The 56,989-nt window shown below is 72.5% G+C and carries 45 protein-coding genes and 2 pseudogenes (1 of these 47 cut by a window edge); 26 read left to right on the top strand and 21 right to left on the bottom strand.

What is annotated here, in order from left to right:
* From ACF1AL_RS34915 to ACF1AL_RS34900, 4 genes are all read left to right on the top strand, one after another.
* Positions 1-1,230: the 3' portion of an RICIN domain-containing protein gene (locus ACF1AL_RS34915; RefSeq protein WP_391777747.1), read on the top strand. The gene continues 816 nt to the left of window position 1, outside the view; 1,230 of the gene's 2,046 nt are visible here — the last part of the coding sequence; its start codon lies off the left edge, out of view; it ends in the stop codon at positions 1,228-1,230.
* Positions 1,231-1,341: 111 nt separating this feature from the next.
* Entirely contained in the window at positions 1,342-2,397 is a 1,056-nt protein-coding gene (locus ACF1AL_RS34910; RefSeq protein ID WP_391777748.1) for a glycoside hydrolase family 5 protein, read from the top strand.
* A gap of 94 nt (positions 2,398-2,491) precedes the next feature.
* Complete coding sequence (locus tag ACF1AL_RS34905) at positions 2,492-5,737, top strand: family 43 glycosylhydrolase (RefSeq protein WP_391777749.1); 3,246 nt, start codon at positions 2,492-2,494, stop codon at positions 5,735-5,737.
* A gap of 264 nt (positions 5,738-6,001) precedes the next feature.
* A complete protein-coding gene (locus ACF1AL_RS34900) occupies positions 6,002-6,988 on the top strand; it encodes an Acg family FMN-binding oxidoreductase (RefSeq protein ID WP_391777750.1) in 987 nt (328 codons plus the stop codon).
* Positions 6,989-7,110: 122 nt separating this feature from the next.
* Here the strand turns inward: ACF1AL_RS34900 and ACF1AL_RS34895 are convergent, their stop codons facing one another.
* The 5 genes from ACF1AL_RS34895 to ACF1AL_RS34875 are packed head-to-tail and all read right to left on the bottom strand — an operon-like array spanning position 7,111 to position 14,072.
* Positions 7,111-8,820 carry an alpha-glucosidase gene (locus ACF1AL_RS34895; protein ID WP_391777751.1) on the bottom strand — a complete coding sequence of 570 codons (1,710 nt, stop codon included), beginning with the start codon at positions 8,818-8,820 and terminating at the stop codon, positions 7,111-7,113.
* Positions 8,817-9,689: a carbohydrate ABC transporter permease gene (locus ACF1AL_RS34890; RefSeq protein WP_391777752.1), complete on the bottom strand. Its 873-nt coding sequence runs from the start codon at positions 9,687-9,689 to the stop codon at positions 8,817-8,819. The genes ACF1AL_RS34895 and ACF1AL_RS34890 overlap by 4 nt, the downstream gene beginning before the upstream one ends.
* Positions 9,689-10,630 carry a carbohydrate ABC transporter permease gene (locus tag ACF1AL_RS34885; protein ID WP_391777753.1) on the bottom strand — a complete coding sequence of 314 codons (942 nt, stop codon included), beginning with the start codon at positions 10,628-10,630 and terminating at the stop codon, positions 9,689-9,691. The genes ACF1AL_RS34890 and ACF1AL_RS34885 overlap by 1 nt, the downstream gene beginning before the upstream one ends.
* 22 nt (positions 10,631-10,652) lie before the next feature.
* Positions 10,653-11,894 carry an ABC transporter substrate-binding protein gene (locus tag ACF1AL_RS34880; RefSeq protein ID WP_391777754.1) on the bottom strand — a complete coding sequence of 414 codons (1,242 nt, stop codon included), beginning with the start codon at positions 11,892-11,894 and terminating at the stop codon, positions 10,653-10,655.
* A 21-nt stretch (positions 11,895-11,915) separates the two neighbouring features.
* Positions 11,916-14,072, bottom strand: a complete 2,157-nt coding sequence (locus ACF1AL_RS34875; protein ID WP_391777755.1) for an alpha-galactosidase — start codon at positions 14,070-14,072, stop codon at positions 11,916-11,918.
* 274 nt (positions 14,073-14,346) lie between these two features.
* On the opposite strand from ACF1AL_RS34875, the gene ACF1AL_RS34870 reads away from it, so the two are divergent.
* Complete coding sequence (locus ACF1AL_RS34870) at positions 14,347-15,477, top strand: ROK family protein (RefSeq protein ID WP_391777756.1); 1,131 nt, start codon at positions 14,347-14,349, stop codon at positions 15,475-15,477.
* Between the two features lie 65 nt (positions 15,478-15,542).
* Here the strand turns inward: ACF1AL_RS34870 and ACF1AL_RS34865 are convergent, their stop codons facing one another.
* Positions 15,543-16,298: a TioE family transcriptional regulator gene (locus tag ACF1AL_RS34865; RefSeq protein ID WP_391777757.1), complete on the bottom strand. Its 756-nt coding sequence runs from the start codon at positions 16,296-16,298 to the stop codon at positions 15,543-15,545.
* A gap of 69 nt (positions 16,299-16,367) precedes the next feature.
* Here ACF1AL_RS34865 and ACF1AL_RS34860 point away from each other — a divergent pair, with 69 nt between their 5' ends.
* Positions 16,368-17,582 carry an erythromycin esterase family protein gene (locus ACF1AL_RS34860; protein WP_391777758.1) on the top strand — a complete coding sequence of 405 codons (1,215 nt, stop codon included), beginning with the start codon at positions 16,368-16,370 and terminating at the stop codon, positions 17,580-17,582.
* Here ACF1AL_RS34860 and ACF1AL_RS34855 read toward each other — a convergent pair.
* Together ACF1AL_RS34855 and ACF1AL_RS34850 are read right to left on the bottom strand one after the other, a co-directional pair.
* Positions 17,560-18,492, bottom strand: a complete 933-nt coding sequence (locus ACF1AL_RS34855) for an NAD-dependent protein deacetylase (RefSeq protein ID WP_391777759.1) — start codon at positions 18,490-18,492, stop codon at positions 17,560-17,562. The genes ACF1AL_RS34860 and ACF1AL_RS34855 overlap by 23 nt on opposite strands.
* A gap of 190 nt (positions 18,493-18,682) precedes the next feature.
* Positions 18,683-19,249 carry a hypothetical protein gene (locus ACF1AL_RS34850; protein ID WP_391777760.1) on the bottom strand — a complete coding sequence of 189 codons (567 nt, stop codon included), beginning with the start codon at positions 19,247-19,249 and terminating at the stop codon, positions 18,683-18,685.
* A gap of 108 nt (positions 19,250-19,357) precedes the next feature.
* On the opposite strand from ACF1AL_RS34850, the gene ACF1AL_RS34845 reads away from it, so the two are divergent.
* Positions 19,358-19,864, top strand: a complete 507-nt coding sequence (locus ACF1AL_RS34845; RefSeq protein ID WP_391777761.1) for a DUF6584 family protein — start codon at positions 19,358-19,360, stop codon at positions 19,862-19,864.
* 93 nt (positions 19,865-19,957) lie between these two features.
* On the opposite strand, the gene ACF1AL_RS34840 is transcribed toward ACF1AL_RS34845, so the two are convergent.
* On the bottom strand, positions 19,958-20,788 hold the full coding sequence (locus ACF1AL_RS34840) for a dienelactone hydrolase family protein (RefSeq protein ID WP_391777762.1): 831 nt from the start codon (positions 20,786-20,788) through the stop codon (positions 19,958-19,960).
* 96 nt (positions 20,789-20,884) lie between these two features.
* On the opposite strand from ACF1AL_RS34840, the gene ACF1AL_RS34835 reads away from it, so the two are divergent.
* Both ACF1AL_RS34835 and ACF1AL_RS34830 read left to right on the top strand, forming a co-directional pair.
* The gene (locus ACF1AL_RS34835; protein ID WP_391777763.1) at positions 20,885-21,919 is read left to right on the top strand and encodes a GlxA family transcriptional regulator; all 1,035 of its coding nucleotides are present in this window, start codon (positions 20,885-20,887) and stop codon (positions 21,917-21,919) included.
* 103 nt (positions 21,920-22,022) lie between these two features.
* Complete coding sequence (locus ACF1AL_RS34830) at positions 22,023-22,646, top strand: histidine phosphatase family protein (protein ID WP_366841784.1); 624 nt, start codon at positions 22,023-22,025, stop codon at positions 22,644-22,646.
* A gap of 23 nt (positions 22,647-22,669) precedes the next feature.
* Here the strand turns inward: ACF1AL_RS34830 and ACF1AL_RS34825 are convergent, their stop codons facing one another.
* On the bottom strand, positions 22,670-23,485 hold the full coding sequence (locus ACF1AL_RS34825; RefSeq protein WP_391777764.1) for an ANTAR domain-containing protein: 816 nt from the start codon (positions 23,483-23,485) through the stop codon (positions 22,670-22,672).
* Between the two features lie 263 nt (positions 23,486-23,748).
* Here ACF1AL_RS34825 and ACF1AL_RS34820 point away from each other — a divergent pair, with 263 nt between their 5' ends.
* The gene (locus ACF1AL_RS34820; RefSeq protein ID WP_391698769.1) at positions 23,749-24,612 is read left to right on the top strand and encodes a DMT family transporter; all 864 of its coding nucleotides are present in this window, start codon (positions 23,749-23,751) and stop codon (positions 24,610-24,612) included.
* Positions 24,613-24,743: 131 nt separating this feature from the next.
* On the opposite strand, the gene ACF1AL_RS34815 is transcribed toward ACF1AL_RS34820, so the two are convergent.
* Positions 24,744-25,340, bottom strand: a complete 597-nt coding sequence (locus ACF1AL_RS34815) for a hypothetical protein (protein WP_391777765.1) — start codon at positions 25,338-25,340, stop codon at positions 24,744-24,746.
* Between the two features lie 21 nt (positions 25,341-25,361).
* Between ACF1AL_RS34815 and ACF1AL_RS34810 the strand changes: the two are divergent.
* The 3 genes and pseudogenes from ACF1AL_RS34810 to ACF1AL_RS34800 form a co-directional block, all read left to right on the top strand.
* Positions 25,362-25,892 (top strand): annotated as a pseudogene (locus ACF1AL_RS34810) (GNAT family N-acetyltransferase); the annotation flags it as partial.
* The gene (locus tag ACF1AL_RS34805) at positions 25,881-26,663 is read left to right on the top strand and encodes a class I SAM-dependent methyltransferase (protein WP_391777939.1); all 783 of its coding nucleotides are present in this window, start codon (positions 25,881-25,883) and stop codon (positions 26,661-26,663) included. The pseudogene ACF1AL_RS34810 and the gene ACF1AL_RS34805, both read left to right, overlap by 12 nt.
* Positions 26,664-26,762: 99 nt before the next feature.
* Positions 26,763-28,430 carry a phytoene desaturase family protein gene (locus tag ACF1AL_RS34800; protein WP_391777766.1) on the top strand — a complete coding sequence of 556 codons (1,668 nt, stop codon included), beginning with the start codon at positions 26,763-26,765 and terminating at the stop codon, positions 28,428-28,430.
* Between the two features lie 157 nt (positions 28,431-28,587).
* Here ACF1AL_RS34800 and ACF1AL_RS34795 read toward each other — a convergent pair whose 3' ends face one another.
* A complete protein-coding gene (locus ACF1AL_RS34795) occupies positions 28,588-29,619 on the bottom strand; it encodes a zinc-binding alcohol dehydrogenase family protein (protein WP_391777767.1) in 1,032 nt (343 codons plus the stop codon).
* Between the two features lie 138 nt (positions 29,620-29,757).
* On the opposite strand from ACF1AL_RS34795, the gene ACF1AL_RS34790 reads away from it, so the two are divergent.
* On the top strand, positions 29,758-30,114 hold the full coding sequence (locus ACF1AL_RS34790) for a winged helix-turn-helix transcriptional regulator (protein ID WP_391698777.1): 357 nt from the start codon (positions 29,758-29,760) through the stop codon (positions 30,112-30,114).
* Between the two features lie 18 nt (positions 30,115-30,132).
* Here ACF1AL_RS34790 and ACF1AL_RS34785 read toward each other — a convergent pair whose 3' ends face one another.
* From ACF1AL_RS34785 to ACF1AL_RS34775, 3 genes are read right to left on the bottom strand one after another with little or no spacing between them, the layout of a single operon-like run.
* Positions 30,133-30,765 (bottom strand): dihydrofolate reductase family protein, encoded by a 633-nt coding sequence (locus tag ACF1AL_RS34785; RefSeq protein ID WP_391777768.1) that lies wholly within the window; start codon positions 30,763-30,765, stop codon positions 30,133-30,135.
* 36 nt (positions 30,766-30,801) lie between these two features.
* On the bottom strand, positions 30,802-31,284 hold the full coding sequence (locus tag ACF1AL_RS34780) for a glutaredoxin domain-containing protein (protein ID WP_391777770.1): 483 nt from the start codon (positions 31,282-31,284) through the stop codon (positions 30,802-30,804).
* A gap of 44 nt (positions 31,285-31,328) precedes the next feature.
* On the bottom strand, positions 31,329-31,958 hold the full coding sequence (locus tag ACF1AL_RS34775; protein ID WP_391777771.1) for a TetR/AcrR family transcriptional regulator: 630 nt from the start codon (positions 31,956-31,958) through the stop codon (positions 31,329-31,331).
* Between the two features lie 36 nt (positions 31,959-31,994).
* Between ACF1AL_RS34775 and ACF1AL_RS34770 the strand changes: the two genes are divergently transcribed.
* Positions 31,995-32,807 (top strand): alpha/beta fold hydrolase, encoded by an 813-nt coding sequence (locus tag ACF1AL_RS34770; protein WP_391777772.1) that lies wholly within the window; start codon positions 31,995-31,997, stop codon positions 32,805-32,807.
* Positions 32,808-32,933: 126 nt separating this feature from the next.
* Here the strand turns inward: ACF1AL_RS34770 and ACF1AL_RS34765 are convergent, their stop codons facing one another.
* The 3 genes from ACF1AL_RS34765 to ACF1AL_RS34755 form a co-directional block, all read right to left on the bottom strand.
* Positions 32,934-34,535 (bottom strand): MFS transporter, encoded by a 1,602-nt coding sequence (locus ACF1AL_RS34765; RefSeq protein ID WP_391777773.1) that lies wholly within the window; start codon positions 34,533-34,535, stop codon positions 32,934-32,936.
* A 204-nt stretch (positions 34,536-34,739) separates the two neighbouring features.
* Positions 34,740-35,213, bottom strand: a complete 474-nt coding sequence (locus ACF1AL_RS34760) for a MarR family transcriptional regulator (RefSeq protein ID WP_366841797.1) — start codon at positions 35,211-35,213, stop codon at positions 34,740-34,742.
* A gap of 101 nt (positions 35,214-35,314) precedes the next feature.
* Positions 35,315-36,337: a LacI family DNA-binding transcriptional regulator gene (locus ACF1AL_RS34755; RefSeq protein ID WP_391658298.1), complete on the bottom strand. Its 1,023-nt coding sequence runs from the start codon at positions 36,335-36,337 to the stop codon at positions 35,315-35,317.
* A 152-nt stretch (positions 36,338-36,489) separates the two neighbouring features.
* Here ACF1AL_RS34755 and ACF1AL_RS34750 point away from each other — a divergent pair, with 152 nt between their 5' ends.
* Genes ACF1AL_RS34750 through ACF1AL_RS34735 form a run of 4 tightly spaced genes read left to right on the top strand, consistent with a single transcriptional unit; the run spans position 36,490 to position 41,933 of the window.
* Positions 36,490-37,776 (top strand): ABC transporter substrate-binding protein, encoded by a 1,287-nt coding sequence (locus tag ACF1AL_RS34750; RefSeq protein ID WP_391777940.1) that lies wholly within the window; start codon positions 36,490-36,492, stop codon positions 37,774-37,776.
* Between the two features lie 7 nt (positions 37,777-37,783).
* Positions 37,784-38,740 (top strand): sugar ABC transporter permease, encoded by a 957-nt coding sequence (locus ACF1AL_RS34745; RefSeq protein WP_366841800.1) that lies wholly within the window; start codon positions 37,784-37,786, stop codon positions 38,738-38,740.
* On the top strand, positions 38,737-39,555 hold the full coding sequence (locus ACF1AL_RS34740; protein WP_391658297.1) for a carbohydrate ABC transporter permease: 819 nt from the start codon (positions 38,737-38,739) through the stop codon (positions 39,553-39,555). Before ACF1AL_RS34745 ends, ACF1AL_RS34740 begins: the two co-directional genes overlap by 4 nt.
* A complete protein-coding gene (locus tag ACF1AL_RS34735) occupies positions 39,552-41,933 on the top strand; it encodes a glycoside hydrolase family 3 N-terminal domain-containing protein (protein ID WP_391777774.1) in 2,382 nt (793 codons plus the stop codon). Before ACF1AL_RS34740 ends, ACF1AL_RS34735 begins: the two co-directional genes overlap by 4 nt.
* Before the next feature lie 97 nt (positions 41,934-42,030).
* On the opposite strand, the gene ACF1AL_RS34730 is transcribed toward ACF1AL_RS34735, so the two are convergent.
* Entirely contained in the window at positions 42,031-43,374 is a 1,344-nt protein-coding gene (locus ACF1AL_RS34730; protein WP_391777775.1) for an SGNH/GDSL hydrolase family protein, read from the bottom strand.
* Positions 43,371-46,526 (bottom strand): glycosyl hydrolase 115 family protein, encoded by a 3,156-nt coding sequence (locus tag ACF1AL_RS34725; protein ID WP_391698796.1) that lies wholly within the window; start codon positions 46,524-46,526, stop codon positions 43,371-43,373. Before ACF1AL_RS34725 ends, ACF1AL_RS34730 begins: the two co-directional genes overlap by 4 nt.
* A 556-nt stretch (positions 46,527-47,082) precedes the next feature.
* Between ACF1AL_RS34725 and ACF1AL_RS34720 the strand changes: the two genes are divergently transcribed.
* From ACF1AL_RS34720 to ACF1AL_RS34705, 4 genes and pseudogenes are all read left to right on the top strand, one after another.
* Complete coding sequence (locus tag ACF1AL_RS34720; RefSeq protein ID WP_366842119.1) at positions 47,083-47,778, top strand: glycoside hydrolase family 11 protein; 696 nt, start codon at positions 47,083-47,085, stop codon at positions 47,776-47,778.
* Positions 47,779-47,951: 173 nt separating this feature from the next.
* Positions 47,952-48,653, top strand: a pseudogene (locus ACF1AL_RS34715) (polysaccharide deacetylase family protein); the annotation flags it as partial.
* Positions 48,654-48,939: 286 nt separating this feature from the next.
* Positions 48,940-50,250 (top strand): DUF5933 domain-containing protein, encoded by a 1,311-nt coding sequence (locus ACF1AL_RS34710; RefSeq protein WP_391777776.1) that lies wholly within the window; start codon positions 48,940-48,942, stop codon positions 50,248-50,250.
* Positions 50,251-50,440: 190 nt separating this feature from the next.
* Positions 50,441-51,574: an MFS transporter gene (locus ACF1AL_RS34705; protein ID WP_391777777.1), complete on the top strand. Its 1,134-nt coding sequence runs from the start codon at positions 50,441-50,443 to the stop codon at positions 51,572-51,574.
* A 106-nt stretch (positions 51,575-51,680) separates the two neighbouring features.
* Here the strand turns inward: ACF1AL_RS34705 and ACF1AL_RS34700 are convergent, their stop codons facing one another.
* Positions 51,681-52,469, bottom strand: a complete 789-nt coding sequence (locus ACF1AL_RS34700) for a nucleotidyltransferase domain-containing protein (protein ID WP_391777778.1) — start codon at positions 52,467-52,469, stop codon at positions 51,681-51,683.
* 191 nt (positions 52,470-52,660) lie between these two features.
* Between ACF1AL_RS34700 and ACF1AL_RS34695 the strand changes: the two genes are divergently transcribed.
* The 3 genes from ACF1AL_RS34695 (at position 52,661) to ACF1AL_RS34685 (ending at position 56,787) form a co-directional block, all read left to right on the top strand.
* The gene (locus tag ACF1AL_RS34695) at positions 52,661-53,857 is read left to right on the top strand and encodes an NAD(P)/FAD-dependent oxidoreductase (protein WP_391777779.1); all 1,197 of its coding nucleotides are present in this window, start codon (positions 52,661-52,663) and stop codon (positions 53,855-53,857) included.
* Positions 53,858-53,884: 27 nt separating this feature from the next.
* Positions 53,885-54,781 carry an RNA polymerase sigma-70 factor gene (locus tag ACF1AL_RS34690; RefSeq protein ID WP_366842114.1) on the top strand — a complete coding sequence of 299 codons (897 nt, stop codon included), beginning with the start codon at positions 53,885-53,887 and terminating at the stop codon, positions 54,779-54,781.
* Positions 54,782-54,888: 107 nt separating this feature from the next.
* Positions 54,889-56,787: an SMI1/KNR4 family protein gene (locus ACF1AL_RS34685; RefSeq protein ID WP_391777780.1), complete on the top strand. Its 1,899-nt coding sequence runs from the start codon at positions 54,889-54,891 to the stop codon at positions 56,785-56,787.
* Positions 56,788-56,989 lie beyond the last annotated feature (202 nt).

Genomic DNA, 56,989 nt, shown 5'->3' with positions numbered 1-56,989 from the left:
AAGGCGCAGATCTCGGCGATGGACGAGACCAACCCCTCGACCTTCGCGCAGAACTGGAGCGCCTACACCGCCCAGGACCGCGCCCTCGTCGGCCAGATGAACGTCCACACCTACGGCACCGGACAGCGCACAGCCGTCCGCGACCTCGCCAAGGCCGCAGACAAGAAGCTCTGGATGAGCGAGGTCGAGGGCGACTGGGGCGACGGGCAGAGCTTCACGGACATGCGCCCCGGCCTCGGACTCGCCCAGCACATCGTCGACGACCTGCGGGAACTCCAGCCGCGCGCCTGGGTGTTCTGGCAGCCGGTCGAGGACTACGACAACATGAAGCCCGGCGGCGAGTCCGCCAAGGGCGGCAACTGGGGCGAGATCCAGATCCCCTTCAGCTGCACCTCCGCGGACACCCTCGCCACCTGCCCGGTCCGCACCAACACCAAGTTCGACACGGCACGCAACTTCACCCACTTCATCAAGCCCGGCGACCGCCTGATCAAGGTCGACGACACCTCCAGCGCGGCCGCCGTGTCCAAGGACGGCAAGGGCGCCTCGCTGGTGCACGTCAACAGCACCACGAGCGCGCGCAGCGTCACCCTCGACCTGACCAAGTTCCGCAGCATCAGCCGGGGCGCCACTGTGACACCCGTCGTCACCAGCGCCGACGGCAAGCTCGCCGTGCGGGACGCGGTGAAGGTCGAAGGCGGCCGTGCCACGGTCACCGTGCCCGCCCAGTCCGTGACCTCCTTCGTCGTCAAGGGTGTGTCCGGCGTCGCGCAGGACGCACCGCTGCTGCGCACCGGCCACACCTACACCCTCACCGGTGTGCAGAGCGGCAAGGCGGTCACCGTGGCCGGCAACGGCACCGGTCTCGTCATCGGCACGCCCAGCGGCTCGACCGCCCAGCAGTGGCGGCTGAGCCAGGTGGGCCCCGGCCGCGGCAGCGAGGCCCGGTACGTCCTCACCAGCGCCGTGGACGGCAAGCGCCTCGCGGTCCGCGACGACGTCCCGGTCGCCGAACCCGACACCCACCGGCGCGACGCTGCGGCCGAATGGATCGCCTCGACCACCGGCGACGGCACCTGGACGCTGATCAACGCCGCGAGCGGGCGGCTGCTGGAGGTCGGGGGACAGGCGACCGGCGAGGGCGCCGCGGTCACCACGTGGCCGCCCAACTCCGGCGCCAACCAGCGGTGGACGGTCAGGGACGTCACGGCGTCCGCCTCCGGCAGCTAGGGCAGGCCCTACCCCCCTGCCGCACCCGGGCTCGGCCGTCCGTGCGACGGCCGGGCCGCCCTCCCCGCGGCGCGCGGGGAGGGTGTCCTCGAACCGACCGAAAGGACTGGCATGCGCATGCCTACATCTCGTGGCCGTGTCATCGGCCGATGGGTGCCCCTGCTCGCGGCCGCCGCCCTCGTCGCCGGCGCCGGCACGGCCGCGACCGGCGCCCCCGCCGCCGCGGCCCCGCGGCAGAACACCTCCGACTTCCGCGGCGTCAACTGGGCCGACCCGCGGGACAACTTCGCCGACGACCCGATCGTCCTGTCCGGCCTGTCCGCGTCGGACGACTACGCCCGCACCTACGCCAAGGCCACCCGCGTGATCACGGCGTTCCGCGCCAACCTGGGCGCCGACACCGTACGGCTGCCGATCAACCCGTACACCGTCAACGGCGCCCCCTGGAAGGCGTACCGAGGAGTCATCGACGCCGCCACCCGGCAGGGCTTCAAGGTCATCATCTCCTACTGGGAGGGGACCGGCGCCCGCAAGGACGGGCTGATCGACGACGTCCCGGCCTACCGGACCATGTGGGACACCGTCGTCCACGCCTACGGCGGCAACCCGCGCGTCTACTTCGAGCCCATGAACGAGCCGCACGGCTACACCGACGCGGAGTGGGCCGACATCGCCGCGAACTGGCTGGCGACCTACCCCGAGATCCCCCGTGAGCGGGTCTTCGTCAGCGGCGCCGGCTACAACGACCACGTCACCACCGTGTGCGCCGACCCGCGCCTGCGCGGAACCCACCTGTCGCTGCACCACTACGGGTTCTGGAAGAGCTACGCCACCTACGACCAGTGGGTCGCCGACCTGAAGGAACGCATCGGCGACTGCGCCGGCCGGACCGTCGCCGACGAGTTCGGCGCCCCGATGACGACCGGCCTGGACTACGACAAGGCCGACCCGTCCGACAACTTCGTCAACTACGTGCAGGCGGTCACCGACACCTTCCGCGAGCTCGGCATGGGCAGCGTCTACTGGCCCGGCCTGCGCACCGGCGACACCTACACGCTGCAGCAGCTCGTCGGCGACCCCGAGCGGCCCTGGCTCGCCACCACCAACCGGTCCGGAGCCGACCGGCTCGCCTGGGGCTGGGGCCGCGGCAAGCCCGTCACGCGCTGACCGGCCCGCCCCACCACCCCCGCATGGAGCACCCGCCGCACCCGCCGCCCCGCGGCGGGACGCCGGCCACGACCCTCACCGGAAGGAACCGCCCATGCCCCACCCGTCCCCCCGCCCGCACCGGACCGCGCGGGCCGTCCCGGGCCTGCTGATGTCCCTGCTCGCCCTCTTCCTGACGGCCGCACCCGCCGCCGCCCGCACCCCCGACGGCCCGGTGGCGGCGACACGGTCCGACGAGGCCGCCGGCGACCGCGCGCAGGCGCGGGAGGCCGCCGCCGCCCTCACCGTCTGGGACGCCGACGACGTCCGCGGCAACCTCACCCTGCCCACCAGCGGCCTCAGCGGCGCCCGCGTCTCCTGGAAGTCGACCGACCCCCGGACCGTCACCGCCACGGGCGAAGTCCACCGCCCCGCCTACGGACAGCGCGCCCGCTCCGTGCGGCTGACCGCGACCGTCCGCGTCGGCGACGCCCAGGCCAAGCGCACCTTCGACCTGACCGTGCGGCCCCTGCCGAAGAAGGAGCCCTACCAGGGCTACCTCTTCGAGTACTTCACCGGCGAGGGCCGCTCGGACGGCGAGCAGATCCACTCCGCCGTCAGCCGCGGCAACGACCCCCTGCACTGGGACGAGCTGAACGGCGGCAAGCCCGTCCTCACCTCCACCCTCGGCGACAAGGGCGTGCGCGACCCGTTCGTCATCCGTTCCCCCGAGGGCGACAAGTTCTACCTCATCGCCACCGACCTGAAGATCTACGGCAACGGCAACTGGGACGCCGCCCAGCGCACCGGGAGCAAGTACCTGGAGGTGTGGGAGTCCACCGACCTCGTCCACTGGTCCGACCAGCGCCACGTCAAGGTCTCCGACGACACCGCCGGCAACACCTGGGCACCCGAGGCGTACTGGGACGACAGCCTCGGCTCCTACGTCGTCTTCTGGGCGTCCAAGCTGTACGACCCGGCCGACACCGCCCACAGCGGCAGCAGCTACAACCGCATGATGTACGCCACCACCCGCGACTTCCGCACGTTCTCCGCGCCGCGCGTGTGGAAGGACCCCGGCTACTCGGTGATCGACTCCACCGTCATCAAGGACGGCGGCACCTACTACCGGTTCACCAAGGACGAGCGGAACAACACCTCCTCCACCCCCTGCAGCAAGTTCGTCATCGAGGAGAAGTCCACCCGGCTGCTCGACACCGACTGGGGCTTCGTCTCGGAGTGCATCGGCAAGGGCGACGCCACCCACCCCGGCATCAACCAGGGCGAGGGCCCCACCGTCTTCAAGTCGAACACCGAGAACAAGTGGTATTTGTTCATCGACGAGTTCGGCGGCCGCGGCTACGTCCCCTTCGAGACCACCGACCTCGCCTCCGGCAAGTGGACCATGTCCACCGGCTACCAGCTGCCCGCCAGCCCCCGCCACGGCACGGTCCTGCCCGTCACCCAGGCCGAGATGGACCGGCTGCGCGGCATCCCGCAGCCCCTCACCGCGGACGCGCACGGGCTCGTCGCGTCGTACCGCCTCGGCGGCAGCGGCACGCGGGTCCTGGACGAGACCGGCCACGGCTACGACGCCGTCGTGCACGGGGACGTCACCCGCACCGCAGACGCCGCCGACTTCGGCGGCACCGACGGCCATGTCGCCCTGCCGGACAACCTGATGAACGGCCTGGACGCCGTCACGGTCTCCACGGAGGTGAAGATCGACCCCGGTCAGGCCACGCCCTACTGGCTGTGGGGCCTGGGCAACACCGCGGGCGGCAGCGGCAACGGCTACCTCTTCACGACCGGCGACGGCTACCGGACCTCCCTGACGGCCGGGAACTGGAGCACGGAACAGACCGCGGGCACCCGGAACCTGCCCCGCGGCAGCTGGCACACCCTCACCTACACCCTCGGCGGCTCGACGGCCCGCCTCTACCTCGACGGCACCGAGGTCGCCCGCAACGACGCCGTCACCCTCCGCCCCGGCGACATCGGCGGCGGCCGGACCACCGCCAACGACCTCGGCCGCTCCCTGTACGCGAGCGACCAGTACTTCAAGGGGTCGATGCGCTCCTTCTCGCTCTGGAACCGCGCTCTGAGCGCCGACGAGGTGCGCGAACTGCCCGGCAACCGCACCGAGATCACCTCGGTCGACCTGGCTGCGCTGAAGGTCCCCGCGGTGATCGACTCGGCCGCCTCCACGGTGCTCCTGCCGGTCAAGCCCGGCACCGACCTACGGCGCCTCGCGCCGCGGTTCGGCGTGGCCGGAACCAGCCGGGTGGAGCCGGCGAACGGCAGCGTCCACGACTTCACGTCCCCCGTGAGCTACCGGGTCCGGGCGGCCGACCACACCGTGCGCACCTGGACCGTACGCGCCGAGGTGATGGGCAGCCCGTCGCTGCCCGGCTACAACGCCGACCCGAACATCGTGCGGTTCGGTGACACCTACTACATCTACGCGACGAGCGACGGCTACCCGGGCTGGAGCGGCACCACGTTCCGGACCTGGTCCAGCAAGGACCTCGTGTACTGGACCGAGCACCCGGTCATCCTCGACCTGGGACCCGACGTCGCATGGGCGGACAGCCGGGCCTGGGCCCCCGCCGCGACCGAGAAGGACGGCAAGTACTACCTGTACTTCTGCGCCGACGCCAAGATCGGCGTGGCCGTCTCGGACAAGCCGACGGGACCCTTCACCGACTCGGGCAAGCCCCTCGTCGCCGCCAACCCCGACGGCGGCCAGGCCATCGACCCCGCCGTCTTCACCGACGACGACGGGCAGTCCTACCTCTACTGGGGCAACGGCAACGCCTACGTCGTCCCGCTCAACCCCGACATGACCTCCTACGACCCGGCGAGGATCAAGCGCCTGACGGGCCTGGACGGCTTCCGCGAGGGCCTGTTCCCGCACAAGCGCAACGGCGTCTACTACCTGAGCTGGTCCATCGACGACACCCGCAGCGAGGACTACCGCGTCGGGTACGCCACCGGCACCAGCCCGCTCATGGACGGGCTGCGCAACCACGGCGTGATCCTGTCCAAGGACCCCGCGCGCGGCATCCTGGGCACCGGCCACCATTCGGTGATCCAGGTCCCCGGCACGGACGACTGGTACATCGCCTACCACCGCTTCGCGATCCCGGGCGGCGACGGCACCCACCGGGAAGTCACCATCGACCGGCTGCGTTACACCGCGGACGGGCTCATCCAGCCGGTCGTCCCCACCCTGACCGGCATCGAGCCGGTCACGCCCGCGCTCAGTACGGCAGAGGGCGCCCGGACGGCGTGCGCAGGTCGAGCGGGGCAGGCCGGCGGGGACCGGGGTGAGACTTGCTCAGCTGCACGCGCTTCATGACCGCCACCTCCGCTCTCGCACGCGGTGGCCCGCGTGCCCGTGAGCGGTTTCTGCCCAGTAACCCCGCCCGTCACGCCCACCCGTGACGCCGGACCGCTCCCGGGCCCGCATCCCGAGGCCGGCCGACGGGTCCCGCCGCAGGGGCCGGTCGGCCCCTCGGCCGGGACCCGTCGGCCCTGGCCACCGTGCCGCTGTGCCCCGAAGCTGGACTGAGACCGCTGAAGCGCTACGGCCGTACGTGAGCCACGTGAGCGGAGAAAACCGATGACCGTGCAGCGACCCGACCAGGCCACCGTGACCGCACTGGTGAGCGCCTCCACCACGGCGCCGTCCCTGCACAACACCCAGCCGTGGCGCTTCCGTTACCTCACCGACAGCCACACCGTGGAACTGCGCGGCGACGCCGAGCGCACCGTCCCACGCCTCGACCCCGACCGACGGTCCCTGCACCTCGGCTGCGGCGCCGCCCTGTTCAACCTCCGTGTCGCCGCGGCCCACGCCGGCTGGACCACCGACGTGCGGCCTCTGCCCGACCCCGGCGATCCGCACCTCCTGGCCGCCGTGCGGCTGGGCCGCGGCGAACCGCCCGACGCCGGCCTGGCCCGGTTGTACGAGGCGATTCCCCGCCGCCACACCAGCCGGTACCCGTTCGACGACCGGCCGGTCCCCGAGGAGGTGCGGGCCGGACTCCAGCAGGCCGCCGCGCAGGAAGGCGCCGCCCTGGTCTTCCCCCACGCCTGGCACGTCGCCGCGCTGCTCGACCACGTCCGGGACGCCGAGGGCCGCGACCTGCACGATCCGCAGCGGGTGGCCGACGTGCGCCGATGGATGCGCATCGGAGCCGAGGTGGAGGGCAGCACCGACGGCATACCCGACGTCGCGTTCGGTCCGCGCAGGAGCGGCGGACGCGCGCCGGTGCGCGACTTCGCAGGACGCGAGAGCGTGCCGGACCGGCCCACGGCCGTCTTCGAGACCGTGCCCCACCTGGCACTGCTGGGCACCACCGACGACCGGCCGGCCGACTGGCTGCGCGCCGGCCAGGCGCTCGAACGGGTGCTGCTGCTGGCGACCCTGCACGGCCTCGCCACCTCGCTGACGTCCCACTCCCTCGAACGGCGCGATCTGCGCGAACTGGCCCGCGACCCCGGCTCGGCCATGGGATTCGTCCACATGGTGCTCCGTCTCGGCTACGGCCGGCCGGGCCCGGTGACGCCGCGCCGCCCCGTCGCCGAGGTGCTGGAGGTGCTCTAGGCCTTCAGCGCCGCCGGGGAGAGCAGATCTGCCTGCCCGCACGGCAGCCACTCGCCCCCCGGCCCCGCGTGGCGCGCCCTCGCCTGTGACGACGGTCCGGGCACGCCGGTCGCCGGCCCGCCTCAGCGGTCCCGTTTGCGGTGGATCCGGGCTTCCCACGGTTCCAAGGTCAGCTCGGCCGTCAGGGGCCCGGCGCCCGGGACGTTGCCGAGGACGAGGTCGGCGTTCTCCCAGTCGGCGGGGAGGACGACGGGCGCGGGGTCGCCGGTGAAGTTGCCGAGGACGAGGAGTTCCGTGTCGCCGTGCCGACGGGTGAAGGCGTACACGCGGTCGTCGTCGTGCAGGAGCGGGGTGAAGCCGCCGTGCGCGACGGCCGGTTCGGTGTGGCGCAGCGCGATCAGGCGCCGGTAGTAGTGGTAGACGGACCCGCTGTCGGCGGTCGCCTGCGCGGCGTTGATCTCCCGGTGGCCGGGGTGGACGGGGATCCAGGGCTCGCCCGTGGTGAAGCCGGCGTGCCGGCTGTCGTCCCACTGCATGGGGGTGCGGGCGTTGTCGCGGCCCATGGCCCGCAGTCCGGCCAGGACCCGTTCCGGGTCCTCCCCGGCGGCGACGGCGTGGGCGTAGTGGTTGAGCGACTCGATGTCGCGGAAGTCGTCGATCGAGGTGAACGGGGCGTTGGTCATGCCCAGTTCCTCGCCCTGGTAGATGTAGGGGGTGCCGCGGTGCAGGTGCAGGACGGTGGCCAGCATGGTCGCCGACCGCACCCGGTGGCGGGGGCTGTCGTCGCCGAAGCGGGAGACGACGCGGGGCTGGTCGTGGTTGTTCCAGTAGAGGCTGTTCCAGCCGGTGTCGCTGAGGCCGGCCTGCCAGCGGCCGAGGGAGGCCTTGAGGTCGCGCAGCCGCAGCGGCCGCACGTCGAACTTGCCGTTGCCCTGGTCCAGCCCGACGTGTTCGAACTGGAAGACCATGTCGACCTCCGCCCGGGCGGGGTCGGTGAACAGCCGGGCCTCCTCCACCGTCACCCCGGGCATCTCGCCGACGGTCAGGAGCCGGTCGCCGCGGCCGGCGAAGACCTCGCGGTGCATCTCCCGGAGGAACTCGTGGATGCGGGGGCCGCAGACGTAGAACGGCGAGCCGTCCCCGTACCGGCTGCCCTCGGGCACATGGCCGTCCGGCAGCGCGGGGTCCTTGGAGACGAGGTTGATCACGTCCATGCGGAAGCCGTCCACGCCCCGGTCGAGCCACCAGCGCATCATGGCGTACACCGCCTGACGCACCTCGGGGTTCTCCCAGTTGAGGTCGGGCTGCTTGCGGGAGAACAGGTGCAGGTAGTACTCGCCGCTGCGGGCGTCGTACTCCCAGGCCGGGCCGGAGAAGAACGAGCCCCAGTTGTTCGGTTCGGCACCGGGCGTGCCGGGTTCCATGCCGGGACGCGCGGGACGCCACCAGTACCAGTCGCGCCGGGGGCTGTCCGGGCCGCTGCGGGCCTCGGTGAACCAGGGGTGCTCGTCGGAGGTGTGGTTGACCACCAGGTCCATGATCAGCTTCATGCCGCGGTCGTGCACCGCCGCCAGCAGCTTGTCGAAGTCCTCGAAGGTGCCGAAGACCGGGTCGATGTCCTGGTAGTCGCTGATGTCGTAGCCGTTGTCGTCCTGCGGGGAGGGATAGACCGGCGACAGCCACAGGACGTCGACGCCGAGGTCGGCGAGGTAGTCCAGGCGGTCGGTGATGCCGGGCAGGTCACCGATGCCGTCCCCGTTGCTGTCGGCGAAGCTGCGGGGGTAGATCTGGTAGACGACGGCGGACGTCCACCAGGGGTGGGTGGTGGTCACTTCAGGGAACCTCGCATCACTCCGGAGATCACCCAGCGCTGGGCGAAGACGTACACGATGAGAACGGGCGCCAGGGCCATCAGATACGAGGCGAAGGCGACCGTGTAGTCGGTGTCGAACTGGCCCTGGAAGATGAACTGGGCCAGCGGCAGGGTCTGCGCGGAGGGGTCGGACAGGACGACGAGCGGGAGCAGGAAGTCGTTCCAGGCCCACAGGCAGGTGAGGATGCCGACGGTGGCGTTCATCGGGGCGAGCAGCGGGAAGATCACCCGCCAGAAGATCGTCCAGGTGCCGGCGCCGTCGGTGCGCGCCGCCTCCTCCAGCTCCTTCGGCACCGACCGCAGGAAACCGACGTAGAGGAAGATGTTGAAGGCCAGTCCGTAGACGACGTACAGCAGGATCAGGCCGGCCTGGTTGTCCAGGCCCAGCAGGGCGGTCTGCTTGACGACCGGGAGCATGATGATCGGGAACGGCACGAACAGGGCCGAGACGAAGTAGTAGTACAGGCCCTTGAAGAACCGGCGGTGCATGTTGCGGGCGATCGCATAGGCCACCAGCGAGTTGGTCAGCAAAGTGAGGACCACGGCGCCGACGGTGATCAGCGCGCTGTTCATCAGGGCCGAGGGGAAGTCCGTCAGCTTCCAGGCGTCCAAGAAGTTCGACCAGCGGATCCGGTGCGGCAGGCCCAGGCCGGAGCCGCCCAGCTGGTCGGGCGTCTTCAGGGCGGTGACGACCGTGAAGTACAGCGGGACGAGGACCGTGAGGGACAGCACGGCCATCAGAGCCGTCAGCCACCGGTTGACGCGGGGGCGGCCCGGCCGGGGGCGCGCCGGGGTCCGGGGGGCGGTACGGGGCACGGTGGCGGACATCAGATGCTCCCCTCGCGGCGCTGCAGGATCCGTAGCTGGAAGACCGAGACGGCGACGATGCACAGGAAGAACACCACGGCGTCGGCCGTCTGGTAGGCGTACTCGCCGCCGGCGAGGCCGCCGGTGTAGATGAGGTAGGCGACGGACGTGGTGGAGGTTCCCGGGCCGCCCTGCGTGAGGGCGGCGATGTGGTCGAAGACCTGCAGGAAGTTGCGCATCGACAGGACCATGTTGATGGTCACGAACGGCCCGATGAGCGGCAGGGTGACGGACCGGAAGCGTTGCCAGGCGCCGGCGCCGTCGAGGGTGGCGGCCTCGTACAGGTCCTCGGGCACGGTCTGCAGACCGGCCAGATAGATGATGACGTTGAAGGCGGCGGCCTGCCACACGGCGAGCACCACCACGCCGACCCACGCCAGGTCCGGGTCGGCGAGGATGCTGGTGCTCAGCGCCCCGATGCCCAGCTTCTGCCCGATGTAGGGCAGGGAGTTGGAGAAGAAGTAGTTGAAGACGTATCCAACGACCAGGATGGCCAGCACGTTCGGGACGAAGAACACGCCGCGCAGGGTGGTGCGGAAACGGATCCTGCCGTTGAGCCCGAGGGCGACGGCCAGCGCGAGGAGGTTCGTCGCCACGGTGGCGACGGCGGCGAAGCGGAACGTGAAGAGGTAGCTGTCCCAGACGCGGTCGTCCTGGAAGAGGTGGAGGTAGTTGTCCAGTCCGATGAAGTGGTAGCGGCCGTAGCCGGCGTAGTCGGTGAGGCTGTAGTACACGCCCTGCAGCACCGGGACGGTGTGGAACAGCAGGAACAGGGCGAGCGCCGGCAGCACCATCAGGTAGAACGCGCCGCCTGCGCCGCGCGGTCGGGACGGCCGGCGGGTGCGCCGCCGTCTGCCGGGGCGGGTGGCGGGGGAGTCGGGTGGAGCGGTCAGTGTGGTCATCGTCTTCCTCCTTCGCCGGCCGTCACGACCGGCGCTCGACGGCCTTCGTGTACTCGCGGTCGAGGGTCCGCAGGAACGCGGCCCGGTCCCCGTCGATGAGGAACTGCTGGACGATCGCCTCGAGCAGGACGGCCTTGGGGATCCGGTGGTCGACGAATCCGGTGATGCGGTTGCGGGTGACGTAGGGCAGCAGCGGCCTGAGTGCCGGGTCGGAGGGGGCGGTGCCCTCCAGCGGGGGGATGGCGCTCTGTTCCGCGGCGTACGCGGCGACCACGTCGGGCCGCATCAGGTAGTCGAGGAACTCCATCGACTCCTTGGGGTGCTTGGGGTGGCGGCCCATGGTGAGCGCCACGTCCACGCCCGACACGAGCCGGGTCGCGCCGGGGTCGTTCCCTGCGGGCAGGGGGGACAGGCCGATGTCGAACGCGGGCTGGTACGCCTTGATCGGCGGCAGGGCGTAGCTGCCCTGGACGTACATGGCCGCCCGCCCCTTGGCGAAGGCCTCGTTCGCGGCGTTGTAGTCGCGGGAGAAGGTGTCCTTCTGGGTGTAGCGGTACAGCTGCGTGAGCTTGCGGGCGGTCTCGGGGTACTGCCGGGCGAAGCTCGTGCGGCCCTGCGCGCGGGCGGTCCAGAAGTCGCCGGGCGTGAGGTTGGCGGCGAGCTGGTTGAACGGGGGCAGCGAGGTCCAGGCGTCCTTCAGGGAGCCGTAGAAGGGGGTGACGCCGGCCTTCTTGAAGGTCTCGGCGGCGGCGATCAGGTCGTTCCAGGTCGTGGGGACGGCGACGTGGTACTTCGCGAACAGGGCCTTGTTGTACAGCACTCCGCTCGCGTTGGAGGCGAAGGGCAGTCCGTTGAGTTCGCCCTTGCCGCCGCTGCCTAGGTCCCTGAGGATCTTCTTCACGCCGGGCAGGACGCGCGCCGCGGCGCGGCTGCGGGAGAAGTCGTAGAACACCCCGGCCGAGGCCAGCTCGCCGAAGGTGCTGTTGCCGTTGAGGGAGATGACGTCGGGGACGTCGTCCTTCACCAGCCGGGTGCGGATGGCGGTCTCCGGCGATGGGACGTGGTGCTGGGCGACCCGGATGCCGGGGTGTTCGGCCTCGAAGCCGGCGATGAGCCGGTCGAAGGTGCCGACGGCCTCCGGTTTGAACTGGAAGAAGTCCAAGGTCACCGTGTGCCCGCCCGTGGACGGTGGGCTGCCGCAGGCGCTGAGCAGCACGGTGGCCAGACAGACGGCGAGGACGCCTCTGCCGCGTGCGCGGATCATGGGGTGCTCCCGGGGTGGCGGTCAGATACGGCGGGCTTCGACGAGGACGGCCCGCTCCGGGTACTGGGCGGGGGCCTGCACGCCGGCGGTCGTCAGGACGTGGCCGGGCAGTTCCACCCCGTCGCCCCGCCACCAGGGGAGGGCGAAGCCGGTGGGGCCCTCGGGGCGGTCCCCGGGGGCGAGCGGGGCGAGGCGGTACAGCGCGTCCGGGTCGAGGCCGGGCAGGCGGACGCGGCCGGGCGGGGACTGCACGCTGGTCGCCGTCTGCACGAGGGCGTAGACCGCGCGGGAGCGGTCGGGCGCGACGACTCCGTGCAGCCACAGCGCCGGATCGTGGTGGTCGGCGCGCACGACGGTGCCGGTGTGCAGCAGGGGCCGCAGCCGCTTGTACGCCGCCACCCACTCCGCGAGGCGGGCGCGCTCGGCGGGCGAGGCGAGGGTGAGGTCCCACTCGATGCCGAAGTGCCCGAACAGGGCTGTCGCGGCACGGAAGTCGAGGGTGTGGGCCCGTCCGGTGGTGTGGGCGACGGGGGAGGCGACATGGGAGCCGAGCAGCTCGGGCGGCAGCAGCAGACCGGTCCAGCGCTGGATCTGCTGGCGTTCCAGCGCGTCGATGCAGTCGCTGGTCCACACCCGGTCGGTGCGCTCCAGGATGCCGAGGTCGATCCGCCCGCCCCCGGAGGAGCAGGACTCGATCTCCAACTCCGGGTGCCGAGCGCGCAGTTCGTCGATGAGGCGGTACACGGCGGCGGTCTGGGCGTGCACCCCGGCCGTGCCGCGCGGACCGTGCCCCGCCTCGACCAGGTCCCGGTTGTGGTCCCACTTGATGTAGCCGATGCCGTACTCGGTGACGAGGGAGTCCAGGCGCTGAAGGAGATACGCGTACGCCTCCGCGTGCCCGAGGTCGAGGACCTGCTGGTGGCGCGCGGCCGGCGGCGTACGGCCCCCGGTGGCCATGATCCACTCGGGGTGGGCGCGGGCGAGGTCGGAGTCCGGGTTGACCATCTCCGGCTCGAACCAGAGGCCGAACTGCATGCCGAGCGCGTGCACATGGTCCACGAGCGGATGCAGCCCGTCCGGCCACACGTCCTTGTCGACGTACCAGTCGCCGAGCCCGGCGGTGTCGTCCCTGCGCCCCTGGAACCAGCCGTCGTCCAGGACGAACCGCTCCGCGCCCACCTCGGCCGCGGCGTCGGCGAGCGCCTTCAGCTTGTCCTGGTCGTGCCGGAAGTAGACGGCCTCCCAGGTGTTGAGGGTGACCGGCCGCGGCGAGCGCGGATGGTGCGTACGGCTGCGCAGATAGCCGTGGAAGCGCCCGGCCAGCTCGTCGAGTCCGCTGCCGTACGAGCCGTAGATCCAGGGCGAGGTGTACGACCGGCCGGTGGCGAGCCGTACTTCGCCGGGCAGCAGGCTCTCGCCGCCGCCGAGCAGCCGCACGCCCGCGGGAGTGCGTTCGGCCAGGGAGCGGTGGTTGCCGCTCCAGGCCACGTGCAGTCCCCACACCTCGCCGGTGCGGAACCCGAAGCCGCTCTCGCCCGCGACGTGCACGAGCGTGGCGTCGATGCCGGTGCGGCCGCGCCAGTTCTCCCGCAGATGGGTGCCGAGCGTGAACTCGTGCCGCTGCGGCGCCCGTTCGCGAAGGTGACGGCCGGTCAGGTCGAGCAGTTCGGTGGCCTGGCCGGGCACCGGCAGGGTCAGGAGCAGGCCGTCCAGGGTGTAGGGGCGCTCGCCGGTGTTGGTGAGGGCGGCCCGCTGCCGTACCAGACCGGACCCGGTGACCTCGATCTCCAGCGTCAGCGCGAGGTCCGCCCGCTCGTCGGCGGCGTCCACGGCCAGGCGGTGCGCCACCGGGCCGTCGCCGGCTTCCGGGCGTACCGAGCGCACGGCGAACGCGGGGGAGAAGTCCTCCCCGTCCCGGTGCCCGGTCAGTCCCGGGGTACCGAGCCAGCCGGCGGACAGCTGGGGCAGCACGCTGACGGGCACCGGCTCGTCGAGCGAGCACGACATGACCTGCGCCGCGTCGGCGAGGACCAGGCAGGCCAGGGCCTCGCCGGACAGGTCGCCGAGGTCCGCGCCCCAGTGGACGACCCGGGGCAGCACCTCGCCGGTGCAGTCCAGGACCAGGCTCATGCCGGCGGCGCGGAAATGGAGGAAGTCGTCATGAAGACGCTCGGCCATACGGGATCCCTTGAGCGGAGTGGAAAGTCCCGGCCCTGACGGCAGGGCGGGGAGACGAGCCGTTCGACTCGCTGAAACTTTCGGCGCGGAAGTGTTCCGGCGTCAACCCCCCGGAAACACTCTCTTTTCCGGGAGGAAACAGCGACGATTCTCGGCTGTTTGTTTTCGTTGTGGAAGTAACGAGCGGTGTGTGGAATGCTGAGCCCCACCTGGCGAGCGTCACTACCCCGCGGAGGGCCACCCGGTGGATGCCACCACAGCACCGTCGAGCCTGATGACCGGCGCGAGCCGCGCCGTCGCCCTGGAAGTGCTGCTGCGCGGTCCCCTCTCCCGGAGCGAGATCGCCCGCCGCCTCGACCTGTCGGCCGGCAGCCTCACCCGGCTCGCCAAGCCCCTCGTCGACGACGGCCTGCTCGTGGAGGTGGACACCGGTGGCGACCCCGACTCCGGCACGGTGCGCAGGACCCGCCCCCTGGACATCAACCCCGGCGCCCACCACTTCATCGGCGCCAAGGTCACCGGCGACGACGTCCACGCCGTGCTCACCACGATGCGCGCCGGCGTCGTCGCCTCCGCGCGCAGGTCACTGCCGGGCCGTGACCCCGCCGCCGTCGTGGCCGCCCTCGGCGAGCTGACCCGCGAGCTCACCGCGTCGCGTCCGCAGGTCAGCAGGATCGGCGTCAGCCTCGGCGGCCACGTCATGGACCACACGACCGTCACGGACGCCCCGTTCCTGGGCTGGACCGGGGACGTGCCCCTCGGCGCTCTGCTCGAGGACGCGCTCGGCGTCCCCGTCACGGTCGACAACGACCTGCTGGCGCTGACCCGGGCGGAACACTGGTTCGGCACCGCCCGGGGCCACGACCGTTTCGCGGTCCTCACCATCGGCGCCGGTGTCGGCTACGGACTCGTCATGCACGACACCGTCGTCGACACCCCGGACGTCGGTGTCGGACTGCTCGGGCACTGCCCCCTCGACCCGCTGGGCCCGCTGTGCCCCAGCGGACACCGGGGCTGCGCCACGGCCATGCTGTCGGACTCCTCCATCCGCGCGGCCGTCTCCGTCGGACTGTGCCGCCCCGTCTCCTACGACGAGTGCCTCGACCTCGCCGCGGACGGCGACCCGGTCGCCACGGCCGTCGTCACCGCCTCCGGGCGCGCCCTCGGCCGCCTCCTGGCCGCGGTCGCCAACTTCACGCTGGTCCAGAAGATCGTGCTCACCGGTGAGGGCGTCCGCCTGGCCGAGGTCGCCCGCGCCGCGATGGACGAGGGCATCCGCGCGGACCGCGCCCCGCGGGCGGTCCCGCTCGACGTGGACGTCCAGCCCAGCGACTTCACCTACTGGGCCCGCGGTGCGGCGGCCACGGCGATCCAGGCGTACGTGCTGGGCGGGGCGACCGCGTAGAGGACACCGGTGCCGTCCCCGCGCGGTCACCGCACGCCGGTGCGTCCCCGGCGTCGGCCCGCGGCTCAGGCGCGCTCGCTCAGGTACGCGTCCAGCGCGGCGGCTCCGGTCAGCATCGCCCGGCCGCGGGCGGAGAGCCGGTCGTGCCAGTCGCGCAGGGTCGCCTGCAGCGGCTCCAGCCCGCCGGCCGCCCGCACCTGCTCGATCAGCGGGGCGATCTGCTCCAGCAGGTAGCCGCCGCGCCGGAGCTGGTGGGCCAGCCGGGCGTCCCGCACGTCGGCCGCGTCGTAGACGCGATACCCGGTCACCGGGTCGCGGCGCGGGCGCACCAGCCCGGCGCGCTCCCACTTGCGCAGGGTCGCGGGCCGGACGCCGAGTCCGCGTGCCAGCGGCCCGATGAACGTGCCGCCCCACTCGGTCCCGGACGCCGCGACCGCCCCCGCTTCGGCCCCGTGACCAGGCGCCGCGGCGGGCGCCAGGTCGCGCAGGGCCGTCTCCACGGCCCGCAGGGTCCGCCGGTCGTCGAGGAGCTGGGCGTGGCTCTCGTCGATGATCCGGAACGCCTCGTCCACCGCGTCCTCGTTCACGGCCCGCATGATCGAGGTCGCCGTCCGATGGCCGTGGCCGGGCACGAGCGCGAGAAACGCCCGCAGGGCCCCCGCGTGCAGCGAGGTGTAGGTGCGGTAGCCGTGGGCGGTGCGCCCGGCCGCGGGCAGGATGCCGGCCTCCTCGTAGTTGCGGACCGCCTGCGTGGACAGACCGTGCTCACGCGCCAGGTCGACCGGCCTGAGCCGCTCCCACATTTGAGGGTTTCGCCGCATGGACCCACGATATCCCGCGCCATCAAGCGGCAAAGTTTCCACCGAAAGTTCAACGATACCGTTGAAGGCATGGCGACCGACATCCTCAAGGACTCCGCCCATCCCCTCGACGCCGACAGCCTCATCAGGTTGCTTCCGGCCCGCCCCCGGCTGCTGGCCCTGGGCGAACCCACCCACGGCGAGGACACCCTGCTCCACCTGCGCAACGAGCTCTTCCGGCAACTCGTCGAGCAGGAGGGCTACCGGACGATCGCGCTCGAGACCGACTGCCTGGCGGGCCTGCTCGTCGACGAGCACGTCACCTCGGGCGCCGGCACCCTCGACGAGGTCATGAAGCACGGCTTCAGCCACGGCTGGGGCGCCTTCACAGGCAACCGCGACCTCGTGCGCTGGATGCGCGCCCACAACGAGGACCGGCCCCCGGCCGAGCGGGTCCGCTTCGCCGGCTTCGACGGCCCGCTGGAGATCACCGCCGCCGCCTCACCCCGGCAGGCGCTCACCGCCCTGCACAGCTTTCTCGCCGCCCGGGTGGACGCGGACCTGCTGCCCTGCACCGCGGAGACACTCGACCGCCTGCTCGGGACCGACGACCGCTGGACGAACCCCGACGCCATGATGGACCCGGCACAGTCGGTCGGGCGCTCGCCGAAGGCGGGGGAGTTGCGGCTCCTCGCCGACGACCTGGTGGCGCTCCTCGACGCACAGCTGCCGCACCTGCGCGCCACGACCTCCCCCGACGCATGGGACCGGGCGCGCCTGTACGGCCGTACCGCGACCGGCCTGCTGCGGTACCACGCGGCGATGGCCGACACCTCACCGGCGCGCATGACCCGGCTGTGCGCGCTACGGGATCTGATCATGGCGCAGAACCTCCTGGCCCTCGCCGAGCGCGGCCCGGTGCTCGTCCACGCCCACAACGCCCATCTCCAGCGGGAGAAGAGCACGATGCGGATGTGGCAGGGCCGGGTCGAGTGGTGGAGCGCCGGCGCGCTGGTCAGCGCCCGGCTCGGTCAGCAGTACGCCTTCGTCGCCTCCGCCCTCGGCACGATCCGCCACCAGGGAGTGGACACCCCGCCGCCGGACACCCTCGAAGGGCTCCTGTACGCCCTGCCGGAGGACCGCTGCCTGCTCGGCACCGCGGCGCTGGCCACGGCCCTGGGCGAGCCCCGGCCCGGACCCCGGGTCTCCCCGTGGTTCGGCTATGCCCCGCTGGACCCGGCGCACCTGGACACGATCGACGCGACGGTGTTCGTCAGGGACGTCACTCGGACGCCGTACCACTGACCTCCGCGCGGCCCGTGGCCGGTGAGGCGTCGACGGCGATCCCGAGCTGTCCGGCCACGGTGGTGAGCGCCGCACCCAGGGGCAGTGCGACGCGGGCGAGGGCGTGCCGGTCACCCCGGGTCGGGTCCCGGTTGACGATCAGGACGGGGGTGCCGTCCTGCGCGGCCTGACGGACGAAGCGCAGGCCGGACATCACGGTCAGCGAGGACCCCAGGACGAGCAGCGCGGCCGCACGGCGCACCAGGGCGCGGCAGTGCTCGACCCGCTGCGGCGGAACGTTCTCGCCGAAGAACACCACGTCGGGCTTGAGGACGCCCCCGCACACCGTGCAGGGCACCACCTGGAAGTCCCCGACCTGCGCGTCGGTGAGATCGGCGTCACCGTCGGGGTTGATCCCGCCGGCCACCGGGTCGAAGCCCGGATTGGCCGCCTCCAGCCGCCGGGCGAGCTCCCGGCGGGGACTGAAGGTGCCACAGGACAGGCAGACGACCCGGTCGAGACTGCCGTGGAGTTCGACGACGTCCTCGCTGCCGGCGGCCTGGTGCAGACCGTCGACGTTCTGCGTGATCACACCGGAGACCAGGCCGTGCCGCTGGAAGGCGGCCACGGCCAGGTGCCCGGCGTTGGGGCGGGCGCGGCCGAAGGTGCGCCACCCGAGGTGGCTGCGCGCCCAGTACCGGCGCCGGGCCTGGGCGCTGCCGGTGAAGTCCTGGTAGGTCATCGGGGTGTGCCGGCTCAGGCTCCCGCCCTCGCCCCGGTAGTCGGGGATGCCCGACTCCGTGGAGATACCGGCCCCGCTGAGCACGAGCACGCCGCCGGCGCCCAGCGCGTCGGCGACGGGCCGCAGGTCCGTGGTGCCGGGCGGCAGGTCCTCGGTCGGGGTCCAGCTCAGGGTCGGGCGCATGCGCATGCGGCAAGGGTACGGAAACCGGCGGCCGGACCGATGGGCGCCGGCCTGTGACGTGCGCGTCCCGGGAGGACCTGACGGCCGGCCCGGCTCGGACCCCTGCGGCGTTCTTCGCCGACTCGCCGACTCGCCGACTCGCCGACTCGCCGACTCGCCGACTCGCCGACTCGCCGGCTGCCGGACGGCCGAGGAGTCAGCCCAGGCCCGTCGCCCACTCGGCGAGTACGGCGAAGTCGCCCTCGGTCAGTCCCGACCGGGGGTCCACCCGGTGCAGGAGGGCGGGGCCGGGGTGGTGGGCCGCCACCCAGGCGCGATCGGCGTCGGTGATCTCGTCGTCCACCCAGGCGAACGCCCGCCCCTGCGCCCAGGCGACGACCTCCGGCGTCTTCCAGAACACGTCGCCGACCGGTTCGGGCCGTGGAGAGGACCAGCGGATGAACGGCAGCGGAGGCAGCCCGAGGAGGGGCCCCACGTACGCGTTGGCCTCCTCCTCCCACGTCGTGGCCCAGACCAGGTCGAAGGGCAGGGCCGCGAGCGCGGGCCCGTGCGCGGGATTCAGCCACACCCGAAGAGGCTTGGCCGGCCGGTCCGGAAGTCCCCAGACCTCCCGGCGCCGCCGCTCGGCCGCCTCCCAACGAGGCGTCAGCAACCGGTACGTCTCATACCCCTCGGGCCGCCGGTGCGGTTTCGCCGCATACGGATTCAACGGCCCGTCCACGTCCACCAGCAACACCGCCCGCACCCGCGCATCCCCCCTCATGCCTTCCCGGCACGCTACGTGCCGGGACGACGTCACGCGAGGGGCAAGGGCGATCACAGCGGCGAAACCCGGTCGACGGCGGAAGCCGTAGGAGTCGATCATGTGATCATGCCGTTGAGAGACACCCTTGCCCGCATCGACGCCGACCTGGCCGCCGGCCGGATCCCCGTCGCACGTCAGCGTCTGCGCGGACTGGTGTCGTCGTTCCCCCATGACCTGACCTTGCGCCGGCGCCTGGCCGAGGTGTACCGCCTGTACGGCGAGACCGCGCAGGCGGGCCGCTGGATGTACCTCGAAGAGGACCGGGACGCAGCGGAAACCTCCGCCTTCGAGACGAGGTACGAGACCCCCGCCCAGCGCATGCGGGCCCTCGCCTGGCAGGGCCCGGAGTCCCTCGCCGCGACCTCCTTCGCCCGGGAACAACTCGCCGCGGTACGCACCGCCTGCTCCGAGGCCGTGGGCCATCCGGTCGACTGGGACGCCGTGCCGACCGAAGCGGAACCCGAGGGCAGGGGAGGGTCCTTGACCGGATTCCTGACAGGCGCCGGATGCCTGCTGGCGGCGCTCGCGTTCCTCGCCATCTGGGTCAACGGCCTCATCGCCCTCTTCGACTGACACGGACTCGGGGCGGCCCGCTCAACGAGCCCCCGCGGAAAGGCGGGCGACACCGCTGTGGTGTCCCCCAGCGGCGGATCAGCGCAACGCCCGTCAGGGAGTGGGCGATCGGCTGGGCTCCCCGGGGTGGAGGCGGGTCGTGAGGAAGGTCAGGATCTCGTCGCGGGCCCGGATCGTCGGGTGGCCCGCCTCGTCGACGAGGTGGGCGGTGACGACGCTGTGCGGGGTGCCGACCACGTCGGCGAAGAAGGGCGGCGGGGCCGGGTTCGCCGCGCTGTCCGGGAGCACGCGGCCGTCGAAGGCGTCGCCGAGCAGCGCGCGGTACGCGGCGAAGCGCTGCCCCGTGCACCAGCGGTCGCCCTCGAAACGGTAGGCGAGGACGGTGAGCCCGTCGCGGTGGAGCCGCTCGCGTACCGCCCGCGCGTCCGCCGGGTCGAGTTCCAGGCCGCCGGGATCGTCGAGCGGCAGCGACGGATGGTTGACCACCGGGGCGATCACCGCCGGCTCCAGGGCCATGGTGAGCGCGAAGTTCCCGGTGAAGCACAGACCGATCGCGCCCACCCCCGGACCACCGCATGTGGCGTGGGCCTGCCGCGCCAGGCCGCGCAGCCAGCGCGTCACCGGGCTGGTGCCGCCCCCGGCGAAGGCACGGAACTCCGCGCTGACACAGGCCCGGCGGACCACCTCCCGGCCGCCCTCCACCGTGGGCCAGGCGCCGTCCGTACCGAACAGCGAGGGCACATGGACCGTGAAGCCCGCGTCCCGCACCCACCGCGCGAGCCGCAGGACGTCGGGGCTGATGCCCGGCATCTCGGGCAGCACCACCACCGCGGGCCCGGCCCCGGCCACGTACACCGTCTTCTCCACCCCCTCCACGGCCATCGTCCGGCGGGAGAAGTCGGTCATCGGATCGTCGTCGCTCATGGGGCCAAGCCTGAGTGCCGGGACCGGCCCCGGCAGAGGGGCGGGATCGCCGGTGTCGGGGGTAATCTCGCCACGCCGGGGGAGCGGGGGTCGAGGATGGTCGGGACGCGAGACAGTGCGGGGCCGAACGCCGCTCCCGGTGCGCTGCGGGTCGGTGTCCTGGCGTATCCGGGCTGCTTCGCGTCCGAAGTGTTCGGGGTGCCCGACCTGTTGACGATGGCCGCCCATGTCGCCGGGCCGGACGCGCCCGGCTACCGGGTGTCGGTCGTCTCGCCCCGCCGCCGGGTCACCGCCTCGGGCGGCGCGAGCCTGGACGTACGCCCCCTGTGCGAGGTCGACGTCCTCGTCGTCCCCGGCTTCGAACTCCGCCCCGACGCGGACCTCGACGCCCGTCTCGCCCGGCTCGCCCCGGAGATCGCGGCGATCCGCGCGCAGGCCGCCGGCGGCACCGCCGTCGTCTCGCTCTGCGTCGGCGCGTTCCTGCTCGCCGAGGCCGGGCTCCTCGACCGGCGCCGGGCCACCACCTCCTGGCTGCACGCCGGCGAACTGGCCAGACGCTGCCCCGGCGCCGACGTACGGCCCGAGCACCTGGTCGTCACGGACTCGGGTGTCACGACCACCGCCGCCTTCAGCGCCATGTACGACTTCGCGCTGGACCTCGTCCGCCGGCACAGCGGCACCCGGGTGGCCCGTACCACCGCCCGCCTCGCGCTCGTCGACGACGCCCGCACCTCCCAGACCCCGTACGTCGACCCGCGGCTCCTTCCCCAGCCCGGGCGGGAGTTCTCCCAGCAGGTCATGCGGCGGCTCGAACAGCGCATCGCCGAGCGCTACGACCTCGCCGCGCTCGCGGCCGCCTTCCGCGTCAGCCCCCGCACCCTGCTGCGCCGTTTCGCCGAGGAGAGCGGACGCAGCCCGCTGGCCCACCTCCAGGCCGCCCGGGTCGGCCGGGCCCGCCACCTTCTGGAGACCACCGACCGCACCGTCGCCGCCGTCGCCGCGGCCGTCGGCTACCAGGACCCCGGCACCTTCGCCGCCCTCTTCGCCCGCCACACCGGCCACCGCCCGAGCGCCTACCGGGCGGCCTTCCGCCGTACGGCCCGGCCGTCCGCCCCCGACGGCGGCGCGTAGCCGCGCTCCCGGTCACCGCGCCGCCGGCGGCAGACGGGAACCGCCGGGCAGGGCAGTGGCGTCCAGGAACGTACAAGATCGCTTGCGCGCAGAGGAGTTCGCGATGACCGGCAGGGCCACCCGCTACCTGTATCTCGTCCGGCACGGCGAGGCGCTGCCCGACGAGAGCGGGCTGACCGAGGCCGGCCGGCGGCAGGCCACGCTGCTCGGCCGGCGTCTGCGCGACACCCCTGTCACGGCTGTGCACCACGGTCCGCTGCCGCGGGCCGCACAGACCGCGCACCTGATCGGCGCCGAGCTGACAGACGTACCGGTGCACGTCTCGGATGTCGCCGGCGACTACGTGCCGTACGTCCCGCGCAGGGAGGAGCTTCCCGCCGAGTCGGCGGACCACTACCTCGGCTTCCTCGCCGCTGCCAGTGCCGAGGAACGCGAACGCGGCCCCGAGCTGGCCCGGCAGGCGCTGGACCTGTTCACCGGCCCGGTGGACGGCGACGAGGACCGGCACGAGCTCGTCGTCACCCACAACTTCCTCGTCGCCTGGCTCGTCCGGGACGCCCTGCACGCACCTAAGTGGCGCTGGCTCGGTCTCAACCACGGCAACGCGGCCCTCACCGTCATCCGCTACGCACCCGGCCGGCCGGCCTCCGTCCTCGTCGTCAACGACATGCGGCACCTGCCCGCCGAACTGCGCTGGACGGGCTTTCCGCCAGAGGAGCACGTCTGAACGGAGCGGCACACCCGGTGCCGTCAGGTGGGGTCGTGGCCGGGCAGGGTGCGGGCGTGGGCGTGCACGCTCTCCAGGGCGTCCAGGACGATCGTGAAGTGGTACCAGTCGAGCCAGGCTCCGGCCTGCCGGGCCGTCTCCTGCACCGCGTGGAGGAGCGCGGGCCCCAGGCACTGCCGGGGCAGGCGGTAGTGCGGGGAGACGATGCCCAGCAGCCGCCCGTCCGGCGCCGTGATCGGCAGGCTCTGACACGCCCGGGACCTCGATTCCAGCATCGCGGCCCGGGACGCGTCCGTGTACGCGGGGTCGGTGGCCACGTCGAGCACGGTGACCGGCTCCGCGCGGGAGGCGGCCAGGGAACAGGCCGATCCGCCGTCGCTCACGCGGTCGAAGAAGGCGAGGAACGCGCCGCTGTGCCCCCGCTGGGCCGCGATCCACAGCTCGCCGGTCCGCGGGTCCGTCAGCTGCAGCGTCCCCAGGTTCGACCGCGCGATCAGCAGCACGTGATCCAGTAGGGCGCGGACGACGTCACCCCACTGAGCCGGGGCCGCGCCGGCCGCGCCGAGGAAGGTCAGGACCGGCTCCGTCCGGCGGATCCGGTCCGGGAACCAGACGGGAGCGTCCACGCCCGGGGACGGCGCGGTGATCAAAGCGGACGCCAGACCGTGCACGGCCACGCTGTACTGCCGCGAGGCCGTCTCGAGCAGCCACAGGGCGGCGCCCGCGTCGGTGCTGTCGTACCGCGCGAGCATGATGCCGACGGCCTGGTGGATCACCACCCGGGACTGCAGGCGCCGGCGCAGGGTGCGCAGTCCTCGCCATTCGTTCTCACTCGGCACCTTGTCCCCCTGCGCGGTAGCGGCCTTCGGGACGGGTACTGAGGGCGGTCCGAACGGTGCGCCGTTCTGTCCGTGTGCACGGTGCGCTGCGGGACGTACCCCTTCCAGGGTCCCTCCACCGGCGAACCGGCGGCAAGCCTCTCCGGGCGCGGGCCCGCCGGCGCGTCCGAGAGACCGGCCGACACCCCTGTCGGTGTGGACCGGACCCCGCGTCACCGCCTCCGACGCGGCCATCGGGCCCGGAGTGGGCAACCATCGAGGGCATGGTGTACGTGTTCGGTCTGGCCGCGGCGTGCCTCCTCGGCGTCGGCTTCGTGCTGCAGCAGCACGCCGCCGAGAGAGCGCCCGCCCGTGACGTCCTGCACTTCCGCATCCTGTGGGACCTCGCCCGCAACGGGCTGTGGCTCGGCGGGATCGCCTGCATGGTCGGCGGGCAGGTGCTGGGCGCCCTCGCGCTCGCCGAGGGCGACCTGTCCCAGGTCGAGCCACTGCTCGCCACCAACCTGCTCTTCGCCTTCGCTCTGGCACGCCGCCTGAGCGGCCAGCGCATCGGCGTGTCCGGCTGGACCGGCGTGATCCTGCTGGGCGGCGGCGTGGCGGCGTTCACCCTGGCGGGCCGGCCCAGCGCCGGCCCGGCCCCCGAGGGGGCCTTGAGACAGTGGATCGTCATCGGCGCGATCGTCGGCCTGTCCCTGGTCCTGATCGCCTTCGCGCGCCATCTGCCGCTCTTCGAGGAACCACCGCTGCTGGCCACCGCGGCCGGGCTGCTCTACGGCCTGCAGGACGCCCTGACCCGCGTGTCCACCCAGATCATCGACTCCGGCGGGATCGGCGCGCTGCTCGCGCGCTGGGAGCCGTACGCCGTGGTCGCGCTGGCGGTGACCGGTCTGATGCTGGTGCAGAGTGCCTTCGAGGAAGGCCCGCTGCGCATGTCCCTGCCCGCCCTGACCGCCGCCGAACCGCTCGCCGGCATCCTCTGCGGTGTCGGCTTCCTCGGCGACCGCCTGCACACCGACGTCCTCGCCCTCACCTGGCAGGCCCTGGGACTGGCGGCGGTCGTCGCGGGCGTCTTCGTCCTGGCCCGCCATCCGGTGATGCCGGGCCACACCGACGGGGACGACACCTGACGGCGTCCTTCCCGGCCCCCTGGACGGTGGGTCCCACGCCGTCGCGGCTGCGGGACGCCCTCGGTCGGCGCCGCCCGGGGACGGCCCCGAGCGGCGCTCGGGGCCGTCCCCGGGGTGGGCGCCGGAGGCCGTCAGGCGGCCGGGAGCATGGCCTCCCGGACGGGCTCCACCGACCGCGGCGCGATCGGCCCGGGGCCGGCGGCCGCGTCGATCACCTTCCGGTACACCGCCTCGTGGCCGGCCGCCATCGTCTCCGGCTGGACGTGCGCGACGACATGCTCGCGGCAGGCCCGCGGATCGAGCGCGCCGACCGCCTCGACGGCCTCCGGCAGCTCGGTCACATCGTCACGGACCCGACCGGTCACCCCGTCCACGACGACCTCCGGCACCGACCCGCGACGCAGGGAGACGACCGGGGTGCCGCACACCACGCCTCGATCATCACCCTCCCGAACGGCTCCTCCCACTGGAGCGGGAACAGCAGGCAGCGGGCCTGCGCCGGCAGCTCCTTCCTGCGCTCGCCGGTCCACCTCGCCCAGCCGCTCCACGCCCGGCCCCAGCCGCGGCTTGATCTCCGCCTCGAAGCAGCCGTGCTCGGCGGGCTCGCTGCACTTGGCGGCCAGCTCGATCTCCCGCCCGGCAGCGACGGCCGCGTCGATCGCCAGGTGCATGCCCTTGTCGGGTGTGCAGCGGCCGAGGAAGAAGGACTCGACCCGTGTATCACTCACCCGTGCGATAGGTTGCCCGTCATGACCGGTCTCGGAGACGTCGCCTGGCCACCCGTACCGCTGACGACCGAACGGCTCGTGCTGCGCGCGTCCGAGGCCCGGGACCGGGCGGCGTTCATCGAACTGTTCGCCTCGCCCGAGGTGGGCGCGCACATCGGTGGCCCACGGCCGCGCGAGGAACTGGAGCGGGTGGTACCCGAGGTCCCTGGGCAGCGGTCCGGCCAGTTCGTGGTCGAACGCGACGGAGCGATGATCGGCACCGTCACGCTCGGCCGGCGCGACGCGGAGCGCCCGGGACACGTCCGTCCGGACGGCGGGGAGGCCGAACTCGGCTACCTGTTCCTGCCGCACGCGTGGGGACACGGTTACGCCGCCGAGGCGTGCGCGGCGATCCTGGACTGGTTCGCCGGCGTACGGCCCGGCGAACCGGTGGTGCTGTGCACCCGGACCGCCAACGACCGCGCGCTGCGCCTCGCGGGGAAGCTGGGGTTCACCGAGGTGGAGCGGTTCGAGGAGTACGGCGCCGAGCAGTGGTTCGGGGTGTGGTCCCCGGATCCCGCCCGGCCGGCGGAACGGGCACGGGCCAACGACTACGACAGCTTCGCCGAGGCGTACGCGGCGGAGACCGAGAACGGTCCCGTGAACGCCTTCTACGAGCGGCCCGCGATGCTGGCGCTCGCCGGGGACGTGACCGGCCGCCGGATCCTGGACGCCGGCTGCGGCTCGGGCCCGCTGTCCGCCGCGCTGCGCGAGCGCGGTGCGGACGTCACCGGCGTCGACGCCAGCGCGGCGATGCTGGCGCTGGCCAGACGGCGGCTCGGCGAGGACGCGGACCTGTACCTGGTCGATCTCCGGGAGCAACTGCCCTTCGACGACGGCACGTTCGACGACGTGGTGGCCTCGCTGGTGCTGCACTACCTTCAGGACTGGGGGCCGACACTGCGCGAGATCCGGCGCGTGCTGCGGCCCGGCGGGCGGCTGATCGCGTCGGTGGACCACCCCTTCGTGGCCTACACGTTCTCGGACCCCCGCCCCGACTATTTCACGACGACCAGCTATTCCTTCGAGTGGACGGTCGGCGGGCAGACGGCCCCGATGAGGTTCTGGCGCAAACCGCTGCACGCGATGTTCGACGCGTTCAGCACCGCGGGCTTCCGGATCTCCACCGTCAGCGAACCGCAGCCCGATCCGGCGGCCCGCGACCGTTTCCCCGACGCCTTCCACGCCCTGTCGACCCGCCCGACCTTCCTGTTCTTCGTGGCCGAGGTACCGCCCACGGCCCCGGAGGACCGAGGCGCGTACCGAAGTGGTTCTTCTGCCTAGGCGCCGCTTCTGTGGCGCCCGCGGCGACGGGCGCGTGACGCGGGCCGTCCCCGGTTCGTTGCTTCAGGCGCCGGGGACGGCGGCGAAGGGGCGGTGGACATGGCGAGAAGCGCGAGAAGTGTGCTGGTGGGCAGGCCGCTGGCCTCGGGCGAGGTGGCGGCGGAGTATGACGCGGTGGTGATCGGCTCCGGGGCCGGCGGGCTGACCACCGCGGTGTGCCTGGCGCGACAAGGCCGGCGGGTGGCGGTGTTCGAGCAGCACTACACGGCGGGCGGCTACACCCATGCCTACCGGCGGCGCGGCTGGGAGTGGGACGTGGGGATCCATTACGTCGGGCAGCTGGCGGCGCGTGAGCCCGTGCGGGTCGTCTCGGACTACCTGACCGACGGCGCACTGCAATGGGCGCCGTTGGGTGATCCTTACGACGAGTTCCGCTTGGCCGGGGAGGTGTATCGGGCGCCGGTCGGCATCGAGGCCCACAAGGCCGGGCTGATCGCACGCTTCCCTGCGGAACGGGCCGGGATCGAGGCGCTGTTCGCGCTGATCAGCCGATGCCGGGCGGTGCTGCCGGTGCTCGCGCTCGGGCGATTGTCCGGACCGGTGGCCCGGCGCCTGGCCCGAGCGCTGCGGGCGGCGGCCGTGCCACCGCAGGCGCTGCGGCCCGCCAGGGAGGTGGTGTGCGAGCTGATCGGCGACGAGAGGCTGCGCCAAGCGGTGCTCACCCAGAGCGCGTTGTTGCTGGCCGACTCCACGGCCCACCTGCCGTTCTTCATGGTCGCGGTGCTGTTCGAGCACTTCCGCACCGGCGCCTGGTACCCGGTGGGCGGGAGCGCGGCCATCGCACGCGCGATGCTGGAGCGGATCAGGGCCGCAGGTGGTGAGGTGTTCGTGCGGGCGCCGGTGGCACGGATCGACGAGGACGGAGCGCGGGCGTCGGGCGTGGTACTCGCGAACGGCACCCGCGTCAGGGCGCCGGTGGTGGTCAGCTCGGCGGGTGCCCAGAACACCTTCGGCACTCTCCTGCGCGGCCGCCTCGCCGAGAGCGGCCGGCTGGCCGGGATGCGGCGCGGGTTCCCGTTCGTGCTGCTCTTCCTCGGCTTCGACGGCGATCCGGCGGAACTCGGACTGCCGCGGCACAACATGATGGTGACCGACGGCGACTGCGACGGCTTCTTCGACGGCACGAAAGGACGCACCAGCGGCCTGTTCCTGTCCTTCTCGTGCGCCAAGGACCCCACCTGGATCACACGCCATCCCGGGCGGTCGACCGGCGAGATCCTCGCCTACGTGCGGCCTGGACTCTTCGAAGCCTTCCACGAGTCACGGTGGCGGGACCGCGACCCCGCCTACCTGGCGCTCAAGGCCGAGATCACGGCGGAACTGCTCGAGCAGCTGTACCGCCATCTGCCGCGCACCAGGGGCCGGGTGGCCTATCACGAGCTCGGCACTCCGCTGAGCGCCGAGCACTTCGACGGCTGGCCCGGCGGCAGCCTGTACGGGCTGGCCAAGGACGTGGCGGCCTTCGGCGACGGGCACCGCCCCGGACTCGCGGACTGGCTGCGCCCGCGGACCGGGATCGAGGGCCTCTACCTCGCGGGCCAGGACTGCCTGGCCGGCGGTTTCCTCGGCGCCGTCACCGGCGGACTGCTGGCCGCCCACGAAGCCCTTGACCGGGCCGGCCGGTTCCGCCTGTGGGCAGGGCTGCTGAGACAGGGCATGAAGCCGGCGGCGCAGCAGCAGAGAACAGATGGCCCTCCTTCGAGGTGAGGGCATGTCGCTGAGCCGCACAGCCCACGCTGGACGCCCCGTCTCACTCAAGAGGAGGCGTGAGCGGTACAACCCTGGGAGCACGGTCGCGGCAGGTCCGTGGGGACCTTCGTGCTTCCGTGGTGCCCAGGGTTGTCCGGCGTGAGAGGAATGCCGGTCAGAAGCCGGTCATCGTGATCTTGCCGATGGCCTTGCCGGACTCCAGGATGCGGTGTGCCTCCCGCAGGTGCTCGGCGTTGATCTTTCCGAGGTCCGTGGTGGCCGTGGTGGTGAGGATGCCGGCGTCCACCAGGCGGGAGATCTGGTCGAGGATCCGGCCCTGTTCCGCGAGGTCGGCGGTCCGGTGCAGCGACCGGGTGAACATGAACTCCCAGTGGAAGGAGATGCTCTTGGACTTCAGCAGACCGATCTCGACGGGGCCGAAGTCGTCGATGGCCACGATCCGCCCGAAGGGCTTGACGATCTCGGCGTAGGCGGCAAGGTTCCGGTCGGTTCCCGCGGTGCCGAAGACGAAGTCGACACCCTGCGGGGCCACTTCACGCACCTGCGGAGCGAGCGGCTCGCGGTGGTCCACGAGGTGCGCGGCACCCATGCGCCGGGCGAACTCGGCGGTCTCGGGGCGGGATGCGGTGCCGATCACCGTGAGACTGGTCAGCGCGCGGGCCAGCTGGGACACCATCGCCCCGACGCCGCCCGCCGCGGCGGTGACCAGCAGCGTGCCCGACTGCTTGAGCGCACCGGTGTGCAGACCGAGATGCTCGAACAGTCCCTCCCATGCGGTCAGTGAGGTCAGAGGGAGCGCGGCCGCCTCCGCGAAGGAGAGCGAGGTGGGCTTGTGGCCGGCGATGCGCTCGTCCACCGCGTGGAAGCGGGAGTTGGCGCCCGGCCGGTCGAGGGCGCCGGCGTAGAACACCTCGTCGCCCACCCGGAAGGACTCGACCTCCTCGCCGACGGCGACGACGGTGCCCGCCGCGTCCCAGCCGAGGACCTTGGGCTCGCCGCCCGGGTCGCTGTTCTGCCGGATCTTGTAGTCGACCGGGTTGACCGCGATCGCCTCGACCTGCACGAGCAGGTCACGCGGTCCCGGCCGGGGCACCGGCAGCGTCAGGTCCACGAGGCTCTCGGCGTCGTCCACCGGCAGGCTCTTGCGGTAGGCGACGGCGGGCATGGTCTGCGGGATCGTGCTCATGACGGCTGCTCCTGATCGTGTCCCAGCGGGCTTTCGATGTGCCCGTAACGTAGCTCCGGGGACGTAGTAACCCGCAAGGGCACCTACTTCCCTATGGGAAGTATGCTGATGGGGCAGGCGACAGGCGAGGGAGACACGATGGCGACACTCTGCGGCACACAAAAGCACGACCACCACGACGTGTACGCCGCCCAGTGCCCCTGCCGCGAGGTGCTGGACCTCCTGGCCAACAAGTGGTCGGCGCTGGCCATCGGCGCGATGGAGGAGGGGCCGCAGCGCTTCGGTGCCCTGCAGAAGCGCCTGGAGGGCGTGAGCCCCAAGGTGCTCACCGCCACGCTGCGCCGCCTGGAGGACCGGGGCTTTGTGGAACGGACCGTCTACCCCGCCGTGCCCCTGCACGTCGAGTACGAACTGACCCCGCTCGGCCGCAGCGTCGCGCAGCCCCTGGCCCAGCTGCGGACCTGGGTGGAGGACCACATGGACGAGATCCTCTGATCTGTGCGGCGTCGAAGGTCAGGCGTCCGCCCCCGGCCGTACGCAGTCGTAGATCAGGTGGGTCGCGGTCGAGGTGACGGTCACCTCGCGCTGGATCAGCGTGCGGGGCGCTCCGCCGGTGAACAGGGGTGTCCCGGCGCCCAGCACCACGGGAGCGAGGTGCAGCGAGAGCAGGTCGACCAGGCCGGCCGCGAGCGCGGAGCCGATCGTCGCGCCGCCGCCCATGAGGACGACGTCCAGGTCCTTGCCGGCCGTCGCTGAGGCCGCCTCGGCGCGCTCGCGCGCGGCGGTGACGGCGTCGGCCAGACCGGTGGTGACGAACGTCCAGTCGAGACCGGTCAGCCGCACCGATTTGGGGGGTGAAGCGGTCACGACGACGAAGGAGGGCTTGCCCACCTCGCCGGCGCCGTACCCGACCGTGTCGTCCCAGCCGTGGGGCCCGTCGACCACGTCGAAGAGCCGCCGGCCGAGGACGACGGCACCGGAGCGGGCGGTGGCCTCCCGCAGCATCCGGCGATCGTCGGGGTCGTCGGAGAAGGCCCAGGTGTGCAGGGCCTCGCCGCCGTCGCCCAGACCGTTGTCGGGGCCGGGGTCGGGCCCGGTGACGAAGCCGTCGAGGGACATCGAGATGTCGGCGATGATGCGTGTCATATCAAGACAGACTCGGGCCGTGGACGAAACTCATCGTCAGACCGTGTGGTGGTCGCCTCCGCGACGGGTCGCGCGTTCGCGTGGCGGTTGGGGTGACAGCTGCTCGCGCACCCACGCCGGGTCCGGGTTGGTGTGCGCGCGGCCCGCGACGACGACGGTCGGAACGGTCTCGTTGCCGTCGTTCGCCTCCCGTACCGCCGCGGCCCCGGCCGGGTCGCGCCAGATGTCGACCCAGTGGGCCCGGGAGGCCTTGCGGCCCAGCCGCAGCCGCAGGCGCATGCAGTACGTGCAGCCGGGCCGCCAGTACACGACCGGCCGGCCGTCGGCCGCGCTGCGGCGCCGCGCCTCCTCCGCTCCGACGGACCTGGGGAAGATCAGCGGCGAGTTCACCGCGGCCAGGAGCAGGAATGCCGACAGGGGCGCCACGGCGGATCCGGCCTCTCCTCGCAGGACGAGCACCGCTGCGAGGGCCGCGCCGCACGCCCCGTACGCCAGGGGCAGGATCCACGCACGTGTCATGGTGACGCAGGCTACCCCCAAACGTGACGCGCACATGGCGGCCGTCAGGTGTCGGGGGTGGTGAACAGACCGCGGACCAGGTCGAGGGTGAGCCGTGCCGTGACGAGGAGGTCCGTACGGCTCGCGCCCAGACGGGCCCGCACCGACATCCCGTGGACGACGGACTGGACGAGGCCGGTCAGGGCAGCCGCGTCGGTCCCGGCGGTGAGTTCCCCGTCCCGCACGGCCCGCTCGACGCGTGCGTGGAGAGCGCCCTCGTTCCAGGCGTGCAACTCGGCGTAGTGGGCGCTGGTGTCGAGCGTGCTCGTGCTGTCGGTCATCGCGGCGCTGCTCAGCAGGCAGCCCGGATGGACCTCGCTCGGCTGCGTGAACTCGTGGGCCGAGTCCACCAGGACCCGCTCGACGACGGTCCCGAGGTCCGGCTCGGCCACGGCCTGCCGGTAGATCTCCCGGTAGCGCTCGGCGTACGTCCGCACCGCCTCCTCGAACAGCCCGGCCTTGCTGCCGAAGGCCGCGTACAGGCTGGACGTCGACAGGCCCAGGGCCGTGGTGAGCGCACGCGTCGATGTGCCGGAGTAGCCGTGGCGCCAGAAGAGACGGGCGGCCTCGAGGACCGCGCGGTCACGGTCGAAGGAGCGGGGTCGTCCACGGGGTGGTCGGGTCGGCGTATGCACCCTCGCATTGTAGAGCGTTCGCTCCATAATGGCGGCATGGAACAGACGTTGCGGAAGAAGTTGCCGGTCAGTGGCGGCAGTTGGGTCACGGTCGATGTGTACGGCGAGCCGGACGCGCCGGGGCTGGTGGTCGTGCCGGGAGCGATGAGCGACGCCCGCGCGTGGCGTCATGTGGCCGCGGCCGTCCGCGCCTGGCCGTCGGTGGCGGTCGTCAACCGCCGGGGCCGCGCCCCCTCGGGGCCGCTGACCGACGCGTACGCGCTGCGGACGGAGGTCGAGGATCTCGGTGTGGTCCTCGACGAGTTCGCCGGCACCCGGGCGCTGTTCGGCTGGAGCTACGGAGGCCTGATCGCGCTGCTGCTCGCCGGCGAACGCCCACTGCGCCACGTCATCGCCTACGAGCCGGTCGTACGCCCCTTCGCCGAGCAGGCGCTGCCGGACCTGAAGGCCGCCGCGGAGGCGGAGGACTGGGACACCACGATCGAGCTGGTGAACCGGAAGATCTCCGGCTTCGACGCGGCGCACGTCGAGGCCCTGCGGGCGGACCGCCGCGCGTGGTCGGTCCTGCGGGAGGTGAGCAAGGCGGCGTACGCCGAACTCGCCGCGCTGAACGCCGCACCGCCGCCGGAGGAGATGGCCGGACGCGCGGACCGCGTCGACCTCGTCCTCGGCGAGCTGAACGAGGGGACGGGCCCCTACGGGACGTCGTTCGACGACGTACGGCGCCGCATCGCCCACGCCGACGTCCACCTGCTCCCCGGCCAGGGCCACATGGCCCACCTGCAGGCGCCGCAGCAGCTGGCCCGGTTGCTCGACGACCTGGTCACCGGCCCTGGCGCCCGGCCTTAGGCGCCGGCCGTCGCGGCGGCGGTCACACACACGGCGCGTCGAACCCCCCCACCCGGTGTGCCAGGCAGCCAGGGGCATGGCGGCCTGGCACACCCGCGGGGCTCACCCCTCCGCGCTGACGGCCCCTCAGTGGGCGGCCGTGCCGGCACTGCGCCGTACGCCCGCCACCGCGAGCAGGGCGCCGAGGACGCACAGCACGCCCGCGACCAGCACGGAGGTGTGCACGCCGTTCAGGAACGCCTGATGGCTGCCCTCGACGACGGCGGAGCGGAGCCGGACGGGCATCTCGTCGGACACGGGGGCGGCGCCCATGGCGACGGCGTCCTTGGCCTCCGCCAGGGCTGCGGCGGCCTGCGGGGGCACGCCGGCCGCGGTGAGTTCGCCGGTGAGGGTGGAGCCGACCCGGCTGCCGATGAGGGACACCAGGACGGAGGTGCCGAGCGCGCCGCCGATCTGCAGGGCGGTGGCCTGCAGACCGCCCGCCACGCCGCCGTCGCGCACCGGGGCGTTGCCCACGATGGCGTCGGAGGAGGACGACATCACCATGCCGACGCCCAAGCCGAGCGCGATGAACGGCGGCCACAGCAGGGAGTACGACGAGTCGGCGCTCCAGCCGAGCACGACGAAGCAGGCGACGGCCTGCAGTGCCATGCCGAGCGGCATGGTCAGCCGCGGCCCGAAGCGGTCCGTGAGCGCCGCGCCCAGCGGGGACGCCACGACCGAGGCGAGGCTCAGCGGAAGCGTGCGCACGCCGGCCTCGACCGGGGTGAACCCGCGTACGTTCTGCAGGTAGAGCATGACGAAGAAGATCACGCCGAGCAGGACGAAGAAGTTCAGCGCGGTGATGACGGTGCCGATGGTCAGCGCCGGATTGCGGAAGAGCCGCATGGGCAGAAGCGGCGAGGCGATCCGCGTCTCGTACCGTCCGAACGCGAGAAGGACCGCCAGACCGGCCGCGACGGCACCCAGGGTGCCGCCCGAAGTCCAGCCCCACGTCTCGCCCTTGACCACGCCGAAGACGACGGCGAGCAGCCCGAGGGCCAGCAGGACGACCCCGACGACGTCGAAGGTCTCGCCGGCCGCGGCGGTGTTCCTGCTCTGCGGCAGGACCAGCGCGCTGACGACGAGCGCGAGGACGCCGATGGGGGCGTTGATGAAGAACACGGACTCCCAGCCGACGTGCTGGACGAGCAGGCCGCCGACGATGGGCCCCAGCGCGGTGGACACCGAGGAGACCATGGCCCAGATGCCGACCGCCATGCCGAACTTCCTCGGCGGGAACACCGCCCGCAGCATGCCGAGGGTGTTGGGCATCAGAAGGGCGCCGAAGAGGCCCTGTGCGGCGCGGAAGGCGATGACGCCCTCGATGGACCCGGACAGGCCGATGGCGACGGAGGCGGCGGTGAAGCCCGCGACGCCGATCAGGTAGAAGGTGCGGCGGCCGAAGCGGTCGCCGAGCTTGCCGCCGAGGATGAGGGCGGCGGCGAGGGCCAGCAGGTAGGAGTTGGTGACCCACTGCAGACCGGCGGTGGAGGCGTGCAGATCGCGGCCGATGTCCGGGTTGGCGATCGAGACGACGGAGCCGTCGAGGCCGACCATGAACAGTCCGAAGGCGACGGCGACGAGGGTCAGCCAGGGGTTGGCGCGCAACCCGCGCGGCCCGTGCGGTGGGCCGGCGGGCGCGGCGGCGGGCGGCGCGGAGGAGGAGGCGAGGCTGTCGGTGGACATGACGGTGTCTGTCTTTCGTCGGGTCGGCGCGCAGGCGCGGACGGTGCGCGAGCTGCCGGCGGGGCTCGGCGACGGCCATCGGTCGAGGGACGTCGTACCGTGGCCGGCTACCGGGCAGGGGGAGTGAGAGAAAGGGCCGTGATCGGGGACGACGGCCCGCACCGTTCGCGACCGCGGCCCCCGGGGGAGCCGGTCGCGTGGTGATCAGCGGGCGGTGTGGCGGAGCTGCCGCTGCAGGGACGTGAGCGCGCCCAGGGCGGAGCCGAGCGCGTCCAGTTCGCCGTCGGTCAGGGCGCGCAGCGCGTGGACGACATGGGCGCCCATGAGCTGGTTGACCTCGCTGATGCGCTGCCGCGCGGTGGGGGTCAGGTGCAGATGGGCGACCCGCTTGTCGGCGGCGTCCTGCCGGCGCTCCAGCAGTCCCTGCTCGGTGAGCTGCGTGACCAGCGCGCTGACGTTGTTCGGCTTCATCAGCAGCGCGTCCGCGGCCGCGCGGACCGTGACGCCCTCGTGGGTCTCGACGTGCCGCAACAGGGCGATCTGGGCCTCGGAGGGCTTGGGGTGCGGGAAGTCCCGGTCGACCTGCCGCTCCATGGCCCGGGACAGCGCGGGCAGGCAGGCCACGAGGCCGGCGGCCAGGTGGTCGATGTCCTGCTCGGACGCGCTGTGCGGGGGCATACGGCCACTGTAGGTATGGATCGATACCTATGTCAAAGTAGGTAACCCGTCCCCAGGACGCCGAGCGGGGCGGTGGCGCACCCCCGGCGCCCTCGCCGGCGTCAGCCGTTCGCCGGGGGTGCGGTGCTCTGCCGTATCACCAGGTGGGTGGCGAGTTCGATGCGCTGGGCGGCCTTGCGGGGGTCGGGCGGCCGCAGCAGCATCCGGGCGGCCTCCTCGGCCATGCGTTGCAGCGGTTGTTGCACGGTGGTCAGCGGCGGGCTCGACCACTGCGCGAGCGACACGTCGTCGTAGCCGACCACCGACAGCTGCCCGGGCACGCTCAGGCCGAGCACCCGGGCGGCCTCCAGGACGCCGAGGGCCTGCAGGTCGCTGCCGGCGAAGACGGCGGTCGGCCGGTCCGGCCGCCGCAGCAGCTCCAGGGCATGGTCGTAGCCGCCCTGGACGTGGAAGTCGCCGAACCGCACGAGTTCCGGGTCGACGTCGAGGCCGGCCATGGTCAGCGCCGAACGGTAGCCGTCCAGGCGGGCCAGGGAGCACATCAGGTCCGGCGGCCCGGTGATGATGGCGACCCGCCGGTGGCCCTGGTCGGTGAGGTGCCGGGTGGCGGCGAGGCCGCCGGCCCAGTTGGCCGATCCGACGGAGGGCACGTCGGGGTCCGGGTCGCCCGCCGGGTCCACGATGACGAACGGGATGGCGCGGGAGCGCAGTTGCCGTTTGACGTCCTCCGGCACGGTGGAGAAGACCAGCAGCACGCCCAGGGGTCTGCGGCGCAGGACGCCGGCGATCCACTCGGGCCCCGGGGCCTGCCGGGTGCCGCTCTCGGTGAGCGCGACGGTGGCGTTGGTGCGCTTGGCCACGTTCTCCACGCCGCGGATGAGTTCCATCGCCCACACGCTCTCGAGCTCGTGGAAGACGATCTCGATGAGCGGGGACTGGGGTGCGCCCGGCGTGCGCCGGCGGTAGCCGTGGGAGTCGAGGAGCCGTTCGACCTTGGCCCGGGTCGCGGGGGAGACATCCGAACGACCGTTGAGGACCTTCGAAACTGTCGGAAGCGAAACTCCGGCCTCTCGCGCCACCGTCGCCAGGGTGACCCTGCGGTCCACCTCGTCTTCTCCAGGCATGGCGGCAGCATAGGCCATGCCCTCCGATAACGGTTTGGCCGTGTGCGTGCACGACCGTTGACCGACTCTTCCCTCGGCCCCTACTGTCCAGCCGCAGGACTTTCGGCGTTGCTGTCGAAACTTTCGGAAGGCAGATGACCATGCGTACACGGATGGCCCGGGTGCTCGCCTGCGCCGCGACCCTCGCCCTCACGGCGACCGTCGCGGCCTGCGGAAACGGGGGCGGCGGGGGCTCCTCGAACGACGGCAGGATTCACGTGCTGGTCTACGGGGACGCCAGCAACAAGGTGGAGAAGCAGATCGTCGACACCTTCAACAAGACGTCCGACGTCAAGGCCGTCCTCGACACCATCCCCGGCGCGGACTACCAGCAGAAGCTGCAGACCATCATCAACACCCCGCAGGCCCCGGACATCTTCTTCAACTGGGGCGGCGGCTCCATCCAGCCGTTCGTCAAGGCCGACCTGCTGATGCCGCTGGACGACTTCGTCAAGCAGGACCCGGGCCTGAAGGACAAGTTCCTGCCCTCGGTGTTCAACAGCGCCGTCGTCGACGGCAAGGCCTACGGCATCCCCATGCGCGGCACCCAGCCCGTCCTGCTCTTCCACAACAAGGACGTGCTCGCCAAGGCCGGTGTGCAGCCGCCCAAGACCTGGGACGAACTCCTCGCCGCCGTACGGAAGCTGAAGGCCGAGGGTGTCACGCCGATCGCCCTCGGCGGCGGCGACCAGTGGCCGACGCTGATGTGGTTCGAGTACGTCTACGACCGCGTCGCCGGACCCGGCCTGTTCGAGAAGGCCCTCGGCGGGGACAAGGACGCCTGGGCCAGCGCGGACAGCAAGAAGGCCCTCGGCATGCTCAAGGACCTCGTCGACGCCGGAGCCTTCGGCACCAACTACGACTCGGTGAAGTACACCAACGGCGCCTCCCCGGCGCTGGTCGCCTCCGGCAAGGCCGGCTTCGAGCTCATGGGCTCCTGGTACTACGCCCAGCAGCAGCAGGACGCCAAGGACTTCGCGGCCAAGGGGCTCGGCTACAGCACCTTCCCGGCGATCCCCGGCGGCAAGGGCGACCCGGGCAACGTCGTCGGCAACACCAACAACTTCTACTCGGTGCTGAAGAAGACCAAGCACCCCGAGGCCGTCGCCGCGTTCCTGAAGCTCATGTACTCCGACGAGTTCGTCAAGGCGCAGCTCGCCATCGGCAACCTGCCGACCACGACCAACACCCCGCAGTTCCTCGGCACCTCGGCCAGCCCGGAGTACTCCCGCTTCCAGTACGACCTGGTCGCCAAGGCCAAGTCCTTCCAGCTGTCCTGGGACCAGGCCTACCCGCCGTCCGCGATGACGCCGATCCACCAGGCCGTCCAGCAGTTCTTCAACGGACAGCTCGACGCGGACGGCTTCGTCAAGGCCATGCAGGCCCTTCCCAGCGAATGAACCGCTCATGACCACACAGATCACGAGCGCCCCCTCCGCCGCCGCGGCCCCCGGCAGGGCCCGGCGGCGGGCCGAGGGGTCCCACACCGCACACGGCACGCGCCCGGGGTTCCTCTGGGCGCTGCCCGCCACCGTGTTCTTCGCCCTGTTCGCCATCGCCCCGCTGATCATGGTCGCGGTGCTGTCCTTCATGAGCTGGAACGGCCTCGGTTCCCCGACGTTCGTCGGTACCGACAACTGGTCCCGCATCCTCGACGACCCGGTGATGATCAAGAGCATCTGGCTCACCCTGCTGCTCACCGCCCTCGGCGTCGCCCTCCAGACACCGCTGAGCATCGTCCTCGGCGTGTGGGCCGCCGGCCACCAGCGCAACCGGGCCGTGCTGTCCGCGATCTACTTCGTCCCGCTGCTGCTGTCCTCCACCGCCGTCTCGGTGCTGTGGCGGGCGCTGCTCGACCCGAACTTCGGCATCCCCGCGCGGATGACCTGGCTGTTCGGGGACGGCAACCTGTTCGGCAAGCAGGCCACGGCCATCGGCGTGCTGGCCTTCGTCAGCACCTGGCAGTTCACCCCGTTCCACACGCTGATCTACCAGGGCGCCGCACGCGCCGTCCCGCAGGTGCTCTACCAGGCGGCCGCGATCGACGGGGCGGGACGCTACCGGCAGTTCTTCCACATCACCCTGCCGCAGCTGCGCAACTCGGTCATCACCTCGATGATCCTCATGATCGTCGGCGGGCTCACCACCTTCGAGACCGTGCTCATCCTCACCCAGGGCGGACCGGGCACCGACACCACGATCAGCGCCTACTACATGTACCAGAAGGCCTTCAAGGGCTTCGACTTCGGCGCCGGCTCGGCCATCGCCCTCTGCCTGGTCGTCGCGGCCACGATCATCTCCCTGGTCGTCGTCCGCGTCTCCGGCTACGACAAGATGCGCAGCTCGATGGAGGGCGTGTCATGAGGCGGCGCCCCAACTACCTCGCCGGCGCCGGCTCGCTCGTCTGGCTGGTCCTGGTCGGCCTGCCGCTGTACGTGATGCTGGCGGCGACCCTGCGCACCCGGCAGGACTACGCCAAGAACGGCCCCGTGTCCTTCCCCGAGGACTTCACCCTGGACAACTACACCGGGGCCTTCGACTCGGGCTTCGGCCGGTACTTCCTCAACACCATCGTGGTGACCGTCTGCGTGGTCGCCGTGGTCCTGCTGCTCGTACCGCCGCTGGCCTACGCCATCGTCCGCAGCCGCAGCCGCGTCACCTCGCAGATCTTCCGGCTGTTCCTGCTGGGCCTCGCCATCCCCGCCCAGGCGGTCATCGTCCCGATGTTCTACCTGATCAGCGAGGCGGGCCTGTACGACAACCTGCTGGGGGTCATCCTGCCCACGGCGGCGTTCTGCCTGCCGATGTCCGCGCTCATCCTCAGCGGGGCCATGCGGGACATCTCCCCGGAGCTGTTCGAGGCCATGACGATGGACGGCGCGAGCCCGCGCCGGATGTTCTTCCAGCTCGTCGTCCCGCTCTCCCGCGGCGGCCTGTCCACCATCGTGGTGTTCTCCGCCCTGCAGGCGTGGAACGGCTTCCTCTTCCCGCTCGTCCTGACCCAGTCCGACAACACCAAGGTGATCACCCTGGGTCTGTACAACTTCCAGACCGAACACGGCGTCGACATCCCCGGCCTGCTCGGCGCGGTGACGCTGTCCATGGTGCCCGTCCTGCTCGTCTACCTGTTCGCCCGCAGGGCCCTCGTCCAGGGCCTGATGGGAGTGGGAGGAAAGTGACCGCCAACGTGGCCGTAGAGACCACCCCCGAAGTCCCCCTGTGGAACGACCCCTCCCAGGACATCCCCAGCCGTGTGTCCGCGCTGATCGAGGCCATGACCGTCGAGGAGAAGGTCGCCCAGCTGTACGGCGTCTGGGTCGGCGCCTCCGACGAAGGCGGCGAAGTCGCCCCGCACCAGCACGACATGGAGGAGGCCGTCGACCTCGACGCCCTCCTGCCGACCGGCCTGGGACAGCTCACCCGCCCCTTCGGCACCGCGCCCGTCGACCCCGCGCTCGGCGCGCTCTCCCTGCTGCGCACCCAGCGCCGGATCACGGCCGGGAACCGCTTCCGCATCCCCGCGCTGGCGCACGAGGAGTGCCTGGCCGGATTCGCGACCTGGGGCGCCACCGCCTACCCCGTCCCGCTGTCCTGGGGCGCCACCTTCGACCCGGACCTGATCCGCCGCATGGCCGCCGCCATCGGCCGCGACATGCGGGCCGTCGGCGTCCACCAGGGCCTCGCGCCCGTCCTGGACGTGGTGCGCGACGCGCGCTGGGGCCGGGTCGAGGAGACCATCGGCGAGGACCCCTACCTCGTCGGCAGCATCGGCACGGCCTATGTCCAGGGCCTGCAGTCCGCCGGTGTCGTCGCCACCCTCAAGCACTTCGCCGGGTACTCCGCCTCCCGCGCCGGCCGCAACCTCGCACCCGTCGGCATGGGGCCGCGCGAGCGGGCCGACATCGTCCTGCCGCCCTTCGAGATGGCACTGGTCGAAGGCAAGGCGCAGTCCGTCATGCACGCCTACACCGACACCGACGGCATGCCCTCGGCGGCCGACGAGGACCTCCTCACCGGCCTGCTGCGCGACACCTGGGGCTTCGACGGCACGGTCGTCGCCGACTACTTCGGCATCGCCTTCCTCCACACCCTCCACGGTGTCGCCGGGGACTGGGCGGAGGCCGCCGGCACGGCCCTGCGGGCCGGCGTGGACATCGAGCTGCCCACGGTGAAGACCTACGGCGCCCCGCTCGTCGACGCCGTCCGCGCCGGCCGCGTCCCGGAGGACCTGGTCGACCGTGCCGTACGCCGCGTCCTCACCCAGAAGGCCCGGCTCGGTCTGCTCGACGCCGACTGGAGTCCCGTCCCGGCCGTCCTCGACGGCGCCGACCCGGACGACCCGGACGCCCTGCGCGGCACCGTCGACCTGGACTCGCCCGCCAACCGCGAACTGGCCCGCACCGTCGCCGAGGAGGCCGTCGTCCTCCTCGCCAACGACGGCACCCTGCCGCTGACCGGGCCCCGCCGCATCGCGCTGATCGGCCCCAACGCCACCGAAGCCGGGGCCGTGCTGGGCTGCTACTCCTTCCCCCAGCACGTCGGCGTGCACCACCCGCAGACACCGGCCGGCATCGACCTGCCCACAATGCGCGACGCCCTCGCCCGCGAGTTCCCCGACGCCGAGCTGACCGTCGTACGCGGCACCGGGGTCGACGACGGGGACGTGTTCGGGATCCCGGAGGCCGTGCACGCCGCGCGGGAGGCCGACGTGGTGGTCGTGGCGCTCGGCGACCGCTCCGGTCTCTTCGGCCGGGGGACCAGCGGCGAGGGCTGCGACGCCGAGTCGCTGGAGCTGCCCGGTGCCCAGCAGCGGCTGCTCGACGCCCTGCTGGACACCGGCAAGCCGGTCGTCGCGGTGCTGCTCGCGGGCCGTCCCTACGCGCTCGGCCGCGCCACCGGCGAGGCGGCCGCGATCGTGCAGTCCTTCTTCCCCGGGGTGGAGGGCACCACCGCCATCGCCGGCGTCCTCAGCGGCCGGACCAACCCCTCCGGGCGGCTGCCGGTCAGCGTGCCGCGCGGCTCCGGCGGGCAGCCCGCCACCTACCTCGGCGCGCGTCTCGCCCAGGCCGGTGACGTCTCCAGCATCGACCCGACGCCGGCGTTCCCGTTCGGGCACGGCCTGTCGTACACGTCGTTCGACTGGTGCGACCTGACCGTGGAGCGGGCCGAGACGGACACCTCGGGCGAGTTCTCCCTGGCGTTCACCGTGCGCAACACCGGGGACCGGCAGGGCAGCGAGGTCGTCCAGCTGTATCTGCACGACCCGGTCGCCTCCGTCGTCCAGCCCGTGCAGCGGCTCGTCGGCTACACCCGCGTCCCGCTCGCACCCGGCCAGTCCCGGCGGGTACGGGTCGGCGTGCCGGCCGACCTCGCCTCCTTCACCGGCCGCGACGGACGGCGCATCGTCGAACCCGGCGCGCTGGAGCTCCGGCTGGCGGCCTCCAGCGCCGACACCCGCCTGACGGCGAGCGTGCGCCTGACGGGTGCGCTGCGGGAGGTCGATCACACCCGGCGCATGCACGCCCGTTTCGAGCAGGACCCGCCGGCCGGCGCGTGACATGTCGCAGCGGCCCGGCTCCGGACCTCTCGACGAGGACCGGAGCCGGGCCGCCGCGGCATCCCCGGACGCCTGTCACGCGTCCGGGTCCGCCGTCTCATCGGAACAGGCGCAGCGGGACCGCGTCGGCCAGGGCGCGGTAGCCGGCGGGGTCGAGGTGGAGGTGGTCGCCGGTGTCGTAGGCGGGCAGCAGCTGTCGTGGGGCGGCGGGGTCGCGGACGGCGGCGTCGAAGTCGATGACGGCGTCGAACACCCCGCTGGTGCGGATCCACCGGTTGACGGCCTGCCGTGCGGCCTCGTGCGCGCCGGCCGGGTCGTCGTAGGCGTTGCCGCCCAGGGGCGTGAGGGTCGCGCCGTAGACGCGGATGCCCTGGGCGTGGGCGCGGGCGACGATCTGCCGGTAGGCGCCGATGAGTTCGCGTGTGACCTGCTGTGCCGCGGCCTGCGTCGGGTCGGCGGTGCCGATGTCGTTGATGCCCTCGAACACGATGAGCCGGGTGACGCCGCTCGTGGCGAGGACGTCGCGGTCCAGCCGGGCGAGGGCGTTGGGCCCGAGGCCGTCGTGCAGGACCCGGTTGCCGCCCGCGGCCTGGTTGACGACGGCGATGTCCCGCGTGCCGGTCCTGGCGTGCAGGCGGGTTCCGAACTGGTCCGGCCAGCGGTCGTTGTGGTTGGTCGTCGACCCGCGGCCGTCGGTGAGGGAGTCGCCCAGGACGACCGCGGCCGAGCCCTCGCGCGGTGACCACGCCTCGACGCCGCCGAGGAAGTACCAGTGGTCGACGGGGGTGGCCCCCGGCAGGTCGCCGTCGTCGAGGTGGTCGCCGGTCAGCAGGTACGACGTCGTGCGCGACCCGGGGTGCGAGGTGATGTCCGTGGACGCCTGCCCCTGCGCGAGGTAGAGCGTGACGGTGAGGTTGCCGTCCGCGGGGACGGCGAAGTCGACGGGGTCGCTGACGGCCTGGGCGCCCCGGGGGATGTCGATGCCCGGGCTTCCGCCGAACGTCACCCTGCGGGTGCTGCCGGGGACCACGGCCGCGGTGCCCGCCGTACCGCCGGCCGGCCGGGCCAGGGACACGCCGGTCACCGGCAGGTCCGTGCCGCCGAACGCGTTGGACAGGCGCAGCCTCACCCGCCGCCCGCCGGTGGACAGGTGGACGGTCTGGCGGACGGTGGTGTCCGCGAGCACCCGGTCGGCGCGGGTGTACGGCGCGGGCGGCATGTTGGCCGGCTCCGTCAGCTGGGGTGTCGCCGACCAGGTGTGCACCCACTGGCCGCCCGCTGGAGCCGGGGCCGCGGTGGGGGCGGGCGGCGCGGCGGTCTCACCAAGGGCCGCGGCCACCGCCGAGGGGACGGCGCAGCAGGCGACCACGGCGGTCACCGCGACCGCGATCCGGCGCGGCGACGAGGGCCGCCTCGTGGAGGGGGTACGTCGGAGGTTCATGTCAGCCGCATGCTTTCCTCAGGGCCGAGGTAGCTGTACCTCAGGCCGCCGGTGTCGATGACGATCTTCTGGAGCACCACGGTGGGGTCGACCATCCAGACCTTCAGGACGTGGTGCCCCAGGGAGCCGATCCGGTGACGGGTCGCGGTCCGGTTGACGTTGTCGGCCGTGTTGCGGCCCCACTGCGTGTTCATGGTCAGGTCGCTGGAGCCGGTGGCGGCGACGATGTCCACGCTCTGCGGCGCCGCGTCGTCGAACGACACGGCGTAGAGCAGACCGGCGCCGCCCGGCAGCGCCGCGTTGCGCGGGGAGACATGAGCCCAGACGGTGACGGTGCCCGTGGTGAACAGGCTGACGTCGTACTCCAGTCGGGGACCGTGGCCCGGGCTCTGGCGGGGCGCGGTGACGGGGAACGGTTCCATGCCGTCGCCGGTGCGGCCGATGCCGGGCACACGCTGCCAGGAGACACCGCCGGCGGCCACGGAACGCGAGAAGTGCGCGGCCTCGACGCTGACATGACCGCCCGCCTCGACGAAGCCCTTGAGGCGGGAGCGGGGGACGGCCGGGTGGTCGATCACGGCCGTCACGGTGACCTGCGTGCCCTCCGAGCCGGTGAGCGTCACCGGGACCCGGGTGACGCCCCGCGGCGCCCGCTCCCAGTCGACGGCGAAGACGACGCGCCGCTCCCGCACGACCGTGCCGGCCGGGCGGTCCGCGGTCAGCCAGGGCACACCCGTACGGATCCGGTAACGGAACGGCGTGAGGCCGCGGTTGAAGACGTCGACCCAGGGGGCCGGCCGGGTCCCGTAGGGGCTGAACACGGGCAGTACGGCATCCTCCGCCGCGTGCGGCCACCAGGCCGCGGAACCGTCGACCGCCACGCCCATCCGCGCCGCCGTGGGCGGGTCGATCCGCCGGACGGCGGGGAAGATGTGGTCGGGGGCGGGCGGCTCCTGCCACGCCGCGTCGGCGCCGTAGCGGTCCTGGTCGCCGTAACCGATGTGGGTCTGCGTCTGGAAGCCCTTCCATCTGCCGCCGGCGACACGGTTGTTGAAGCGATCGGCCAGCGCGACGTCGTCGGCGAACCGGGCCTCAGCGCGGTCGGCCAGGTCGTTGGTGGCGGCCCTGCCCTGCGCGGCGTACAGCAGGTTGGTGAACTGTGCCTGCCGCAGCAGGTACAGGTTGGCGGTGGCCTGCACCGGGTAGCCGACCAGCTCGAACCAGGCGTCCTGGTCGCGCGCGGGCAGCCGGGTGGCGACGCGGTCGGCGCGGGCGGCCAGCTCCTGCCACTCCCCGGTGACCCGGTCCAGTTCCCCGTAGTCGGTCTGGCTGAAAGGGGTGGCCCGGTCGTCGGTGACGACGGCGGACGCGCTCGCCGGGTCCTTCGACGGGTCCAGCGTCTGCCGGCGGTTGAGCAGCTCCGGTTTGCGGCGCGCCTGCAACTGCTCGTACGTCCGCAGGACGGCGGCGATCTCCTCGGCGAGCCGCCCGTCGAAGTTCTGCCGCGCGTACCGCAGATCCCACTCGTCGAGATCGTCCCGGGTCCACCGGTCGGGCGCCCACGCGTAGTCGAGGAAGAACTGGGTGGGCCGCTCGTTGCCCTTGACGTCCCCCGAGTTGCACACCCACAGGCCGTGACCGCCGAAGGCGTGGACCTGGTGGAGCTGGTCCAGGACGTTGGGCAGGGAGTTGGTGTCGACCCACTTGTAGTTGCGGCTGGCCCCCACGTAGTCGAAGTGGTAGTAGAGGCCGTAGCCGCCGGACCGCGGGTCGCGGACGGTGTCCGGCAGCTTGCGCACGTTGCCCCAGTTGTCGTCGGTGAAGACGACGGTGACGTCGTCGGGCGCGCGCAGACCGTGGTCCCAGTAGCGCTGCACCTCCTTGTACATCGTCCACACCTGCGGCACGGTCGTGACGTCCTTGCCGGTGACCTCGGCGATGATCTGCCGCTGGGCGGCGATGATCTGCCCCATCAGCTCGATGCCGTCCCCGTCGCTCAGCGCGGTGTCGCCGTTGCCGCGCATGCCGAGGGTCACCACCCCCTCGAAGCCCTGGTCGGCCATCCGCCGGATCCCGTCGCGCCAATACGCCTTGACGGCCTCGGCGTTGTAGCGGAAGGACCATTCGCCGGTGCCGCCGTAGGGGTCGTGACCGGGGGTGACGATCGTGCCGTCCTTGTCGCGTACGGCGGGTACGGCGTGCCGGTTCCACTCCTCGATGCCGCGCATCATCGGTGCCTCGTGGGAGGTGCCCATCACCACGCCGTACGCCGTGGCGGTGGCGTGGTTGGCGGGGTCGTCCTCGGCGAACGCCCGGCCCCACACCGCCGGCCACAGGTAGTTGCCCTTCAACCGCAGCAGCAGCTCGAAGAGCTTGGCGTAGAACGCGGCGTTGAAACCGCCCGGGAAGCCGGGCGCCTTGCCCGGCCCGAAGACCGAGGGCGCCCAGGTGCCCAGGGCCGGGTTCTCGTCGTTGACGAAGAAGCCGCGGTACTTCACCGCCGGGGTGCCCTGCGTGTGCAGCCCCGGCAGCACGTAGAGGCCGTCCCGGTGGACGGGCCGGACATCCGCCCAGTAGTACCAGGGGGAGACCCCGATGCCGCGGGAGACGTCGTAGGCGGCGAAGACGGTGCCGCGCTGGTCGCTTCCCGCGATCACGAAGGCGCGGTCGACTCCGGGCATCGGCCGGTCCACCACGGTCTGCAGGGACGTCTCCCACTTGCCCCGGACGCCGCTGACATCGAGCTTCCCGGCGGCCACCAGGGCGTCGACGAGCGGGCTGCGGCCGATCGTCCCGATGATGGCGACCTCGCGCGCCGCCGGCACCCTGCCGTGCGCGAGGACCGGCCGCACCCCCGTCACCCGTTCGATGTCGTCCCGCAGATCGCCGGCCACCCGCACGACGCCGGGCCAGTCGCCGTCGTCGACCACCAGGGGCACCGCGCGGCCGTTGCGCACCAGCGGGAAGCTGCCCGCGGCAGGGGTGAAGGAGATGTACGCACCGGGGTCGGTCGGACGCGCCGACCGCTCGGCGGCGGCCGCCCCCGCGGCGAGGCCGGGCACCGCGCCGAGCGGACCGGCGAGCGCGGCCGCGCTCAGGCCCCAGCCCAGAACCGACCGCCTGCTCGGCGACCCTCTGCCGTTGTCCTGCATACGAACTCCTCCTCGGTGACGGCCAATTGGTGTCTGTGCGGGGCGGTCTTGCGTCGGACGCGGGGGTTCGGGAGGCGCTGGGGGTGCCTGCGTGGCGGCCTCTTGGGTGCCTGGTCAGGCGGTCGAAACATTCGGAGTTCTTGGCGCACTATCAGCCGCATTCAAGTGGCGCAAGAGGGGGAGGAGGCGCGGTACCGGTCCCTCAGCAGCGCGTTCATCCCTGTGAATTGCGTCCTACGCATGCGAACCGCTCGGGGAATGTAGGGCTGTGGCCTCGGCGGGGTCAAGGGTGCGTGTCCCGCCGAGCCTGCCCGCCCTGGCGCTCGAACTTTCGAGGAACTTTCGGAAACAGACGCATTGACCGGCGTTTCCGAACCGGCCCATACTCTCCAGCGTTCGAGCCTCCCCGCGACAGGCACCCCCACCGTGTGTACGAGCCGCACACGCCGTCGCCCCGGGTGCCGTCGCGCCGAAATCGCCCTCGTGGCGGGCGCGTTCGGCCGCGCCCCCACCGCACACGGCCCGCCCGGGCCGCCCTATCCCGTACGGAGGACACATGGACCTGGAGCACGCTCTCACGCATCCGATGAGCCGCAGGGGCTTCATCGGCCGGGCCGGCGCACTGGCGCTGGCGACGTCCGCCTCCGGGCTGCTGCTGCCCGGCACCGCCCACGCGGACACGACCATCACCACCAACCAGACCGGCACCAACAACGGCTTCTACTACTCGTTCTGGACGGACGGCGGCGGCTCGGTGTCGATGACCCTCGGCTCCGGCGGCAGCTACAGCACCTCGTGGCGCAACTGCGGCAACTTCGTCGCGGGCAAGGGCTGGAGCACGGGCGGCCGCAGGACCGTGAACTACGGGGGCAGCTTCGCCCCGTCCGGCAACGGATACCTGGCGCTGTACGGGTGGACCTCGAACCCGCTCGTCGAGTACTACATCGTCGACAACTGGGGCACCTACCGGCCGACGGGAACGTACAAGGGCACGGTCACCTCCGACGGCGGCACCTACGACGTCTACCAGACCACGCGCTACAACGCGCCCTCCGTGGAGGGCACCAAGACGTTCAACCAGTACTGGAGCGTGCGCCAGTCGAAGCGGACCGGCGGGACCATCACCACCGGCAACCATTTCGACGCGTGGTCCCGGTACGGGATGCGGCTCGGCACCTTCTCGTACTACATGATCCTCGCGACGGAGGGCTACCAGAGCAGCGGCAACTCCTCGCTCACGGTGAGCGGGTGACCGTCGGCGGCACCCGCCCCGGGCCGGGATCCCGGCCCGTTCACCGCACCGGAGCCGGATCCTGGCCCGGCCGCCGTCCCGGCCTCGGATCCCGGCCCGGCCACCACCCCCGCTCCGGACGCACACGCGCCCGGACCGCGCTCACACCCCCCACCCGAGGAGGACCCTCCCTCATGCGCTCCCCAGCCCGCTCCCTGGCCCTGGGGCTGGCCGTCGCCGCCACCGCGGTGGCCGCGCCCGCCACCGCCACGGCCGCCCCTGCCGCCGCCCCCGCCCACACCGTCCCGGCGCGCGCCGCCGCCTGCGCCGGATACGTCGGGCTCACCTTCGACGACGGCCCGTCCGACGCCCACACCCCGGCCCTGCTCAACGCGCTCAAGCAGTACGGCCTGCGGGCGACGATGTTCAACGAGGGCCAGTACGCCGCCGCCTATCCCGCCCAGGTCCGGGCCGAGGTCGGCGCCGGCATGTGGGTCGGCAACCACAGCTACACGCACCCGCACCTGACCCAGCTGAGCCAGGCGCAGATCGACTCCGAGATCGCCCGCACCCAGCAGGCCGTTGCGAGCGCCGGCGGCGGGACGCCCCAGCTCTTCCGGCCGCCGTACGGCGAGACCAACGCGACCGTGCAGGCCGTGGAGTCCAAGTACGGGCTGCGCCAGATCATCTGGGACGTCGACTCGCAGGACTGGAACGGCGCCGGCACGGACGCCATCGTGCAGGCCGTCGCACGGCTCACGAACGGGCAGATCATCCTGATGCACGAGTGGCCCGCCAACACCCTCGCGGCGATCCCGCGGATCGCGCAGACGCTGGCGAGCAAGGGCCTGTGCGCGGGCCGGATCTCCCCGCAGACGGGCCGCGCCGTGGCCCCCTAGCCCGCGACCGCACCGCACCGACACGGAACCCGTGGCACGGCGGCCCGGCCGCCGGCCGTGCCACGGGAACGTCCCGCCGGCCGGCTCATGCGGATCGCCGGTGGGATCGGCCTGGGGCGCCTTGGGTAGCATGTCCGGGTTCGTGTTGTTGATCTTATGGTTTCACACTCATAGAGACCATTTCGGGCAATTCGCTCGCGGTGGCCGGTGTTTGGGGCGTTGCGTGGTGTCGCGAATAGGTGGCGGGGGTGCGGGCGCCGCATCGCTGCGGTGGCGGGTGGCGGTGTGGTCCCTCGCAGGCGTCCTGGCCTGCGGGCTCCTGGTCGGGCTGGAGATCGCCGCGCGCCACTACGGCGAGCCCGGCCCGGTCACCACGCTGGTGAGCGGAGTGGTGTCCACCCCGAAACCGGGGCCGCTGTACGGCGGTCTGGCGCTGCTGATGGTGGTGCTGAGCCGGCGCGAGCGGTTCATCGCGGCGGGCGCCGCGGTGGGTGTCGACGCCGTCTTCGCGCTGCTGCGCTGGGCGGCCGGTGCCGACTCCGCCGAAGGGCAGTTCTTCGGCAGCGGCGCGCTGTGGGTGATGCTGGGCTGCGCGGTCATCGCCTGCACCCGGCGCACGGGCCCGGAGCGCGTGCTGCTGCTCAAAGGGGTCGGGCTGGGGCTGCTGCTGGTGGCGGGCCGCAAGATGGGCGACACCTGGCTGGTGATCACCGCGAAGGCCCGTCCCGAGGTGCTCGACCCCTATCTGGCGGCCGCCGACCACGCACTCGGCAATCCCTCCTGGCTCGTGGGCCGGCTGGTCCAGGCCGGCGGACCGGTCGCCGACCAGGTGCTCCACCTCGTGTACGCCCAGCTCGCCGTGGCCGCGGTCGTCGTCGCGCTGTACCAGCTGCGCCGTGTCAGAGCCGAAGGCCGCTTCCCGCGCCACCACCTGGTGCGCACGTTCCTGCTGATCGGTCTCCTCGGACCGGCCGTCTACATGATCTTCCCGGTCGTCGGCCCGGTCTTCGCCTACGGCCCCGGCGCATCCGGCACCGGCGGTGTGGAATGGGCGGTGGCCGACCTGTGGCCCCACACGCCGCCGCCGCTCACGCTTCCGCACCCGGTGACCTACGACCAGATCACCCCGCGCAACTGCATGCCCAGCCTGCACACCGCCTGGGCCACCGCCATTTTCGTCCACACCCGCAACGCCCCGCGGATCCTGCGCCACGCCGGCGCCTTCTGGCTGATCGCCACCCTCACCGCGACCCTCGGTTTCGGCTACCACTACGGCGTCGACCTCCTCGCCGGCGTCGTCTTCGCCCTCACCATCGAGGCGGCCCTGCGCGCCTACGACCGCGGCTGGGACCGGGCGGGCGTCCGGCTCGTCGGGTACGGCACCGTGGTCTTCGTGGCCCTGCTCGTGTCGTACCGCTGGCTGCCGCTCGACATGGGCCGGCACCCGGCACTGGCCGGCCCGCTCCTGGTCCTCGCTGCGGGCTCGGTCGTCTACGGCTACCTGCGGACGACCAGCCGCTGGGAACCGGCGGCCGCTCCCACCCCGCAGCCCCAGCCGCAGCCGGAACCGGAACCGGAACCGGAACCGGCGTAAGCGATCCCCCCACCGCCGCAGCGCGCACGCCCCGCGAAACGCGGTTGCGGCCGGCCCGTGACACCGGTGGGGTACTCCTGTGAAAGGCGACGGCGCAACGGGGCAGGCAGGACGGGCGAGGACCGCGGGAGCCGGTGAGAGAGCGGCGCGACCGGCTGCCTGGCAGCGGGTCGCGGTCCTCGCCGCCCTGATGCTGGCCGCCTTCACCTTCAACACCGCGGAGAACCTGCCGATCGGCCTCCTGGACCTCATCTCCGACGACCTGCGGGTGTCGCTGTCGGCGGTCGGCCTCCTGGTCACCGGCTACGGCGTGACGGTGGCCGTCGCCTCCGTGCCGCTGACCCACCTCACCCGGACCGTGCCCCGGCGTCATGTGCTCACCGGACTGCTCGTGGCACTCGCCGTGTCCAGTCTGGTCGCGGCACTGACGCCCTCGTACGGGCTGCTGCTCGCGGCGCGGCTGCTGACCGCGCTCGCCCAGGCGCTGTTCTGGGCCGTGATGGGACCGGTCGCGGTGGGCCTGTTCCCGCACGACGTCCGCGGACGTGTGGTCGCCGCGCTGTCCGTCGCCGGTTCGCTCGCCCTCGTGCTGGGCGTTCCCGCCGGGACCTGGCTGGGCCGGCTGAGTGTCTGGCGGGTGCCCGTCGCCACCCTGGCGGGGCCGGCACTCGTCTGCCTGGTGACGATCGCCGTCCTGCTGCCGACCTCGCGCCCGGAGGAGGAACCGGCCGCCTACGGGACCGGTCCCGACCTCGGGCGGTTCCGGATCGTGCTGGCCGCCGGGACCCTGTCCGCCACCGGGGCGTTCACCGGCTACACCTACCTCGTGACGTTCCTGGGAGAGGTGAGCGGCTTCTCCCCGGGCGCGGTCGGCATCCTGTTCATGGTGTTCGGCCTCGCCTGCCTGACCGGGGTGAGCCTCACCGGCGCGCTACTGGACCGCCGTCCGCGCACCGCGCTGTCCGCCGCCGTGGCCACCCAGGCCGTGGGGATGCTCGGCTTGTACGCGGCCGGCACGGACCGGGCGGCAGCGGTGCTGTTCCTGGTCCTCATGGGCGGTGCCCTCGGACCGGTGTTCATGGCCACGCAGAACGAGATGCTCCACTGCGCGCCGGGCCGCACGGACCTCGCGCTCGCGGCGAACTCCGGGGGCTACAACGCCGGAATCGCAGCGGGTGCCGCGCTCGGGGCAGTGGTGCTGCCGGCGGCCGGTGTGCGGGGCACGTTCCTCGCCGGCGGACTGATGACGGTCGCGGCCTGCGCTGTCCTGCTCACCGGGCGACTGCTGTCCGACAGGGCCGTGAGGAAGCCACCGCCGCGATAGCGGCGCCGGTACGGGCCTCGCACCCGAGAGCCGGAACGCGGGCCTCGCACCCGAGAGATCGCCGCCGTGGCGCGCCCTGGGAACAGCGCACGCCGGGTCCGCCCGGTCAGTCCGTCGGAGCGACGATGTCCTGGAGATACTGCACGGCGAGCTCTTCGGCGGTGCGGTTGCGCTCCACCGTGCCGTCGCCGGACCACTGGCGGTAGAGCTCGACGCAGGCGAGGAGCGCCCGGCCGACGTCCTGCCGGTCGTAGCCGCACAGGGTTCGCCGGAGGTCGTGGGCCGCGTCCGGTGCGACGGATTCGAGCCGGCGCACGCCGCGGGGTTCGGCACCCACCCGGTGGGCGGCGAGCGGGCCCAGCACGGTCTCGCGCAGGAAGGTGACGACACCGATGGCCTCGAACAGCTCACCGCGGCCGAGCTTCGTCGCCCCGTAGTGGATCCACACCCAGAAGCGGTCCTCGATCCACTGCGGATCGAGCGACGGCGAGGCCGGCGGACGCTCCGCGAGGGCGTCGGTCAGACGCCCGTCCCGCTCCCACAGGATCCGCGGATCCTCGACGCGCTCGGCCACGTCCGAGGCCCGCACGAACTTGAAGTCGACATGCAGCAGGGGCGGACCGACAAGCGTGACGATCAGGCGGGGCTCCCCGACGTGCTCCCCCGTGAAGCCGGCCACCAGAGGCACCCACGAACCGATGAGCGGGAGCCGTTCCGCCATGACCGAGTCGAACGCCGCGTCGTCGACCACCACGATCAGGTCCACGTCGGAGTACGTGTCAGGGGTGCCGCCGGCGATCGATCCGGCGACGGCGACACCCGTGACACGCGCGTCCTGCCGGATGCGCGGAAGCACGTCGTCGAGGAAACGGCGGTGCGGACGAGGGACGTCCATGACACTCCTTCCGACGGGATCAAAGTCCGGCAACGTAGCACGGCGGCGGCCCCGAACGCCCGGGAAATACGGCGCGCGGGCCACCGGCGCGGAAGGCGTCAGCACGCGTCCGAGTGATCCGCGTCACATCCCGTCACAGTGTCCGCGTGCGCGGTGTCTTCAGGTCACAAGCCCGGAGCGAAGGAGACACCATGACGGAGAACATCCACGTGATCGTGATCGGTGGCGGCTACGCCGGCGTCATGGCGGCCAACCGCCTGACACAGCGCGACGACGTGACGGTGACCGTGATCAACCCGCGTCCCGACTTCGTCGCCCGGCTCCGCCTGCACCAGCGCGTGGCCGGCACCCACGACGCGGTCGTCGGCTACCAGGACGTCCTGGCCGAGGGCGTCGGGCTGGTCGTCGACAGCGTGACACGGATCGACGCCGCCGAGCGCACCGTGACCCTGTCGGCCGGCGGCGCCCTCGGCTACGACTACCTCGTCTACGCGGTGGGCAGCGGCAGCGCCGAGACGCGGGTGCCCGGCGCGGCCGCCCACGCGTACCCGATCGCGACGCTGGAGGAGGCGCAGCGGCTGCGGCCGGTCCTCGACGCGGCGCCCGCCGCGGCCGCGGTGACCGTGGTCGGAGGCGGCCCGAGCGGCATCGAGACCGCCGCCGAACTCGCGGAGCAGGGGCGCCGGGTGACCCTGGTCTGCGGCGGTCTCCTCGGCCCGTACCTGCACCCCCGGGCACGGCGCACGGTCGCCAGGCGGCTCGCCAGGCTCGGCGTGACCGTGCTCGACGGGCCGGGCACCAAGGTGACGGAAGTGACCCGCGACGTCGTGCGGCTCGCCGACGGCCGTGAGCAGGCGAGCGACATCACCGTCTGGACCGTCGGCTTCGGCGTCCCGGACCTGGCCGCGCGCAGCGGGCTGAGCACCGACGCGCTCGGCCGCCTGCTCACGGACGAGACGCTCACCAGCGTCGACGACGAGCGCATCGTCGCCGCCGGGGACGCGTCGGCGCCGTCGGACCTGCCGTTCCGGATGAGCGCGTACGGCGCCGGCTGCCTCGGCGCCCACGCCGCCGACACGATCCTCGGCCGGCTCGCGCAGGAGCCGCCCGCCCCCATCAGCCTGTCGTACCCCGCCATGTGCATCAGCCTGGGCCGCCGCGCGGGTGTCTTCCAGTTCGCCGACAAGGACGACAACGCGGTACGCGCCTACGTGGGCGGCCTGCCCGGCGCCAAACTCAAGGAGATGTCCTGCGCCTTCAGCGTCAAGCACCTGGCGGTCGAGGCGCGCAAGCCCGGCGCGCACCACTGGCCGAAGGGCGACAAGCGCCGGCAACTGCTGCAGGCCCGGCGCGCCCAGGCACCGGCCACGGCCGAACAGACGGCCTGAGGCGACCGCACAGGAGAGGATCAAGCCATGAGCACCCCCTCGACCGACCCGGCGACCGACGCCTTCGTCGCCCACCGCAACCTGCTCTTCACCGTCGCCTACGAGATGCTCGGATCGGCGGCCGACGCCGAGGACGTACTCCAGGAGACCTGGCTGCGCTGGGCCGACGTCGACGTGGCGCAGGTGAGCGACCAGCGGGCGTACCTGGTCCGGATCACCACCCGGCAGGCCCTCAACCGGCTGCGCACCCTCGCGCGCCGCAAGGAGGCGTACGTCGGCTCCTGGCTGCCCGAGCCGATGCTCACCGCGCCGGACGTCGCGGAGGACGTCGAACTCGCCGAGAGCGTGTCGATGGCGCTCATGCTCGTCCTCGAAACCCTGTCGCCGACCGAGCGCGCCGTCTTCGTCCTGCGCGAGGTCTTCGGCGTCGACTACGACGAGATCGCGGCCTCCGTCGACAAGAGCCCCGCGGCCGTCCGCCAGATCGCCCACCGCGCCCGCCGGCACGTCGATGCCCGCCGGCCCCGCAAGACGGTCTCCCTCAAGCAGACCCGGGCCGCCCTGGAGTCGTTCCGGCGGGCGCTCGACAACGGGGACCTGCAGGGCGTCCTCGACGTGCTCGCCCCCGAGATCGTCTTCGTGGCCGACGGCGGCGGGATCAAGCAGGCCGCGCTGCGGCCGATCACCGGCTCCGGCAAGGTGGCCCGCTACATCATCGGCGGCACCGGCAAGCGCGGCGGCCGGATCTCCACCGAGCCCGCCGTGGTCAACGGCAACCCGGCGCTCGTCGTACGCCTGGACGGCGAGATCGACGGCGTGATGGCGGTCCGTGTCGAGGACGCCCGCATCGTCGGCCTCTACTACGTCCGCAACCCCGAGAAGCTGACCCGCGTCGGCTCCGAGACCCCGCTCACCCTGCGCTGACGCCGACGCCTCACGTCGAGCGGGGCCCGCCGGACTCCCCGGGCCCGCTCGACGTGAGACGTGCTGCGGACGGCGGCGTTGTCAGTGCCGTGTGCCACCATCCGGCCATGAGTGGTGAGTCATTCGACTGGCGGGACTTTCTGGAGCGTTGGCAGCGCGAGTGGGTTCCGCGCGCGGGCGAGGACGCCGAGGGGGAGGGCGGTGGCACGCCCGTCGCGCCCCTGGGCAGACCAGGGGCGAGCGAGGCCGAGATCGCGGCGGCCGAGGAGCGGCTCGGGTGCCGGCTGCCGCCCTCGTACCGGCAGTTCCTGGCCGTGAGCGACGGCTGGCACGTGCAGCAGTCGGCCGGGATCTACCACCTCGGCGGCGCCGCCGACATCGACTGGTTCCAGGACCCGTACGACCTGACACCGCTGTACGAGGAGAACCTGGGCGACCACCCCCGCGAAGAGGACGTCCTGCTGGCCGGGATGTGGCGGCGCGCGCTGCGCCTGGAGACGGACTCCGACATGTCGCACGCCCTGCTCGACCCGGGCGACCGCGACGAGGACGGCGAGTGGGCGCTGTACGTCCACAAGGGCTGGAGCGGTGAACTGCCGGACCGGTACCCGTCCTTCCGCGCCTACATGGAAGCCATGTACCGCGGCTTCCACGCCGACCGCGCGAGCAGAGCCGATTTCGTCAACGCGACCACGCGTACCCAGGACGCCAAGGTGACGGAGGGCCGCCGGCTGGCCCTGTGCGGACGGTACGAGGAGGCCCTGCCGCTGCTCGAGGAGGCGCTGTCCTTCGGACGGCCCGGCAGTGCCGTGCTCGTCCACCAGCTCCGGCACCTGGCGGCCCCGTACAGCTCCCAGGGATACGGCGCCCTTGTCGCCGACCCGCGCTACCTGCCCGAGATCCTTCCCGTGGAGGCCATGGCGCCGGCGCAGGGCACATGGCGGCTGGGCGGGGACGACCACTGGCTCCGGATGATGGCCGCGCGCGGCGCCGCCCGGGAGAGCGCCGAGGCCGTGCTGAACGCGATGCGCGCGGGTACCTATCGTTACGCGCCGTCCGGCCTCTGGGGCAGGGCCGTCGCCGAGGCCCATGACGCCGCCCTCCAGGGCCTGACCGACGACGCCTGGCGCATCCTGCGGGAGGCGCTGCCGCGGTGGGAGGCGCCCGGTCCCGCGCTGATCGTCCCGATCGGCCTGCTCGCCGATCCGGTCCTGGGGCCGGTGGTCACCCCGGAACGCGGACGGGAACTCCTCGCCACGCCGAGGTCCGGTCATCCCGGAACCTCCCCCGAGCCGGTGCCCGACCTCGATCCGCCGGGCCTGACCTGGCTGGCGCACCCCACGGCCGACGGTCAGTCGCGCGACGGGTACCGAGGGGTCTGGGTCGAGGGGACCGACCCCGCCCGCCTGCCCGCGCTCATCGGCGAGGAGGGTGCCGAACTGAGCGCTCCTCTCGACCCGTACACCGCGCGCCGCCGGACACCTCCGTCGCGCGACGGGGGGAACGCGGAGCCGTGGGAGGACCGGGCGCTGGTCGCCGTCGGCCGCACCCGCGAGGGCTGGGCCTTCGCGTTCGAAGGCCACTCCTTCCATCGGCTGGGCAAACTGTTCCAGTCGCCGGCCGCGGCCGCCTCCGCTTCCGGCCGCGCGGTGGTGGTCTGGCGCGACCCCGCGAGCTCGTTCGCACGCCACCCGGCCGCGTTCCACCTCTCGGTGGCCGAAGAGGGCGAGGAACGGTACGCGTTCACCGTGCGGGGCTCGGACATCGAGCGCTCGGGCGCGATACCCCCGGCCCTGGACCCGGCAGCCCATTTCCGCCCCGGCGAGACCGAACTGGACGGCGAGGACAGCATGCTGGAGGCCCTCCACACCGAACTCGGGCTCTCGCTGCCCCGGTTTGCGCTGACCCGGGGCAGACTCCGCACCTTCACCACCCGGTCCTGGACCAGGGCGCCCCGCGAGGGAGAGGGGTACGCCACCCTCGGCTTCATACGGCACCGCACCTGAGACCACCGGTCACGACGCCTCCCGGCGTCACGCCCGCGCACCCCCTCAGAGACTGCGGGCGGTGATGTCGCCGCTGGTGGTGGTGGCGTGGATGTCGAGGATGGAAACGCCGTCGTTCTTGAGGGTGTTGGCGATACGGCCGTGGCTGGTGCCGGCGTCGAGGGTGGCGGAGACGCCGGCGGCGGCGGTGACGGTGATGTCG

The sequence above is a fragment of the Streptomyces sp. NPDC014801 genome, from assembly GCF_043082085.1.
Taxonomy (GTDB): Bacteria; Actinomycetota; Actinomycetes; order Streptomycetales; family Streptomycetaceae; genus Streptomyces.
Note: the sequence above shows the minus strand (reverse complement) of the source record. Positions and strands in the feature narration are given on the sequence as shown.

Bases quoted from the DNA above. Each gene is read 5' to 3' on its own strand.
- ACF1AL_RS34910 (WP_391777748.1), top strand. From the start codon at position 1,342: ATGCGCATGCCTACATCTCGTGGCCGTGTCATCGGCCGATGGGTGCCC.
- ACF1AL_RS34905 (WP_391777749.1), top strand. From the start codon at position 2,492: ATGCCCCACCCGTCCCCCCGCCCGCACCGGACCGCGCGGGCCGTCCCG.
- ACF1AL_RS34900 (WP_391777750.1), top strand. From the start codon at position 6,002: ATGACCGTGCAGCGACCCGACCAGGCCACCGTGACCGCACTGGTGAGC.
- ACF1AL_RS34890 (WP_391777752.1), bottom strand. From the start codon at position 9,689: ATGTCCGCCACCGTGCCCCGTACCGCCCCCCGGACCCCGGCGCGCCCC.
- ACF1AL_RS34885 (WP_391777753.1), bottom strand. From the start codon at position 10,630: ATGACCACACTGACCGCTCCACCCGACTCCCCCGCCACCCGCCCCGGC.
- ACF1AL_RS34880 (WP_391777754.1), bottom strand. From the start codon at position 11,894: ATGATCCGCGCACGCGGCAGAGGCGTCCTCGCCGTCTGTCTGGCCACC.
- ACF1AL_RS34875 (WP_391777755.1), bottom strand. From the start codon at position 14,072: ATGGCCGAGCGTCTTCATGACGACTTCCTCCATTTCCGCGCCGCCGGC.
- ACF1AL_RS34870 (WP_391777756.1), top strand. From the start codon at position 14,347: ATGACCGGCGCGAGCCGCGCCGTCGCCCTGGAAGTGCTGCTGCGCGGT.
- ACF1AL_RS34865 (WP_391777757.1), bottom strand. From the start codon at position 16,298: ATGCGGCGAAACCCTCAAATGTGGGAGCGGCTCAGGCCGGTCGACCTG.
- ACF1AL_RS34860 (WP_391777758.1), top strand. From the start codon at position 16,368: ATGGCGACCGACATCCTCAAGGACTCCGCCCATCCCCTCGACGCCGAC.
- ACF1AL_RS34855 (WP_391777759.1), bottom strand. From the start codon at position 18,492: ATGCGCATGCGCCCGACCCTGAGCTGGACCCCGACCGAGGACCTGCCG.
- ACF1AL_RS34850 (WP_391777760.1), bottom strand. From the start codon at position 19,249: ATGAGGGGGGATGCGCGGGTGCGGGCGGTGTTGCTGGTGGACGTGGAC.
- ACF1AL_RS34845 (WP_391777761.1), top strand. From the start codon at position 19,358: ATGCCGTTGAGAGACACCCTTGCCCGCATCGACGCCGACCTGGCCGCC.
- ACF1AL_RS34840 (WP_391777762.1), bottom strand. From the start codon at position 20,788: ATGAGCGACGACGATCCGATGACCGACTTCTCCCGCCGGACGATGGCC.
- ACF1AL_RS34835 (WP_391777763.1), top strand. From the start codon at position 20,885: ATGGTCGGGACGCGAGACAGTGCGGGGCCGAACGCCGCTCCCGGTGCG.
- ACF1AL_RS34830 (WP_366841784.1), top strand. From the start codon at position 22,023: ATGACCGGCAGGGCCACCCGCTACCTGTATCTCGTCCGGCACGGCGAG.
- ACF1AL_RS34820 (WP_391698769.1), top strand. From the start codon at position 23,749: ATGGTGTACGTGTTCGGTCTGGCCGCGGCGTGCCTCCTCGGCGTCGGC.
- ACF1AL_RS34800 (WP_391777766.1), top strand. From the start codon at position 26,763: ATGGCGAGAAGCGCGAGAAGTGTGCTGGTGGGCAGGCCGCTGGCCTCG.
- ACF1AL_RS34795 (WP_391777767.1), bottom strand. From the start codon at position 29,619: ATGAGCACGATCCCGCAGACCATGCCCGCCGTCGCCTACCGCAAGAGC.
- ACF1AL_RS34790 (WP_391698777.1), top strand. From the start codon at position 29,758: ATGGCGACACTCTGCGGCACACAAAAGCACGACCACCACGACGTGTAC.
- ACF1AL_RS34785 (WP_391777768.1), bottom strand. From the start codon at position 30,765: ATGACACGCATCATCGCCGACATCTCGATGTCCCTCGACGGCTTCGTC.
- ACF1AL_RS34780 (WP_391777770.1), bottom strand. From the start codon at position 31,284: ATGACACGTGCGTGGATCCTGCCCCTGGCGTACGGGGCGTGCGGCGCG.
- ACF1AL_RS34770 (WP_391777772.1), top strand. From the start codon at position 31,995: ATGGAACAGACGTTGCGGAAGAAGTTGCCGGTCAGTGGCGGCAGTTGG.
- ACF1AL_RS34765 (WP_391777773.1), bottom strand. From the start codon at position 34,535: ATGTCCACCGACAGCCTCGCCTCCTCCTCCGCGCCGCCCGCCGCCGCG.
- ACF1AL_RS34760 (WP_366841797.1), bottom strand. From the start codon at position 35,213: ATGCCCCCGCACAGCGCGTCCGAGCAGGACATCGACCACCTGGCCGCC.
- ACF1AL_RS34755 (WP_391658298.1), bottom strand. From the start codon at position 36,337: ATGCCTGGAGAAGACGAGGTGGACCGCAGGGTCACCCTGGCGACGGTG.
- ACF1AL_RS34750 (WP_391777940.1), top strand. From the start codon at position 36,490: ATGGCCCGGGTGCTCGCCTGCGCCGCGACCCTCGCCCTCACGGCGACC.
- ACF1AL_RS34745 (WP_366841800.1), top strand. From the start codon at position 37,784: ATGACCACACAGATCACGAGCGCCCCCTCCGCCGCCGCGGCCCCCGGC.
- ACF1AL_RS34740 (WP_391658297.1), top strand. From the start codon at position 38,737: ATGAGGCGGCGCCCCAACTACCTCGCCGGCGCCGGCTCGCTCGTCTGG.
- ACF1AL_RS34730 (WP_391777775.1), bottom strand. From the start codon at position 43,374: ATGAACCTCCGACGTACCCCCTCCACGAGGCGGCCCTCGTCGCCGCGC.
- ACF1AL_RS34725 (WP_391698796.1), bottom strand. From the start codon at position 46,526: ATGCAGGACAACGGCAGAGGGTCGCCGAGCAGGCGGTCGGTTCTGGGC.
- ACF1AL_RS34720 (WP_366842119.1), top strand. From the start codon at position 47,083: ATGGACCTGGAGCACGCTCTCACGCATCCGATGAGCCGCAGGGGCTTC.
- ACF1AL_RS34705 (WP_391777777.1), top strand. From the start codon at position 50,441: ATGCTGGCCGCCTTCACCTTCAACACCGCGGAGAACCTGCCGATCGGC.
- ACF1AL_RS34700 (WP_391777778.1), bottom strand. From the start codon at position 52,469: ATGGACGTCCCTCGTCCGCACCGCCGTTTCCTCGACGACGTGCTTCCG.
- ACF1AL_RS34695 (WP_391777779.1), top strand. From the start codon at position 52,661: ATGACGGAGAACATCCACGTGATCGTGATCGGTGGCGGCTACGCCGGC.
- ACF1AL_RS34690 (WP_366842114.1), top strand. From the start codon at position 53,885: ATGAGCACCCCCTCGACCGACCCGGCGACCGACGCCTTCGTCGCCCAC.
- ACF1AL_RS34685 (WP_391777780.1), top strand. From the start codon at position 54,889: ATGAGTGGTGAGTCATTCGACTGGCGGGACTTTCTGGAGCGTTGGCAG.